Genomic DNA, 54,793 nt, shown 5'->3' with positions numbered 1-54,793 from the left:
CGCGGGCCGTGGCCAGCAGCACGGGGTGGCCGCGGCTGTCGTCGTTGGACAGGAAGCTGGCGCGATAGCTGGCGGAGACGATCTCCGCGCAGGCCTTCGAGGCGCTGTAGGGATCGTGTCCGCCCAGGGCGTCGTCCTCGGTGTAGCCCTGGGCCTGGTGCCGGTTGGCGTAGCACTTGTCGGTGGTGACGTTGACGACGGCGCGCACCGATGGCGTGGCGCGCACGGCCTCGAAAAGGTGCACCAACCCCATCACATTGGTCGCCAGCGTGCCGGCCGGCTCGGCGTAGCTGCGGCGCACGAGGGGCTGGGCCGCCAGATGGAAGACGATGTCGGGTGCCAAGGCTTGCACGGTACGGCGCACGCCGTCGGCGTCGCGCAGGTCGACGAAGGCTTCTTCGATGCCGAGATTCAGCAGGGCATGGTGACTGGGCTCGGTGGCGGGCGGCAGGGCCAGCCCGCACACCTGGGCATCGAGTTGCCGCAGCCACAGCGCCAACCACGAGCCCTTGAAGCCGGTATGTCCGGTCACCAGCACGCGGCGACCTTCGTAGACCCCGGCGAACAAAGGCTGGCTCATCAGCGCCATACCTTCCACGGGGCCTGGTGTGTCTGCCACAGCTCTTCGAGCCTGACCTTGTCGCGCAGCGTGTCCATGGGCTGCCAGAAGCCGGGGTGCTGGAAGGCCGACAGTTGACCTTCGGCGGCCAGGCGGTTCAGCGGATCGCCCTCCCAGGATGTGGCGTCACCGGCGATGTAGTCGATCACCTGCGGCTCCAGCACGAAGAAGCCACCGTTGACCCAGCCGCCGTCGCCCTGGGGCTTCTCGGTGAAATGGGTGATCTGGTGGTCGGTGATGCCGAGCGCGCCGAAGCGGCCCGGTGGCTGCACGGCCGTCACGGTGGCGAGCCGGCCCTGGGCCTTGTGGTGTGCAATCAGCGCCCGGACATCCACATCGGACAGCCCGTCGCCGTAGGTGAAGCAGAAGCTCTCGTCGTCAAGGTAGTGGCGCACGCGCTTGAGGCGCCCGCCCGTCATCGAGTCCTCGCCGGTGTCGACCAGCGTGACACGCCAGGGCTCGCAGTGGCGGTCGCGGATTTCCATGCGGTTCTCGGCCAGGTCGAACGTCACGTCCGACATGTGCAGAAAGTAGTTGGCGAAGTACTCCTTGATGACATAGCCCTTGTAGCCCAGGCAGATCACGAAATCATTGATGCCGTGATGCGAATAGGTCTTCAGGATGTGCCAGAGCACCGGGCGCCCGCCCACTTCGACCATCGGCTTGGGGCGCAGCGTGGTCTCTTCCGCCAGCCGCGTGCCCAGCCCGCCTGCGAGGATGACTGCCTTCATGTCCAAAAACTCCCGTCGTGGTGGACGCAGTGGTCACCGCCTTCTCCGTGCCAGACGAATGATCGCCCGCTGCGGCCGCCTGGCGAAGCGCTTGAGACATGGATTTCCCCTGCTTTTCCAGGCATGCCGGGCCTGGCTGCTGCGCCTGCACAGCAGTCCTGTAGGAATTTGCCTGACAAGCTGCGACGGCAACCCTGACGCCAGGCGTGGAATTGGGACGATGTTGCGCCGCATCTCGACTCTTCAGAATCCGTTCCACGCTGAAACAGCAAGGAGCCGACGATGAACACCGAGCAAATCCTCAACGAGATCCGCGAAGCCAACCTGTCCTACCTGATGCTGGCCCAGAGCCTGATCCGTGCGGACCGCGAGCAGGCGCTCTACCGCTTGGGCATCAGCGAGGACACGGCCACGTTGATCGGCACACTGAGCCCGGCGCAGATCATGAAGGTCGCTTCCGGCAACACGTTGCTGTGTGCCTTCCGCATGAGCGACGACCTGGTGTGGGGGCTGCTGACCAACCACAGCAAGCCCGGCGCGAACGAGAGCGTCAGCCGCCTGCACGCCTCCATCCTGATGGCCGGCCGCCACGAGCACGCCTGAGCCAGCGACCCCTTCGCCGCCATAAAGTTCATAGATTCCGGAGCCCACCATGCGCGTCAAGAGCATCCTCACCGAAGCCAAGCAGATCGAGCGTGCCGTTCAGCTGATCCACCTCGGTGCCCGCCTGCAGGTGCTGGAATCCGAAACCGACCTGTCCTACGAGCGCCTGTTGCGCCTGTACAAGGAAGTGAGCGGCAAGTCGCCGTCCAAGGGCCAGCTGCCGTTCTCGACTGACTGGTTCATGACATGGCAGCCCAACATCCACGCCAGCCTGTTCCTGAACATCCACGAATACCTGAACAAGGCCGCGGAGATGGACGAGATTGACACCGTCATCAAGGCCTACCAGCTCTACCAGGAGCAGACGACGGCCCAGGGCCTGGAGGCCATGCTGTCGGTCACGCGCGCCTGGCGCCTCGTGAAGTTCGTCGACAACGGCATGTTGACGTTGACCCGCTGCTCCAGGTGCAACGGCCAGTTCGTGACCCATCCACACGAGATCGCCCGCCATTTCGTCTGCGGCCTGTGCAACCCGCCGGCGCGCGCGGGCAAGGGCAAGGCGGCCGGCGGCATCCAGATGCACTGAGCGCGTGAGCACCGCCAGCCACCGCATCGCCCTCGTTGTCATCGCCCGCGACGAGGCGCCGCGCATCGCGCGGCTGCTGGACAGCGTGCGCCCCTGGGTTGACGAGATGCTGGTGCTGGACACCGGCTCGCGCGACGCCACGGCACAGGTCGCGCGCGCTCATGGCGCCCGCGTGGCGCATTTCGCCTGGTGTGACGATTTCGCTGCCGCCCGCAATCACGCGCTGGCGCTGGTCGACGCGGACTGGCGCCTGGTGCTGGACGCCGACGAATGGCTCATGGAAGGCGGCGAGGCCTTGCAGGCGCTGCGCGCCACGCCACCCGATTTCGTCGGCGTGCTGCAGCTGCGCGACCGCTTCGACCAGGCGCCGGGCCGGCAGGCCGAGGCCGTCGCCTGGCTGAGCCGCGTGCTGCCGGGCGCCGTGCGCTATGCGGGCCGCGTGCACGAGCAGCCGCTGCACGACCTGCCTGTGCGCCGGCTGCCGCTGGTGGTGGGGCATGACGGCTATGTCGCCGAGCGCCTGGCGGACAAGCGCGGGCGCAACCGCCGGCTGCTGGAGCAGGCGCTGGACGAGGCGCCCGAAGACGCCTACCTCTGCTACCAGCTCGGCAAGGACTGCGCCGTCTACGACGAGCATGAGGCCGCGGAGGATGCCTTCGCGCGCGCCTGCCAACTGCCGGGCGCGATCGCCGCGCCCTGGTGGCTGGACCTGGTGTCGCGCCGCCTGTTCGCCCTCAAATGCCTGGGCCGGCATGCCGACGCAGTGGATTTCGCGCAGACGCAGATGGAGGTCGGCGCCGAGTCGCCCGATTTCTTCTTTGCGCTGGGCGACCTGCTGCTGGACCTGGCCGCCACGCAGCCCGAACAGGCTGGAGAGCTGCTGCCCATGGTCGAGGCCGCCTGGCAGCGTTGCCTGGAGCTGGGTGAGCGCCCCGAGCAGGCGGGCGCCGTGGCCGGCCGGGGCAGCTTCCTCGCCGCGCACAACCTGGCCCTGGTGCTGGAGGGCACCGACCGCGCGGCCGGGGCCGCCGCGCTGCGCGCCGCCCATCCCTGGCCGTGAACCTCATCACCACCTGGCCGCTGTCTGCCCTGCTCATCTGGCTGGCGGCCTGGCTGGCGCATCTGCTGCTGAAGGACCTGGACCCGGACGTGGCGCTCGCCGCCGGAGCGGCGCTGGGCGTCGCGCTGGCCCTGTTGTACCGCCAGCCCTGGCGCCGGCTGATCTCGGCGTTGGGTTTCCCGGTGTCGGCGCTGCTGCTGGGCTGGCAGCCCGGCGGCGGATGGGTCTGGCTGCTGGCGCTGGCGCTGCTGTGGTGGCTTTATCCGCGCCGTGCGTGGAGCGACGCGCCCCTGTTTCCGACGCCGCGCGGCGCGCTGGCGCCGCTGCCCGGGCATGCGCCGCTGGCGCCGGGCGCCCGCGTGCTGGACGCCGGCTGCGGTGCGGGCGACGGCCTGCGCGAGCTGCTCGGCGCCTATCCGCAGGCCCGTGTCGAAGGCGTCGAATGGAGCCGCCCGCTGGCGTTGCTGGCACGCTGGCGCGCCGGCGGCGCCAGCGTGCGGCGTGGCGACCTGTGGGCCGACGACTGGGCGCCGTTTGCGCTGGTCTATGTGTTCCAGCGGCCAGAATCCATGCCCCGCGTCTGGGACAAGGCATGCGCGGAGCTGGCGCCCGACGCCTGGCTGGTCAGCCTGGACTTCGCGGTGCCTGAGCAGCCGCCTGTGACGAGCTGGCAACTGCCGGGCGGCCAGAGCGTGTGGCTTTACCGCCCCGGGCGGAATGCCGCGTCAAAGTCCGCCAATTGACACGTTCAAGGCGGCGCCGGCGGGGCATACTTTCTCAAGCCCCCCGGCATCGGGCCGATATGGCCTGAACACCTCCACAACTTCCGCGCATGTTCGTCATCATCGGCTGGGCCATTTCCATGGCCTGCATCTTCGGCGTGTTCATTGCCCACGGCGGGAACATCGGCGTCATCCTGCATGCCTTGCCCTTCGAGATGATCACCATCTTCGGCGCCGCCATGGGCGCCTTCCTGGCCAACAACCAGATGAAGGTCGTCAAGGCCACGGCCGCCGGCCTGGGCCGCTGCTTCAAGGGCGGCAAGTACAGCAAGGCGCGCTACATGGAGCTGCTGGCGCTGATGTACGACATCCTGCAGAAGGCACGCAAGGAAGGCCTGATGTCCATAGAGAAGGACGTCGAGGATCCGCATTCCAGCCCGCTGTTCCAGAAGTACCCGACGGTGGGCAACGACCACCATGTCACCGAGTTCATCACCGACTACCTGCGCATGATGGTGTCGGGCAACCTCAACGCCCACGAGATCGAGGCGCTGATGGACAGCGAGATCGAGACCCACCACCAGGAAGAGCATGCCGCCGTGGCAGCGCTGCAGCGCGTGGCCGGCGGCCTGCCGGCCTTCGGCATCGTGGCCGCCGTGCTCGGTGTCGTGAACACCATGGGCTCTGTGGGCCAACCGCCGGCGGTGCTGGGCGGCATGATCGGCTCGGCGCTGGTCGGCACCTTCCTGGGCATTCTGCTGGCCTACGGCTTCGCGGAGCCCCTGGCAGGCCTGCTGGAGCAGAAGGTCGAGGATGCCGGCAAGGAATTCCAGTGCATCAAGACGACGCTGCTGGCCAGCATGCAGGGCTATGCGCCCCAGGTGGCCATCGAGTTCGGACGCAAGGTGCTGTTCTCGGGCGACCGCCCCAGCTTCGTCGAGCTGGAAGGTCATGTGAAGAAGAAATGACCCCCCCCCGAAGCGCCTTTGGCGCTCCCCCCACGGGGCGCGCACCCAGTGGCCCGGCGAAGCCGGTTTCACGGCCGCTGCCTGAGGGTGGTGGCGCTTCGCGCGCCGGAAACGCCGGAAACGCCGGGAGCGTCTGATGGCGGGAGATGCAAAGAAACTGCAGCCCATCATCATCAAGAAGGTGAAGAAGGGCGGCCACGCGGCCCATGGCGGCGCATGGAAGATCGCCTACGCCGACTTCGTCACGGCCATGATGGCCTTCTTCCTGCTGATGTGGCTGCTCGGCTCGACGACCGAGGGCGACAAGAAGGGCATCGCCGAGTTCTTCCAGTCGCCGCTGCGCGTCGCCATGCTGGGCGGCTCGGGGTCGGGCGACTCGTCCAGCATCGTGCGCGGCGGCGGCAAGGACCTGACGCGCGAGACCGGGCAGGTCAAGGAAGGCGACAGCCTGGCCCGGCGCTCCACCTACACGCTGCGTGCGCTGAAGGAGGAGCAGCGCAAGGCCGAGCGCTCGCGGCTGGAGCAGCTCAAGGCCAAGGTCGAGCAGATGCTGGCCGAGAACCCCAAGCTGGCCGCACTGGGCGGCCAGATCCGCCTGGACATGACCAGGGAAGGCCTGCGCATCCAGATCGTCGACGAGGGCAACCGGCCCATGTTCGACAGCGGCAGTGCGGTCGTGAAGCCCTATATGCGCGAGCTGCTGCGGGAACTGGGCGGCGTGCTGACCGAGGTGCCCAACCGCCTGACGGTGGAGGGCCATACCGACGCCCAGCCCTTCCCGGGCGGCGACAAGGGTTACAGCAACTGGGAACTGTCGGCCGACCGCGCGAACGCGTCCCGCCGCGAGCTGGTGGCCGGCGGACTGTCAGAGGCCCGCATGCTGCGCGTGCAGGGCCTGGCGGCCAGCAAGCTGCTCGACGCCAAGGACCCCAACGGTGCGTTGAACCGGCGCATCAGCATCATTGTCATGAACCGTGATGCCGAGGACGCCGTGCTGAAGAACTTGACCGACGAGCCGGAGGCCGACGCGGGCCCTGCGGAGAGCGGCGGGGCACAGGCGCCGGGGACCGGCCTCACGGAAGTGCCGGGTAGCGGAAAAATGCCGCAAACTCGGACGCCGGCGCCGCCTCGCTAGAAACTAGACTGCGGGGTGACCCCTGAAATCCCCGCCTGCCCCGAGAGAGGATCGCCATGAGCGCAGACATGAAATTCCTGGTCGTTGACGATTTCTCCACCATGCGCCGCATCGTGCGCGGCCTGCTGAAGGAGATCGGCTACAACAACTGCGAAGAGGCCGAGGATGGCGTCGAGGCGCTGAGCATGCTCAAGGGTGCCAAGTTCGACTTCGTTGTCAGCGACATCAACATGCCCAACATGACGGGCTTCGAGCTGCTGAAGGCCATCAAGGAAGACCCCAGCCTGAAGCACCTGCCGGTGCTGATGGTCACCGCCGAGGCCCGCAAGGAGGACATCGTGCTGGCCGCCCAGTCGGGTGCCGCGGGCTACATCGTCAAGCCTTTCACCAAGGCCACGCTGGAGGAAAAGGTCCTCAAGATCATGCAGAAGCTGGCCGCGGCGGCCTGACAACGGGGGATCCATATGTCGATGGAACAGTTGGACCAACTGGCCAAGGCTTCCGAGCCGCTGCTGGTCTCTCCCGAAGTCTTCCAGCAGCTCGGGACCATCACCCGCACGCTGCATGACACCATGCAGCGGCTGGGCGTCATGCCCAAGCTGCAGGTGGCCACTGACGGCCTGCCCGATGCGCGCAGCCGCCTGAACTACATCGCGACGAAGACGGCCGCGGCCGCCGAGAAGGTCTTGAACTCGGTCGACCAGGCCAAGGTCGAGCACGCCGGCATCAGCAAGGCGGCCAACGACATGGCCGCCGCCATCGTGGCCGACCCGGTGCGCGCCGTCGCCAGCGGCGCGGTGATGAATTTCGTCAAGGACGTCGAGCACCGCACCGCGAGCATCGATGCCCACCTGACCGACATCATGCTGGCCCAGGACTTCCACGACCTGACCGGTCAGGTCGTCGCCAAGGTCGTCACGCTGGCCAACGACCTGGAAGACAGCCTCGTCAAGCTGCTGGTGCAGGTCGTGCCGCCGGAGCAGCGCGAAAAGGTTGACCCCAACATCCTGCAGGGCCCGGTCGTGAACCCGGAAGGCCGCACGGACGTGGTCTCCAGCCAGGGCGAGGTCGACGACCTGCTCGCCAGCCTCGGCTTCTGAGCCCGCAACCAGGACAGGCCCTGGGGCTTGTCCCGCGCCGGGCGAGGGCCGCATGCGGGCGGCCTGGCATGAGCCCTCTCACCTCCCGTCGACAAGGCCGGCCTCTGCGCCGGCCTTTGCCATTGGGGCGGGATTTGCTGTGCAGATGGCCCAAGTGATGTAGGCGGGCCTGGATAGGCGATATAGCTGCACCTGTTTCGGGCGCCGGTCGCCGCGCGGGTCGCTTCAAAGGCCTACTCCAACCTGCATGAGACCCCTGCGAGAACAGAACCCTCCCGGGGCTGCGGATTAACAGGCGAGGTCGTCGTGGCTGTATTCGGCTCTGAATAAGGAGCTGAAATGCAAGCCATCCTCGCTGACGTCGCCGTGAGCATGCCGGAGTTCAAGAAGAACCCGGCCGCCGTGCTGCGCGAGGCCAACAAGCGTCCCGTGGCCGTACTGAACCATAGCAAGGCCGCTTTCTACATGGTCGAGCCTGAACTTTTCGAAGTGTTGATGCAAGAGATGGCCGACCGGGAGCTGATGGCCAAGGTCCGTGCTCGACTTGCCGACAAGAGCAAGGCCATCGAGGTCGACCTTGACGGCCTCTAAACCAAAGCCGGTGACGAAGAAGGCTCCAAAGAAGAAGTACAAGTGCCGGCTCAAGTTCCTGCCTGAAGCTCTGGAGGAATGCCAGGCCTTGATCGCAGCATTCGAGCGACCCTCAGGAAGCTTCTGGCAAAGCGACTGGACTCGCCGCACGTGCCTGGTGGCGAGCTGCATGGCGACCTCGCCAACTGCTACAAAATCAATCGTCTCGAGCAAGGCGTTCGCTTGGTGTGCCAAGTCGAGGACGACGCCCTCGTCGTGTTGGTGCTCGTTGTCGACAAGCGCGAGGACAGCGCCGTCTGCAAGTCGGCCATGGCTCGCCTGGTTGATGCGGCCAATGTCATGGCCGCGGCTGTGAAGACCGCGTCGAGAACCGCGGACGACAAGCTGAAGAAGAAGTAGGACGCGCACGAGCATGGTGCTCGCCGGGAACCCGCGCCAGCGCCAGCTTTCCGCGGATTCTTGGGCCCTTTGCGTAGTAAAACCCGTTGGGTCGGGCTCTACTGCGCTGTTGACGAGGGTGACGGCGTCGGCCCGGGCGAGATAAGCCGGGCAAGCACCCCGCTTTTCCCGCTCAAGTTTGCGGGGCGGCCTCGAACAATTCGGTCCAGCGCTGTAGAACCGCCATGGCCGACCAAGACGCACAAGACCGCAACCTGCCAGCATCGGCCAAGAAGATCGAAAGATCCCGGGCCGAGGGCCAGATGCCGCGCTCGCGCGACCTGCCGCACTTCGTGATGATGGTGGCCGGCGGCGCCGTGCTGACCGTGGGCGGGCCCCGCATCGTCGAGAAGCTGCGCCAGACGCTGGCCGCCGGCCTGCACTTCGACGCCGACCTGCTTGCGCGGCCCGGCTTCATGGGCGAGCGCCTGGTCGACATGGCGCTGGCCTTCGCCTCCGTCATGGCCCCCATCGCCGCCGTGCTGATGCTGGCGGGCATCGCCAGCCATCTCGCCAGCGGCTGGAACTGGACGATGAAGCCGCTCGTGCCCAAGTTCTCGCACCTGAATCCGCTGGGCGGCCTGAAGCGTCTGTTCACCGGCCAGGGCTTGGGCACGGCGCTGAAGGCGGTGCTGCTGGCGCTGGTGTTGGGCATCGTCGGCGCGCTGGTGCTGAAGAACCGCCTGGCGGCCTATGTGGGCATCATGTCCGTGCCGCTGCCCTCGGCCCTGGCCTACGCGGGCCAGCAGCTGATGGCCGGTCTCGCGCTGCTGGCCATCGCGCTGGCGGTGTTCGCCGCCATCGACGTGCCGCTGCAGCGCCAGCTCTGGCTGCGCCGCCTGCGCATGACCCGCGAGGAGGTCAAGCAGGAACTGAAGGAGGTCGAGGGCAACCTGGAGATCAAGGCCAAGGTGCGCGCCAAGATGCGCGAGCTGGCCAAGCGCCGCATGCTGGCCGCCGTGCCGCAGGCCGACCTGGTCGTCATGAACCCGACCCACTATGCCGTCGCGCTGAAGTACGACGAGGGCAAGATGGCCGCGCCCAAGGTCGTGGCCAAGGGAGCCGACCTGCTGGCGATGAAGATCCGCGACCTCGCCAAGGAGAGCAAGGTGCCGGTGCTGCAGCAGCCGGTGCTGGCCCGCGCCCTCTACGCCCACGCCAAGCTGGACCACGAGATCCCCGCCGCGCTGTTCGGCGCCGTAGCCCAGGTGCTGGCCTACGTCTACCAGTTGCGCGCCGCGATGAGCTCGCGCAACGCCGCGCGTCCCGACGTGCCCAATCCGCACGTGCCGCCCGAACTCGATCCGCACAACAAGCCGGGCTGGGCACCCGAGCCCGACCAGGATTTCGCTGAATGAATCCCTTGATCCAGAAGCTGCAAGGCCTGCTGGGCCCGCGCGCCGGCATCATCGCCGCCCTGGGCGCGCCCGTCGCGGTGCTGATGGTGCTGTCCATGATGGTGCTGCCGTTGCCGCCCTTCGTGCTGGACCTGCTGTTCACCTTCAACATCGCGATGGCGGTGATGGTGATGATGGTTGCGGCGCACATGATCAGGCCGCTGGACTTCGCTGCCTTCCCGACTGTGCTGCTGCTGACGACGCTGATGCGGCTGTCGCTGAACGTCGCGTCCACCCGCGTGGTGCTGCTGGAGGGCCACACGGGCACCGGTGCGGCCGGCAAGGTCATCGAGGCCTTTGGCCATTTCCTGATCGGCGGCAACTTCGCGGTCGGCCTGATCGTGTTCGCCATCCTGGTGGTCATCAACTTCATCGTCGTCACCAAGGGCGCCGAGCGCATCGCCGAGGTCGGCGCGCGCTTCACGCTGGACGCGATGCCCGGCAAGCAGATGGCCGTGGACGCGGACCTGAACGCCGGCCTCATCAACGAGGCCGAGGCCAAGCGCCGCCGCGCGGAGCTGTCCGACGAGGCGGACTTCTTCGGCTCCATGGACGGTGCCAGCAAGTTCGTACGCGGCGACGCGATCGCCGGCATGCTCATCCTGGCCATCAACATCGTCGGCGGCTTCATCATTGGCGTTGCCCAGCATGGCCTGTCCGCCGGCCAGGCTGCCGACAGCTACATCCTGCTGGCGGTGGGCGATGCGCTGGTGGCGCAGATCCCGGCGCTGCTGATCTCGGTGGCGGCGGCGATGGTGGTGTCGCGCGTGGGCACGGACAAGGACATCGGCAGCCAGATCGGCAAGCAGGTGTTCGGCTCGGCCAAGAGCATCGCGATCACGGCCGCCGTCATCGGGGCGCTGGGCCTGATCCCCGGCATGCCCCATGTCGTGTTCCTGCTGATCGCCGGCGGCCTGGGCTACCTGGCCTACTGGCTGCGCGCCAGGGAGCAGGCCCAGGATGCGGCCAAGGCGGTCAAGCCCGTCATGCCCAGCAGCGAGGGTGCCGGCGAGGCCAGCTGGGAAGACCTGGTGCCGGTCGACACGCTGGGCCTGGAGGTGGGCTACCGCCTCATCACGCTGGTCGACAAGACCAAGGAGGGTGACCTGCTCTCGCGCATCAAGGGCGTGCGGCGCAAGTTCGCGCAGGAGGTCGGCTTCTTGCCGCCGCCGGTGCACATCCGCGACAACCTGGAGTTGCGCCCCAGCCAGTACCGCATCTCGCTGCGCGGCGCCGTCGTCGGCGAGGCCGAGGCCTTCCCCGGCATGTGGCTGGCCATCAACCCGGGCCACGCGACGCAGAAGCTCATCGGCACCGCGACCACCGACCCCGCCTTCGGCCTGCCGGCGGTGTGGATCGAGGAACGCCAGAAGGAGATGGCCCAAATGAGCGGGTTTACGGTGGTTGATTGCTCGACCGTCGTGGCCACCCACCTCTCACACTTGATGCAAGTGCACGCGGCCAAGTTGTTGGGCCGCGTGGAGACGCAGTCGCTGGTGGAACACCTCACCAAGCAGGCGCCGCAATTGATCGAAGACGTGATTCCCAAGATGGTCAGCATCGCCACCCTGCAACGCGTGCTCCAGCTGCTGCTGGAGGAGGGCGTGCATGTGCGCGACATGCGTTCCATCGTCGAATGCCTGGCCGAGAACGCCGCCACCGTCACAGACCCGCAGGAGCTGGCCCGCCGCATCCGCACCCACATCGCGCCGGCCATCGTGCAGCAGATCTATGGCTCCACCAAGGAGCTGGACGTCATCGCGTTGGAGCCGGAGCTGGAGCGCCTCGTCACCCAGGCCCTCAACTCGCCGCATGGCGCCGCGCTGGACCCGGGCGTCGCCGACACGCTGGCGCGCAGCGCCGCCGAGACGGCCCAGAAGCAGGAAGACCGTGGCGTGCCTGCCACGCTGCTGGTGCCCGACCTGATCCGCGCGCCCATGGCCCGCCTGCTCAAGCGTGCCGCGCCGCGCCTGAAGGTGCTGGGCCATAGCGAGATTCCAGAGACCCACACCATCCGCATCGGCTCCATCATCGGAGGCACAGCATGAACGTCCGCAAGTTCACCGCTCGCACATCGCGCGAGGCGCTCGCTCTCGTCAAGCAGGCTTTCGGCCCCGACGCCGTGGTGCTGTCCAACAAGAACGTGCCCGAAGGCGTGGAGGTGCTGGCCATGGCCCCCGAGGGCATGGGTCAGATCGAGCAGATGGCCGCCACGGCGCCGCGCATGGTGGCGCCGCAGCCGGCCCAGCCGTCCGCCCGCGCCAGCTTCAGCGAGCGCACGCTGCGCCAGGAGCCCAGCTTCGTCGCGCCCGAGGTGGCGGGCGACGTGCAGCAGCTGGCGATGAGCACGCTGAACTTCCAGGACTATGTCCGCGAGCGCGTGCTGCGCCGCCGCCAGGCCGAGATGAGTGGCCAGCCCGACCCCGTTCGCCAGGTCGCTCCGCCGCCCGTGCAGGCGCCTGCCGCCCCGTCGCTGGACGCCGTGCGCCTGCAGCGCGAGCGCCGCGCCGCCGAAGCCATGGCTGCCCTGGCGCCCCGGCGCGCTGCAGCCCAGCCCGAGCCGCGAGTGGCACGCCCGGTGCCGCCGGTGCTGCGTGACGAGATCCGCATCCCGCCCGCCGGCGCGTCGCGCGCCGTGCCGCGGCTCAGCGAGCTGTCTGCCGCCGAACCCCTGCCGCTGCCCGGCCAGCCAAGCGCCAGCCAGCGCAGCCAGATGGACATGGCCGACGAGTTGCGCCAGATGCGTGGCCTCATCGAGGAGCGCTTCTCCTCGCTGGCTTTCATGGAGAAGCTGCAGCGCCAGCCCGTGCAGGCGCGCCTGACGCAGAAGCTGCTGGAGCTGGGCTTCTCGCCCGCGCTAGTGCGCAAGCTGGCCGAGTGCTGCCCGTCCGACTTCCGCGGCGGCGAGGCTGCCGATGAGAACGCCTGGGCCGCCCATGTGCTGTCGCGCAACCTGCAGACCGACGAGGCCGCGCCCGCCATCGAGGACCGTGGCGGCGTCTACGCGTTGATCGGCTCCACCGGCGTCGGCAAGACCACGACGACGGCCAAGCTGGCCGCCCATTTCGCGACCAAGCATGGCGCAGGCCAGCTGGGCCTCATCACGCTGGACGCCTACCGCATCGGCGCCCACGAGCAACTGCGCGCCTACGGCCGCATCCTGGGCGTGCCCGTGCACACGGCGCACGACCGTGCCTCGCTGGATGACCTGCTGGACCTGCTGTCCAGCAAGAAGCTGGTCCTCATCGACACGGCCGGCATGGCCCAGCGCGACACGCGCACCCAGGAACTGCTGGAGATGCTGGCCCACCCCAGCATCAAGAAGCTGCTGGTCATCAACGCGGCCCAGCAGGGCGAGACGATCGAGGATGTCGTCAATGCCTGGAAGGGCGCCGCCTGCGAGGGCGTGGTGCTCAGCAAGATCGACGAAGCCGTGAAGCTGGCCCCGGCGCTGGACACGCTGATCCGCCACAAGCTCAAGGTACTGGGCGTGGCCAACGGCCAGCGCGTGCCGGAAGACTGGCACCGCCTGCCCAGCGTAGCCCTGGTGCAGCGCGCGCTCAAGGGCGCGGCCTCGGGGGCCTGGCGCATGGACAACACCGATGTCAACCTCATCTTCGCCGGTGCGCCGCTGACCGACGCCGGCCTGCGCGCCGTCCATTGACCGGAGGCGGGATGCTTCAAGACCAAGCCCACGGCCTGCGCCGCCTGTTCGCCGCCTCCAAGACGCGCTTCGTTCCCGTCGTCAGCAACCCGCGCGTGATGGGCGCGGGCGCACTGCTCGAAGGCCTGTGCGCCGCCTTTGCCGAGCTCGGCCTGCACACCCTGGTCGTCGACGCCGGCGTGCATTCGCCGCAGCCCTCGGAGCTGGCGCAGGTGGACCTGTCCAACTGCATCGAGCGCCTGTCGCCCAAGCTGTCCTACCTGGCCGCACGCGGCCTGCCGCTGCGCCATACCAATGCGCACGGTTCGGCGGCGTCATTCCTGGAGGTCGTGGCCGAGGCCGCGCCCGAGGCCGACGTCATCCTGCTGCACGCCAGCGCGGCCGAGCTGGCCCGTGTCGTCGCGCTGCGCGAGGTGCGCCCGCTGCTGTTGGCCGACACCGACCCGGCCAGCGTCACGGAGGCCTATGCCGGCATGAAATGGCTGTCGCAACGGGCGGGGTTGATGGTCTACAGTCTGCTGATGGCCTGCCACCCCCAGTTGCGCGTGGCCACCCGCATCGCGCAACAGCTCCATTCCTGCGCCGACGGCTTCCTCGGCGCGGTGCTGCGTGACTGGGCCTGCCTGGATCCACGCGGCTCGCAGCACGCGCCGATGGCGCCCGAGCTGCGCCACCTGGCCCGTGAGCTGCTGCTTGCGGCTCCTCCCGGAGCGGCGCTGGACGCCGCCTCCGATGCGATCCCGCTGCGCCCGGCGCGCGCGGTGTCCAATCCCTTTGTCGCAGCGCACTGATCCTCGCCGGAGCTACTCATGTATACGCCCAAAGGCCGCCTCGACAACAGCACGCTGATCAAGCAGTACAGCCCGCTGGTCCGACGCCTGGCGCACCAGATGATCGCCAAGCTGCCGGCCAACGTGGAGGTGGATGACCTGATCCAGGTCGGCCTGATCGGCCTGACCGACGCGCTGTCGCGCTTCGATGCCGGGCAGGGCGTGCAGTTCGAGACCTTCGCCACCCAGCGCATCCGCGGCGCCATGCTGGACGAGTTGCGCGGCGGCGACTGGATGAGCCGTGGCACGCGTCGCCAACAGCGCGAGATCGAGGTGGCGGTGCACAAGGTCGAGCAGCGCCTGGGGCGCGCACCCAGCGAAGCCGAGATCGCCGCCGAGATGGGCCTGCCGCTGGCCGAGTACCAGGAGCTGCTGGGCAAGGTGCGCGGCACCCAGCTGGTCTACCTCGAGGACATGTCGGGCGACGATGGCGACGACGACTATCTCGACCGCCACGTGGCCGACGAGGCAAGCAACCCGGTGGCCCAGTTGCAGGACCACCGCATGCGCCAGGCGCTGGTGGCAGCCATCAAGAACCTGCCCGAGCGTGAGCAGTTCGTGATGAGCATGTACTACGAGCACGACATGAACCTGAAGGAGATCGCGGCCGTGCTCAAGGTCACGGAGTCGCGCGTCTGCCAGCTGCATAGTCAGTCCATTGCAAGGTTGCGCGTTAAGCTGCGCGATTGGTAACACGGGGCCATTTCTTGCCGAGCCCCGGCTGACAAGCAGGGGACAACGCATGCTCAGGTGGCCAAGGAGCGGAGGAACAACCACCGCCGTCTCTCGCGAAGAGCCAGTGCGCCGTGAGGATGGTGGCGCGCTGAACGTCGTCAAGCGCCTCGCCCGTTCCATCGGCACGGTCGGCAAGGACGCCGCCGAGGTGCGCGGCGCGCTGGAGGACACCCAGCGCATCGTCCAGGCCCAGGGCCAGGCCATGCAGGCCCTGGCCCGGCAGCTCAACCAGATCGGCCAGGCCCAGGCGGCCATCGCCGCGGCCACGGCGCAGAGCGCCGCTGCCGTTCAGCGAGCGCGCGGCGCGCTTGGCGGCGTCGGCGACGAAGTCACCGGCATGGCGTCCACGCTGGCCCAGGTGTCCGACGCGGCCGCCGAGATCACGAAGATTTCGCTGCAGACCCGACTGGTGGCCTTCAACGCCGCCGTCGAGGCCAAGCATGCGGGCGACGCCGGCCGCGGTTTTGCCGTCGTGGCCGAGGCGGTCAAGGCCTTGGCCGGTCAGGTCGAGGCATCGTCCAAGGCCATCGTCGGCGCCATCGCCAGCCTGCAGCAGCGCATCGATCGCTTCAGTGCCGAGCTGACCCATGACGGCGAGAAGCCCAGCGCCATCCATGCCGCCTTCCACGAAGTCGAGGAGGACGTGCAGCGCATCGCCGCGTCGGCCGCCGAGAGCGGCCAGCAGATGGGCCTGCTCAACGAGCGCGCCCAGGAGCTGGAGCGCGAAGTGTCCGAGGCCTCGCACGGGCTCAAGGTCGCGTTCGACGGCAGCGACCGCTTCCTGCGCATGGCGGAGGACCTGGTCGAGCAGATCGCCGAGAGCGGCGTCGAGGTCGACGACATGCCCTTCATCCGCGCCGCCGAGCAGGCCGCGGCTGACATCGCCGGGCTGCTGGAGGCGGCCTTGCGCGAAGGCCGGATCTCGCAGGCCGACCTCTTCGACGAGGCTTACCGCCCCATCGAGGGCACCGCCCCGCAGCAGCACACGACGCGCTTCTGTTCGCTGACGGACAAGCTCTTCCCGGCCGTGCAGGAAAAGGCACTGGCCTTCAGCGACAAGGTGGTGTTCTGCATCGCGGCCGACCGCAACGGCTACATCGCGACGCACAACCGCAAGTACTGCCAGCCGCAGCGCCCCGGCGACCTGGTCTGGAACACGGCCAACAGCCGCTATCGCCGCATCTTCAATGACCGCACCGGCCTGGCGTCGGCGCGCAACCAGCGCCCCTTCCTGCTGCAGACCTACCGGCGCGACATGGGTGGCGGCCGCTTCGTCGTGCTGAAGGAGGCGACGGCGCCCATCATCGTGGCGGGGCGCCATTGGGGCGGGCTGCGCCTGGCGTTCAATTTCTGACCGATCGACGGATCTCGCTGTTCAGCAACGCCAACCAGGCCTCGGCGCTGGGATGACTGCGGCTGATGGCCATGAATGTGGTCTTGACCTCCAGCGGCGGCGGCTGCCAGCGGATGGTGTCGGCCGTCAGCGGCTGCTTCGAGAGCTGGTACTCGAAGGTGCCGCGCTCCGAGAACACTGCGTCGACGCGGCCGAGGTTGAGCATCTCCGCACCGGGGCGCGGGTCCACCAACTCGTGCAGCCTGTAGCGTCCGTCGAGCAGCAGGGGTGGCAGGTAGGAGCCGCGCTGGTAGGCCACCGTCGCGCCCGGCGGCAGCGGCGCCTTGCGGTCCGCGCGCACGAAGAAGCCCAGCTGCATGCGGGCCACCGGCAGCGAGTAGCGGAAGAGGGCGTCACGCTCGGCATTGCGCCACACCGTCATCAGCAGGCATTCGCCGTTCCTGGCCATGCTCAGCGCGCGCACCCAGGGCACCCGCAGCATCTGCACGTCCAGGCCGCCGGCCGCGAAGGCGCGGCGCGCCAACGCGGTCATGCTGCCGCCGTCGCCCAGCTCCGTGCTGACGTAGGGCGGGAAGTCGGTCACGCACAGCGGCACGGGCGCCTGCGCCTTCGCGGCGCCTGCCGCGGCGATGAGCCCGGCGAGCGCCGCGGTCGTCTTCACTCGGCGATGCAAGCCCGGTTCTTGCCCGTGTGCTTGGCCTCGTACAGCGCCACGTCGGCGCGATCCAGCGCGGCTTCCAGCGTCTCGCCGGGGCGGTACAGAGTCACACCGGCCGAGAAGGTCACGAAGACGTCCTTGCCCTCATGCTTGAAAAGCGCGCTGGACAGCGCGCGCTGCAGGCGAACCAGCACTGCCTGCGCCTCGTCCAGCGGCGTGTCCGGCAGCATCAGCACGAACTCCTCGCCCCCGTAGCGGGCCACCATGTCGCCGGGCCGCAGCGAGGCCTGGGTGCGTTCGGCCAGCGACTTCAGCGCGATGTCCCCCGCGTGATGGCCCAGGCCATCGTTGAGCTTCTTGAAGTTGTCGATGTCCAGCAGCGCCAGCGCGATGCGGGTTGTCTCGCGTTCGGCCCTGGCCTGCTCGATGCCGAAGGCCTGGATGAGGCCGCGGCGGTTGGCCACCTGAGTCAGCTGGTCGGTGTGGACCTCGCTGGACAGCCGGCGCAGCTCGCCCTCCAGCTCGTCCACGCGCTGGGTCAGTGCGGCGGCACGGTCGTGTTCCAGCGTCAGCCGCGCCTGCGTCTGTGCCACCAGCCCCTGCACGCTGCGGGTCTCCTCGACCATCTCGCGCACGGTGCCGGCCAGGCTTTCCAGCGAGTCGGCATGCTCTATGGCCTCGGCGTAGCGGCCGACGCTGCTCTGGAAGCGGTCGGTGTGCTGGCCCAGTTCGCCGAGCTCGGACAGCATGCGCTGGATCAGGCCCTTCAGCGCGTCGCGCGCCCTGGAGCGCTCCTCGCGCAGCGCGCGCTGGCGCTCACGGGTGCCGGCCAGCAGTTCGGCGACGGTGCGCACGCCACGGCCGGACAGGCCCTGGGCCAGCGTCTGGTTCATCGCCTCGGCCTGGCCGCGCGCCCAGGAGTCGTCCTCAGCCAGGTCGACGAGGCTGGCGCCCAGCTCGCGGCACAGGCCTCCGAGCTCGTCGAAGAGGTGGCGGCGGTGGTCCAGCAGGTGGCGGGCGCGCAGGCAGAGCGCGGCCATCTGCGCGGTGCGCTCGGGGCCGGCGTCGCCGGCCTGGAGCTCGTCCTGCGCGGCCTCCAGCTCGCGCATCAGGGCGTCGGCGGGCGTCGCCTCCGTCTGCGGCGAGCGCAGCGCGTGGCGTACCGTGCCGTTGAGCTCGCCGCTGATCGCCGTCCAATGCGTGCGGGTGTCGGCCGCGGGCGGCTTGTCGCGCGAATCGCCGTCGTACAGATCGCCGAAGCCGGTGTTCTCGTGAAAGCCGGTATCGGCGAAGGCGCTGTCGGCGAAGAGCTGACTGGGCGTGCCGCCCTCCTCGGTCTCTACGCTGCCGCCGTCGCCGTCCTTGTCCCAGCTCGCGACGAGGTGGGAGAGGCGCTTGATGAGCTTGCCGCTGTCGCTGCGGCCCAGGTCCAGCGTGCGGAAGACGCCGTCCTTCTTGCGCGCCAGCGTCCAGTGACGGCCGCCGCGCTCGAGGCCGCGCACAAGGCGTTCGACGGCCTCGGCCAGCGCTTCGGCCTGGGCCGCGGGACCGGCCACGTCGAGCAGCTTGTCGACCTGGCGCTGAAGTTCGTCCAGCCGCTGCTCGCGCAGGGCAGCCTGCAGCTCCTGTCGTGTGCCACCGCTGGGCAGGGCCAGGCTGATGAGCTTGGACATCAGCTGCTGTGCTCGCTCGGGCAGGGCACCGGGCGCCGCGGACTCTCCTCCGGCCTCGAAGGCGTAGGCGCGTGCGTAGTTTTCGGGCGTGGGCTCCAGCCGCGCCTGGGCCAGGCGTTGCAGCGCGGCCTTGGCCAGTTGGGCCGGCGGCAGTTGTGGAGGCATGTCAGTGCAGTCCGGGCGTCCGAGGGGGCTGCTGCCCCCTCGTGGGGGGCAGTGAGCGCAGCGAGCGTGGGCGCTGCGTCATATCAGGCCTGCCCGCGCGAAGCCAGGTCGGCGGGGCTGTCGGCCTGGGTGATCCAGGGCGCCTTGCGCGGCAGCACGGTCTGGGCGATCCAGCGCTCCAGCTCGTCCGCCGGAAGCGGCTTGCTGAACAGGAAGCCCTGCATCAGCGAGCAGCCCAGGCGGTGCAGCACCTCCATCTGGCGCAGCGTCTCCACGCCCTCGGCGATGACGCGAAGGCCCAGCGCCCGCGCCAGCGCGATGATGGCCGTGACGACGGCCGAGCTCTGCGGCGTGATGCCGAGGTCGCGCACGAAGGTGCGGTCGATCTTGACCTCGGAGATGGGCAGCGTGGTCAAGTAGGCGAGGGACGAGTAGCCGGTGCCGAAGTCGTCGATGGAGATCTCCACGCCGACCTCGTTCAGGCGGTGCAGCGACGGGATGACGTTCTGCAGGTCCTTCATCAGGTTGTTTTCGGTGATCTCGAGCTGGATGGAGCGGTGCGGCACGCCGTAGGCGCTGACGCACTGGTGGATGTGCTCGACGAGATCGGTGCGCTCGAACAGCCGGCTGGGCAGGTTCACGGCGATGGAGTCCGAGAAGCCGAACTGCAGCGACCACAGCTTGGCCTGGCGGGCGGCCTCCTTCAGCGCCCATTCGGACAAGGGCACGATGAGGCCTGTCTCCTCGGCCAGCGGGATGAAGTCGGCCGGCGGCACCAGCACGTTGCCGCGCTGCCAGCGCATCAGCGCCTCGGCGCCCACCATGCGGGCGGCACGCACGTCGATCTTGGGCTGGTAGTGCAGCACGATCTCGTTGCGCTCCAGTGCCTTGTGCAGCGCGCTTTCAAGTTCCAGCTTCTGCTTGCCATGGCCGGCCAGCTGCGGCGAGTAGACGGCCGAGGCGTTGCGGCCCTGGCTCTTGACGGCGTACATGGCGACGTCGGAGTTGCGCAGCAGGTCGGCCATGGTCTGGCCGTCGCGCGGGTAGAGCGCGATGCCCACGCTGGCCGTGACGAAGCATTCCTGGCCGCCGACGAAGATGGGCTCGCGCAGCGCATCCAGCACGCGCTGGGCGACGCGCTCGGCGTCGCGCTCGTCGGCCACCTCGGGCAGCAGGGCCACGAACTCGTCGCCGCCCAGGCGCCCCACAGCCTCCAGGCCGCGATGGCCACGGTTGCCCAGGCCGTCGAGCACGCCTTCGAGGATCTGGTCGGAGTGGCGCACGCAGGCGCGCAGGCGCCGGCCGACCTCGACGAGCAGCTCGTCGCCGGCCGTGTGGCCCAGCGTGTCGTTGATGACCTTGAAGCGGTCCAGGTCGATGAGCAGCAGGCCCACCTCGTGGCCGCCGCGGCGGGCGCTCTCGATGGCACGCTCGACGCGGTAGATCAGCTGGCGCCGATTCGGCAGGCCGGTCAGCGCGTCGAAATGGGCCAGTTGGCGGATGCGGTCCTCGGCCTGGCGGCGGTCGGTCACGTCCTGCAGGATGCCGGTGTAGCCGCTGACGCCGCCCTGCTCGTTGAACTCGGGCTCGGCCTCGATGTGCACGACGCGCTGGCGGCCGTCTGGCAAGGTCAGTGGCAGGTCGGTGACCAGCACCGAGGTGTGGGCGATGACGTCGCGCAGCAGGCGCAGGAAGACGTGGCGGTCATCGGCCGGCACCATGCGCATGACGCCGATGAAGTCCAGCCGGTCCTGCGGGCCGCGGCCGAACACGCGCAGGCCTTCGGCGGAGATGGCGAAGCTGGCGGACGCTTCGCGCCACCATTCGAAGCTGCCCATGCGCGCCAGGTCCTGGGCGCGGGCCAGCTTGGCCTTGCTGCGCTCCAGCTCCAGCCGCGTGCGCGAGCTGCGCAGCAGATAGCGCAGCCGGCCGTCCAGCAGGCTCCACTGCGAAGACTTGACAAAGAAGTCCGTTGCGCCGGCCTGGTAGGCCCGGTTGATGGAGGCCTCGTCGTCCAGGCCGGTCAGCATCAGCACGGGCAGGGATTCGAAGCCGGGCGTGGCGCGCAGCAGCGAGCAGGTCTCGAAGCCGTCGAGCTCGGGCATCAGCGCGTCCAGCACGACGACGTCGGGCGCGCGGCCGGACAGCTGGCCCAGGGCCTCGCTGCCGCTGGCGGCCTCGGTGACCTCGAAGCCACGCTCGCGCAGCGCCGCTGCGGTCAGCAGCAGGTTGACCTCGTCGTCGTCCACCAGCAGCACGCGGGGGCGCGGAGGCAGGTCGTCGAGGGCTTGACCGGTAGGCAGCATGAAGGGTCAGAGCAGCGCGGCGAGGGCCGCGCGTACCTGTTGGATGTCTTGGAGCATAGCGTCCAACTGCTCATGCAAGCCCTGGGCATGGCCGTCGCGGGCCATGGTTTCGATGTCGGCGCAACGCGCCGACAGCGCCGCCGCGCCGAGGCTGGCGGACGAGGACTTCAGCGTGTGGCTGACATGCCGCACGATGGCGAGGTCCAGCGTGCCGCCTTCGCGGGCGCGGGCAAGGTCGGGGAGCAAACGGTCCAATGAATTGGAGAAGGCATTCACGACGCGCTCCAGCAGCTTGTTGCCGCCACTCGGGTCGAGCTCCCGCAAGCGACGGATCGCCTCGGGATCGAGCAGCAGGGCGGGATTTGGGGCGGTCATGGACGGGGCTGCGGGTCTAGGGACTCGGCATGCCTAAATGTATCTCGGGTGTGAGGGGGGGCAGACGCGAAGGAATGCACAGATTCGATGGTGCTTTCGGTGCTTATTGACATCGGGCTGCGCCGGTCCTGCCGTCATCTGGAGCGCGCGGATGCGCTGCCTACAATGTCCCGCATGAACAGCCTCAGCGACGACAGCGCGATCACGTCGCGCCGCCAGGAGCGACGACTGCCGATGCGACTGCTGGTGCTGGGTCTGGCTGCGGCCGCGCTGCTGATGCTCCTGCTGGGCTGCCTGGTGGTGCTGGCTCTGGTGCGCGTGTGGGGCGGCGAGGTCGGCCTCGTGCATGCCGCCCTCGTGCTGACAGCCTTCTTCACTGGCGTCATGCTGCTGGTCGCGGCGGCCCTGGGCTGGCATGCCGGGGTGCGGCTGACCCGTCAACGCCTGGCCGAGCCGCTGCGCGAGGCGCGCCAGCAACTGCTGATGCAGGCCCAGCTGCAGCGCGACTGGCAATGGGCGACAGACGCCAACCACCGCCTGGTGCGCTGGCAGGCACCGCAGGGCGCGCCATCGTCGAGCTGGGTGGGTGCGGGCGCAAGCACCCAGCGGCTGTGGGAGCGCTTCGAGGCTGCAGCGCCTGCCGCCCAGCTGCGTGAGCGGCTCGATGCCCACCAACCCTTCGCCGAGCTTCAGCTCGGCGCGGCGGAGGGCGGCGCGTCATGGCAGCTGCGCGGGCTGCCTTGCATCGATTCGCAGGGTCATTTCGCCGGCTATCTCGGCACGGCGCGGCCGCAGGAGGATGCCGTGGCCGCGCCGGCCCCGCAGACCGCGCCCGACATCGCCGCCGAGCATGAGTCCTTCAGCTACACGGTCTCGCACGACCTGCGCGCCCCCTTGCGCGTCGTCGAAGGCTTTGCGCGCATCCTGAAGGAGGATTACGGCACGCGGCTGGACCGCGTCGGCAACGACCACCTGGACCGCGTCATGAGCGCCGCGGCGCGCATGAACAGCATGATCGACGCGCTGCTGTCGCTGAGCCAGCTGTCCACGCGGCCGCTGATCAGCCAGCCCGTCAACCTGTCGCAGCAGGCCGGCTATGTGGTCGAGGAACTCCAGCGCGCGGCGCCGCAGCGCGAGCTGGCCCTGGACATCGAGCCCGGCCTGATGGTGCAGGGCGACCCGACGCTGCTGCGCATGGTGCTGGAGAACCTGCTCGGCAACGCCTGGAAGTACAGCGCCAAGACCGAGCGCACCGAGATCGGGTTCGGCACCGTGCAGCAGGACGGGCGGCGCGTCTTCGTCGTGTCGGACAACGGCGCGGGCTTCGACATGCGCTTTGCGGAACGCCTGTTCGGCGTCTTCCAGCGCCTGCACAGCGCCAGCGACTTCCAGGGCACGGGCGTCGGGCTGGCGCTGGTGCGCCGCATCATCCGGCGGCATGGCGGCGACATCTGGGCCGAATCCGCGGTGGGCGAGGGCGCCCGCTTCTACTTCACGTTGGGCTGAGGCCCTTCGCCCGGTCCCGCTTTGGCCGGATGCCGGCAAGCGCATCGCCAGGGCGTTCCGGTGCCCGGTCCGCTGGCAGGCGCTACCGCCGCATGGATTGCGTGAATCAGTGCTGCCCGGGCCGGGCCAGCAGTTCCACGGCATCGACGATGCGCCGAGCCTGCTCCGGCAGGCTGTGGCCGTCGGCCGCGGCCAGGCTCATCAGGCGGGCCAGGGCTTCGTCGCGCGGCAGCGAGTAGCGGTGCATCAGCACGCCGACGGCCAACGCCGTCGTGTCGAGAAGCGGCAGCTCGGAAGGACTCTCGAAGGCCGCGGCCGCCGGGGGCGGAGCGGCCAGACGTGCAAAGGCAGCCTCGACGGCCGGCACGATCTGCGAGATGTCCAGCGGCTTGACGAGGTAGGCCACGGCGCCCAGCTCCTTGACCTTGGCCACCGTTGCTTCGTCCGTGAAGGCGGACAGGAACATGAACGGCGTCTGCAGGAACTCGCGCAGGTAGGCTGCCACGTCGAAGCCGGTCAGGCCTTCCATGCGGATGTCGAGCAGGGCCAGCTCGGGCCGGTGCTCGCGGGCGAGCAGGATGGCGTCGTCGCCGTTGTCGGCATCGATGACCTCGAAACCGGCCTGCGTGAGCCCGTAGCTCAGCGTTGCCAGCACCAGTCGGTCGTCGTCGACGACCAGGATCTTGCCCTTGCTCACCGCGCCCCTCAGGAACTTGCTCTTGTGCCCGGATTGTGAACCACGCTGGGCGGAATCAGTTCCAACCGGCAGACGACGTCGCCGTCCTGCTGTTCCAGGCTGAGGATGGCGCTGCGCCGTGGCAGCAGCGCGCGCACCAGGCCAAGGCCCGAGACGCCACTTTTCACGTTCTGCAGTGCGAAGCCCTCGGGCAGGCGCCCGGGGTTGACGATCTCGACGGTCACGCCGGCCGCGTCGCAGATGAGCTGGCAGCGCACCGGGGCCTCGCCGCCGTGGCGCAGCGCGTTGCCGAGCAGCTCGTTGAGGCTGAGTGCGATGGGGATGGCCTCGGCTTCGGGCAGGCACCAGTCGTCCATCAGCACGCCGCCTTCGGCGGCGGTGGTGATGACGCGGCCCTGCATGCGCTGCACGGAGCCGACGATGGCGTCGAACACGCGCTTGAGCAGCAGCGGCCCGGTGGCGCCAACCTGCAGGCCGTAGACCTGGGCGATGGCCTGCACCTGGCCCACCGCCTCCTTCAGCACCGGCGCGACCTCGGGCCGGCGCGCGGCGATCTGCTGCAGCAGGCCGGCCACGCCCTGCAGATTGTTCTTGATGCGGTGGTGCACCTCGCGCACGAGCAGCTCGCGCTGTGCGATGGCGGCCTGCAGGCGGGCCTGCTCGGCGGCGCGTTGCTCGGTCACGTCGCTGGCGACGAGCAGCAGCAGCTCGGGCGTGTCGCCGCCGACGCCGGCCAGGTGCAGCAGCCGCGTGTCCCAGATGCGCGTGGCGGGGCCGGCCGGCACGCGGTACTCGCGCTGCACGACGGCCTGCGCGGCCAGCGCCTCGCGCATGTCGGCCACGACTTGGGCGCCCTGCTCGGCGCCGAACAGCTCGGCCGGCGTGCCGCCCAGCAGCGCGGCCTCGGGCCGCCCGGCCAGCGCCGCGGCGGCCTGGTTGAGCTTGACGATGCGCAGGCTCTGGGCCTCGTGCAGCGTGATGGCCAGCGGCGCGCCCTCGATGATGCGGGCCAGCGAGGCCTGGGCCAGGCGGCTCTCGGCCTCGGCCTGGCGGCGGCGGTCGATGTCCAGCAGCGCATAGGTCAGCTGGGTGCCGCCGTCCTCGCGCGGCGTCTGCACTGCGTTGCCTATGACCCAGAACGCGCGCCCGTCGCGGCCACGCAGCCGGCACTCGAACACGTCGGTGCCGGGCTCGGCGTGGAAGGCGTGCGCGTCGTCCTCGGGCGCCAGCACGCCCATGGGCTGGCCCCGCACGTCCTCCAGCTCGCAGCCGAACATGCGGCGCGCCGAGCGGTTCATCCACTCGATGCCGTCCGGGCCGACCGTGACGATGCCCACCAGCACGGAGTCCAGCACGGCGCGCTCGCTCTCGGCGCGCAGCAGCAGCGCGTTCTCGGCCTGGGCCTGGGCGGTCACGTCCAGCGTGACGACCGAGGTGGAGCGCCGCCCGCCGGCCAGCAGCCCCGGCGCGACGCGCGTCAGCAGCCAGCGCCGGCCCAGCTCGGGGTGGCGCACGGCGTAGCGCACCTCGATGGCGTCACCTTTCTTGAGCGCGCGCTGCAGGCGCTCGAACTCGGGCAGCGAGGCGGGCTCGACGATGTCGCGATGTATGCCCTGCAACGAGCCCTGGAGCGGGCTCTGCTGCCTGGCGCCGGTCTTGAAGGGCGAGCCCTTGCGGTGGGCCTTGAGCCAGCCGGCCTCGGGCTGGAAGGTGGCCAGGCCGACGGCGGCGGCGTCCATCAGCGCATCCAGTTGCTGGTGCGCGAGGTCGCGCTCGTGCAGCGGGCTCTGGTCTTCAAGCACCGCCAGCAGCAGCGTGCGGCCGTTGTGTCGCCACAGGCGCAGCCGCGCCTGCAGCCAGCGCTGCAGGCCCTGTGGGTCGATGAACTCGGCCTCGGTGACGAGGGAGGCGTCCAGCGCGCGCTGGGCCGCGAGCGCCGGCAGCGGTGCGCCTCGATGCCAGCCGAGCAGCGCCTGCAGCAGGTCGGGCAGGTCGTTCAGGTGGCGCGGCGAGCCGCTGTATAGGGCGGCGAAGGCGGCGTTGTGACGCAGCATGCTGCCGCTGGCCGTATCGGCCAGCAGGGCCGGCAGCGGCGACAACGCCAGCCACTCGGCCAGCGGCGGCTCGCCGGGCTCGGCGGCGCTGAGGCGGGCATGCAGCAGCCAGTGGGGGCGCTCGCGCAGCAGGTGCAGCGTGGCGCGCTGGCCATCGGCGAGCTTGAGCGGCGGCGCGGCCGGCGGCGCGCGGCCGGCGTCTATGGCCTGGGTGGCCTCGCGCAGCCAGGCCTCCAGCCGGGCGCCGGCCGCGTTGCGCAACATCCGCCAGCCGTCGGCGGCGTCGCCGCCCAGCCATTCGCGCGCGGCCGGGTTGGCGCGCAGCACGGACAGGTCGGCCCGCAGCGTCAGCACCGGGTCGCCGACGAGTTCGAGCAGCGCAGCGGAGGCGGGCGCGCCGAGCATGGTTCAGCCGTGCGGCAGGGGCGGGCTCATGCGAGCGGGCCGGCCGGCATCACGCGAAGGCGGTCCCGCTCATTCGAGCTGGGTGGCCTTGTGCAGGGCCCGCAGCACGCAGGCATTGATCTCGCCGGCGCCCAGCATCAGCGCCTCGGCGCGTTCGCGGTAGTCGAACACGCTCTCGGACTCGATCGCGCGCACCAGCTCCAGATAGGGCAGGAAGGGGCCGCTGCCGTCGACGAGGGCCTGGCGCACGCGTTCCGGCACGGGGATGCTTTGCAGTAGCCGCTCGAAGGGCTGCTTGAGCATGTGGTCCAGCAGCGAGAACAGCCCGCAGATGAACATCTCGTCGCGCATCTCGCGCTCTTCCATGCCGGCGGCGAGCTCCTCCATCAGCAGGCCGCGGCGCAGGGCGCCGTACATGATGGGGCGCATGCTGTGGTCCTTGCTGGCGGTCGTCAGCAGCAGGGCCAGCCAGCGCCGCAGGCGCGCATAGCCCAGCAGCATGATGGCGTGGCGGAAGCTGGACACCTCGACCGGCAGGCCGAAGGCGGCGGAGTTCATGTAGCGCAGCAGCTTGAAGGCCAGGCTGGGGTCGCGCTTGAGCGTCTGCTCCAGGCGCTCGACGTCCTCGCCCTCGTCGACGCGGGCCATCAGCTCGACGATGACCTGCAGGTCGGCGGCGATCTCGGTCTTGCCGGTGCCGGGCGTGGCGGCATAGACGCCGTCCATGGGCCAGCCGATGACGTTCTGGGCGCCCGCCTGGAAGCTGGCCTCGACGGCGTCGGCGCCGCGCACGCCGGCATGGATGAGGGCGACGCCGGCCGGCGCGGCCTGGCCGGGCTCGAGCACGACCTGCTTGAATACCGCAGCGACGGCGGTCGGCAGCGGCGTGTTGGGCAGGCCCTTGAGCAGGCCGCTGTGGCCCGCGGCCTTGAGCGCGGCGATGGCGTCGGCGTGCGCCGGGTCGGCGGCGATGAAAGCGGGCACCTCGATCTGCGAGGGCTCGGCGGGCGACTGGGCCAGCAGGGCGGTCAGCAGGGCCTCGCCCTGCGGGCTGATGACGGCACCGCCCTGGGGCCAGGTGGCGGCCAGCGCGGCGAGCAGCTCGGCCTGGTCGATGCGGGCGTCCGCACGCAGTGGCACCAGGGTCAGCCGCGTTCCGGCGATGGCGCGCTGGCGGTCGATGACCGGGGCAAAGCCGAGGGCGATGCCGGGCAGGATGGCGTGATCGAGGGCGGCGGGGATGTGGTCGGGCATGGGCGGCGCGGCGGCGGTGAATGCGGCAGTCTGCCACGACCATCCGGCGCGAACGCGGGCAAATCGTGACAGCTTCACGCAGACGCGCGCCGGCTGCGCGCCCCGCCGGGAGCGCCGGCTCAGCCGTTGATGTACTGGAACAGCGACATGCGCTGGACCATGGCGTAGGTCTTGAGCGCCGCGTCGTAGCCGGTCTGCTGGTTGCTGAAGTCGGAGATGGCCTGGGTCATGTCCAGGTCGGTGGCGGCGCTCTGCTCCTGCTGGGAGTAGAGCTTGAGGCCGGACATGCGGGTTTCGCTGCCGTCGAGCTTGTTCAGCGCCTCGCCGGCCTGGCTGCGCGCGCTCTGCAGCCTGGTCATGACGGCGTCGAGGTCGCGCACGGCGTTGTTGTTGGACTGCGTGATCTGGGCAGCGCCTCGGTTGGGCGTCAGCAGGTCGCTGATGGCGCGGTCCAGCACGTCGAAGACCTTCAGCGAATCGGTCGACGGGGAGACGGAGAAGTTGTCGCCGTTCACGGGCGCGCCGGAGATGGTCATGCTCATGCCGTCGAACTCCAGCGCCTTGCCGGGCGTGAAGGTGCCGGTGCCGGGCGTGCCGTCGGCGGGCGCGGGCGTGATGGTGTAGGTCTGCGATGGTGCGGTGCCGCCGATGGCGATGCTGTAGGCGTGGCCCGTCAGCTTGGACGGGTCGGAGACGGAGCCGCTGTCTATCCAGCCCTTGGCGGCCTGGCCGGGAACGAGACTGTTGGTGCCGGCGTCGGTGACGAAGAAGCCGTTGCCGCTGCGCGCGCTTTCCCAGGCGCCGCGGCCGTCCATGGTCAGCGGGAAGTCCTCCAGGTTGCCGCTCTGGATCTGGCCGGGCACGCCGATGAAGGTGACGCCGCCGTTGCGGTCGAGGAAGGGGGGCTGGGCCGAGCCCTGGCCACCGAAGACGTAGCCGCCCGCGCCGTCGGTGCGGTTGGCGATGGCGAGCAACTGGTCGCGCAGGCCCTTGAGCTTTTGCGCAAGGGATGCGCGCTCGGTGTCGGGATAGCTGGCGTTGCCGGCGTTGAGCATGGTCTCGCGGGCCTGCTGCAGCAGCTCGCCGGCGTCGCCCAGCGCCGACTCGGCCAGCGTCATGCTGTTGCGGCTGGCCTCCAGCGAGCGCTGGTTGGCATCCACGCGGCCTATGGCGGCGAGCGCGCGTTCGGCACGCGCCGCGCCGGTGGGGTCGTCGCTGGCACTGAGCACCCGCTTGCCGGACGTGAGCTGCTGCTGTTGCTGCTGCAGCGCGGTCTGGCGGCGCTGCAGGTTGCTGATGGAGGCCTCGTAGACGTTGGCGGTGGAGATTCTCATGGCGGGTCTTCCGATCAGTGCTGGGCCAGGCGCAGCAGTTCGTCGAACAGCGACTGCGCGGTCTGCAGCACGCGGGCGGCGGCCTGGTAGCCCTGCTGGAACTGCATGAGCCGGGCGGCCTCCTCGTCCAGGTTGACGCCGGCCACGCTGGAGCGGGCCTGCTCGGCGCTGCTGGCCACGCCGGCCGAGACGCCGCTGAGGTAGGTGGCGCTCTGGCTGCGCGCGCCGAGGTCGCTGAGGTCGGCGGCGTAGGCGTCGGTGACGGTGGCGCCGGGCTTCATCACCGGGTTGCCGTTGGCGTCCAGCAACAACACGCCGTTGGCGTCGCGCTGCTGCTGGCGACCGACGAAGGCCTCGGTCTGCAGGCCCAGGAAGGCCTTGGCGTTGCCGTTATTGGCGCCGGTGTACTTGGTGGGGTCGATGGTGAGGCTGTCGCCGCTGCGCGGCACGCCGCTGGTGTTGAGCTGGAAGCCGAGGTCGATGCCAGGAGGTGCGTCGTTGCCTATGGGCTGACCGGCACGCCAGACACCGGTCTGGCCGTTGGAGAGGCTGTAGTTGACGCTGCCGTCCGGGTTGGCGGTGCCGAAGGTGAGGGTCAGCGGCAGCTGGGCTGCCGTCGTCGCGCTGAAGTTGCCGTTGACGGCGTAGATGCTCTGGATGCTGAGCGTGCCCGTGTTGGCGACGTTGCTGGTGGCCGTCAGCGGCGACGCCGCGGCGATGCCGTTGGGCGAGTCGAGCACCACGTTCATGCCGGAGGCGGCCATGCCGACGGGCTCGATGATGAAGCTGTCGCCAACCTGCGGCGCCGGGCTGGCGGGGAAGCTGATCTTGACGCCGTCCACCGTGTCGCCGTTGACGAAGGGGATGGGCTTGCCGTCGGGCAGCTGGGTGATCTCGTAGCCGCCGGCCGTGACCTTGAGCAGGTAGTTGCTGGCCTGCAACTGGGTCGCGTCGGTGATGCTCACCTGCGGCAGGGCGGCGCTGGGGTTGTTCGTGGACGGCAGCACGCGCGGCGCCGCAACGCTGAAGATGTTGCCGCCCGTGCGGGCCGGCGTGGAGAGGTCCAGCCCCAGCGCGTTCTGGTCGTTGACCCGCGTGCCGATGGCGGCGGCGAGCTGGCCCAGCATGTTGCGTGCATCCACCAGGTCGCGGTTCTGCACGCGCAGCATCGCCGCCAGCGTGCCGCCGGTCAGGACGGACTCGTCCAGCGAGCGCTGCAGGTGGCCGTCGCTCATGGTCAGCACGGCGCGGTTGGGGTCGTAGGCGTCGGGCGTGACCTGCAGTGCTGACGCGGAGTTGCCCAGCACCAGGCGCTGGCCCCCGCCGATGAACACGCCCAGGGTGCCGTCGTCGGCCGGCACGGTGGTGACGGAGATGAATTCGCTGAGCTTGGAGACCAGTTGCTCGCGCTGGTCCAGCAGGTCATTGGGTTCGTGGCCGCTGCCGCGGTTGGAGGCGATCTGGTCGTTGATGCGTGCGATCTGCTGGGCCAGGTCGTTGACGCGCTGCACGCCGTTGCGCAGGTCGCCGACGATGCCGGCCTGCATGGCCTCGATCTGGCCGCCGGCGTCGCGAAAGCGCGCGGCCAGGTCACTGGCGCGGCCCAGCACGACCTGACGGGCCGAGGGGTCGCTGGGGCGGCTGGCCACGTCCTGCATGGCGTTGAGGAACTGGCTGGCGGCATAGCCCAGGCCGTCGGCACCCAGCGGCAGCACCTTGCCCAGCCGCGTCAGCAGGTCGGAGCGGGTGGCGTCGCCCGCCGCGGCGGACTTGGTGGCGGCGGCCTGGCGCGTAAGGAACTGGTCGTGCGCGCGCTCGATGGTCTGCACGTCCACGCCGCGGCCGAAGAATCCCGCACCGGTGTACTGCCCCGGAGCCGTCGTGAGCACCACCGATTGGCGCGAATAGCCCGGGGTGTTCGCGTTGGCGATATTGTTGCCCACGGTCTGCAGCGCCGCCTGGTTGGCGAACATGGCGCGCGCGCCGAGGGAGAGCAGGCTGGGCATGGCTCAATCCTTCCTCATGCCAGGCTGCGCTGGACGCGCTGCGTGGTGTCGATGACCTTGGCGAGCTTGCTGGCATAGGCCGGGTCGGTGGCGTAGCCGGCCTGCTGCAGGCCCTGGGCGAATCCGGCGGCGTTGCCGTTCTGGGCCTGGGCCACGACCTTGGCGTAGCGATCGTTGCTGCTGATCAGCTTGGCATAGTCCTTGAAAGCCTCGTCATAGCTGGCGTAAGCGCGGAACTTGGCCGTCACCTTGACGGCCTGGCCGTTGATGACTTCGGTGGTCTTCACATCGACGGTCTTGCCCGTCCAGCCCGGCGAGGCCTTGATGCCGAAGACGTTGTAGCTCTTCGTGCCGTCGGCGCCGGTGATCTCGCGCTTGCCCCAGCCGCTCTCGTGGGCCGCCTGGGCCACCATGAAGCTGGCCGGGATGCCGCTGGCGGCCGAGGCCGAGCGGGCGGCGGCGTCATGCTGCTGGATGAAGCTCTGCACGTGGCTGGGGATGCCCTTGGTCGCCAGCGCCGGCAGCGCCTGGGCCAGCGTCGTCTGGCTGGCCTTCTTGACGTTCTCGGGTGACAGGTCCTGCACGCCCATCTGGCGCTGCAGCTGCCGCTGGATGGCGTCGGACAGGCCGCCCGGCAGGCCGCTCATCTTGCCGGCGAACTGGGTGTCCAGCATTTCCGTGCCCAGCTGGGTGGCGCTGTTGTCCAGCATGCCGCTGGACAGCGTGGACGCGCGCATGCTCTTCATGACCTCCTGCATGAAGAGCGCCTCGAACTGCTTGGCCGTCTCGCGGATGCTGGCCTTGGGGTCGCGCGAGGCCTGGGCCTTGAGCGCATCCAGGCTGCCCAGGCTCTGGCCGGAGACGGACTCGAAGGACGCAGCCATCAAATCACCTCGAGCTCGGCGTTCAGGGCGCCCGCGCTCTTCATGGCCTGCAAGATGGCGAGCAGGTCCTGGGGCGTGGCGCCGAGCGAGTTCAGCGCCTTGACGACGTCGGACAGCCGCGCGCCGGCAGGCAGCTGGATGAGGCTGCCGGGCTCCTGGCGGATGGCGATGTCGGCCTTCTCGGCCACCGTCGTCTGGCCGCCGGACAGCGCATTGGGCTGGCTGATGACGGGGGTGGAGCTGATGGTCACCGACAGGCTGCCATGGGCCACGGCGCAGGAGGTCAGCGTGACGGCCTGGTTCATGACGATGGAGCCGGTGCGGGCGTTGATGACGACGCGGGCGGCCGGCGTGGCCATGTCGACTGCGAGGTTCTCGACGTCGGCCAGGAAGGCGACGCGCTCGTCCGGCGTGGCGGGGGCGCGCACGCGAACGACGCGGCCGTCCAGCGCCTGGGCGACGCCGGCGCCTTTGGCCTGGTTGATGGCCCGGGCCACGGCGCGGGCGGTGGCGAAGTCGCTGCTGTTGAGGTCCAGCTGGATGCTGTCGCCCTGGGCGATGGGCGTCGGCACCGAGCGCTCGACGAGGGCACCCGCCGGGATGCGGCCGGCGCTCAGGTGGTTGATCTGCACCTTGGAGCCGCCCGCCGACGCGCCGGCGCCGCCGACGACCAGGTTGCCCTGGGCGATGGCGTAGACCTGCCCGTCCGCGCCGCGCAGCGGCGTCGCGATCAGCGTGCCGCCGCGCAGGCTCTTGGCGTTGCCGATGGATGAGACATTGATGTCCAGCTGCTGGCCGGGCTGGGCGAAGGGCGGCAGCGAGGCCGTCACCATGACGGCGGCGATGTTGCGAGGCTGCATCGTCACGCCCTGGGGCAGCAGCACGCCGAACTGCTGCAGCATGGCCGTGAGGCTCTGGCCGGTGAAGGGGGCCTGCGTGGTCTGGTCGCCCGTGCCGTCCAGGCCGACGACCAGGCCGTAGCCCGTCAGTGGGTTGGAGCGCACGCCGGCGACCGAGGCGACTTCCTTGATGCGGGCCGCCTGTGCCGGCGGCGCCAGGGGCGCCAGCACGAGGCTCAGGGCGAGGAGGAGGACTTGCAGGGACTTCACTCGGCGGATTCTGCGGATGCTTGAGCCCGCGAAGCCGGGGAAAAGGACGCGGACTGCCCCGCTTTTCCAAACCCGTGGCGTCTTGCCGGGGCTGGCTTGCCCCCCCCGGTCGGGTGTCGGCGACGGCGGAGCGCAAGCTTGTACTCAGCTTCCGCCGCCCGGCCATGCGATTCTGTCAATCCTGATCGCCGGCCTTCAGCCGGCCGCCGGCCCGCGACGCGTGAGCGTCGAATGCAGCGGAATAACTTCATGTTATGTGTGAGTTTGCTGCGGTTTGGGTGTCTTTGGCTAAATTCGGCCCCGATGGCGATGCGGAAGGAAACTTGGTGACAGGTTTCTGACTGTGTAGTTCGGTAAAGTTTTACTGACCCGTCCGAGCTGCCATCGTCCCTAGGACCTGCCATGTCTTTGCCTTTCGAGCCGTTGACCCTGGTTCATGTCGTGTTTTCCTCCCGCATCGCGGGAGGAGAGCGGCATTGCATCGACCTCGCCAACGCCCAGGCGGCCCTGGGTCACCGTGTCCACGTCATCGGCGTCGCCGACTCGGCCGTCGCCACCGCGCTGGCGCCGGGCGTGCGCTTCCATGGCTTGGCCCTGCCGCTGATGCGCGGCTGGCGCGTCGCCGCGCTGGCGCGCCGCCTGCGGGCGGACGTCTGCCACGGCCACCTGGGCCCGGCCTGCAAGGCGGTCGCCCATGTCCGCCGGTCCGCGCGCATCGGCACGTTGCATGTCGGCTACAAGGCCCACCATCATGGGCGGCTGGACGGCCTCGTCTGCGTGAACCGCGCCCAGCACGACAACCTGCCCGACGGCCCGGCGCTCGCCAGCGTCATCTACAACTGGGCGCCGGAGCGCGACGCCGCGGCGGCCGCGCGCCAGACCGACCTGCGCGCCGAACTGGGCCTGGCGCCCGAGCAGCTGCTGGTCGGCAGCGTTGGCCGCCTGCATGTCAGCAAGGGCATGGACCTGCTGATCGCCGCCTTCAAGGCCCACGCGCCGGCGGACGCCGTGCTGGCGATCCTCGGCGAGGGCCCGGACGAGGCCCTGCTCAAGGACATGGCCGGCGCGGACCCGCGCATCCGCCTGCTGGGCTTCCGCAGCGACGTCGACCAGGCCCTGAAGGCCTTCGACCTCTTCATCTCGCCGTCCCGCGAGGAGGCCTTCCCGCTGGCCATCCTGGAGGCGATGCGCGCCGGGCGCCCGGTGCTGTCCACGGCCACGCAGGGGCCGCTGGAGATGCTGGCCGGCCAGCCGGCCCGCCTCGTGAAGGTCGGTGATGCCGACCTGCTTGGCCAGGCCATGGCCGAGGAGCTGGCGCGGCTGCGCCCGCTGGCGCCGCAGCAGCGCGCCGTGTCCTATGCCACCGCGGCCTACGACCGCGCCAACGCCGTGGCCCGCACGCTGGGCTTTTACCGTGACGTGATGCTGCATCAGGCCACCCGGGCCAAGCCCTTCATGGACGAGGAAGAGGCCTACGCCGCCTGGCGCGCCTGATGCTCAAGGCGCCGCGCACCGACTTCTGGCAGGTCGGTATCGTTCCCGTCGCGCTGCAAGACGTGGACGCCGACGGCCTGCGCGCAGCCCGCGGGCGCATCACCTGGCTGCCCGACGCGGGGCGCTGGCGCTACCTCGCCGACCCTTTCGGCCTCGTGCGCGGCGACGCGCTGCATGTCTTCGTCGAGGCCTTCGACTACCGCGTCAAGCGCGCCCACATCGAGCGCCACGAGTTCGGCCTGGCCGACCTGCGCTGGCGCGGCCAGGCGACGGTGCTTGAGCAGCCCTTTCACCTGTCCTACCCCCAGGTCTTCGAGCACCGGGGCGAGACCTGGATGGTGCCGGAGAGCCACCAGGCCGGCGAGATCGCGCTCTACCGCGCCGCCGACGGCACGCTGGACCGCTGGGAGCGCGAGTGCGCGCTGATCGCGGGCGTGCCCGGCGCGGATGCGTCGCTGATCGAGCACCAGGGCCGCTGGTGGATGTTCTACACACTGGTGGGCCCCGGGGCGCGCGACCAGCGCGAGCTGCATGTCGCCCATGCGCCGGCGCTGACGGGGCCGTGGACACCGCTGGCCGGCAACCCGGTGCGCGTCAGCCGCGACGGCGCGCGCCCGGCGGGCCGTCCCTTCGTCGGCCGCGACGGCATGCTGACGCTGCCGGTGCAGGACAGCAGCCGCGGCTACGGCAGCGCGACGCGGCTGCTGCGCTTCCCGGTGCTGACGACCGAGCGTGTGGTCATCGAGGCGGGCGCCGAGCGCCTGACCGGCGACCTGGCCAGCGACAGCCACACCGCCGGCCTGCACACGCTGACCGGCTGCGGCGGCTTCACGCTGATCGACGTGAAGCGCATCGACCGGTCGCGCGGCAAGCAGTGGCTGGACTTGAAACGTCGGTTACGACGGCTGTTGGGTCGCTGAGACGCCGTGCCCACGGGGGCGCCGCCTCGGCCTACCATGGCCGCATGAGCCCGCAGCCCCCCTTGAGCGAACGCATCGCCGCGCTGGCGGCGGCGCTGGAGCCCCAGGTCATCGCCTGGCGGCGCGACCTGCACCAGCACCCCGAGCTGGGCAACCGCGAGTTCCGCACCGCCGCCGTCGTCACCGAGCATCTGCATGGCCTGGGCCTGGACGAGGTCAGGACGGGCGTGGCACACACCGGCGTCGTCGGCCTGTTGAAAGGCGGCAGGCCCGGTGGCGTGGTGGCGCTGCGCGCCGACATGGACGGCCTGCCCGTCACCGAGGAGGTCGAACTGCCCTTCGCGTCCAGGGCCCGCGCTGTCTGGAACGGCGAGGAGGTGGGCGTCATGCACGCCTGCGGGCATGACTGCCATGTCGCCATCCTGATGGGCGTGGCCAGCATCCTGGCCAGCCTGCGCGCCGACATCCCCGGCACGGTGAAGTTCATCTTCCAGCCCGCCGAGGAGATGCCGCCCGAGGGCGAGGAGGGCGGCGCGGCGCTGATGATCAAGGAGGGCGTGCTGGAGCACCCCACGCCCGGCGCCATCTTCGGCCTGCACGTCACGTCGCGCCAGTCGGCTGGCGTCATCGGCTACCGGCCGGGGCCGACGATGGCAAGTTCGGACAAGCTGCGCATCACCGTGCAGGGCAGGCAGACCCATGGCGCGGCGCCATGGCTGGGCATCGACCCCATCGTCACCTCGGCTCAAATCGTGCTGGGCCTGCAGACCGTCGTCAGCCGCACGCTGGACCTGAACCGCGAGCCGGCCGTCGTGACCATAGGCGCCATCAAGGGGGGCGTGCGCGAGAACATCATCCCGGATGCGGTGGAGATGCGCGGCACGATACGCAGTTTCGACGAGGGCATGCGCGACGCCATCCACGCGCGCGTGACGCAGCTGGCCGAGGGCATCGCCGCGGCCTCACGCGCGACCTGCAAGGTCTGCATCACGAAAAACTACCCGGTCACGCGCAACGACCCCGTGCTGACCGAGCGGATGCTGCCCACGCTGACGCGCGTCGCCAGCAGCGGCCCGCGCCCCATGGGCATAGAGGTGGTACCCAAGGCGACCGGCGCGGAGGACTTCTCCTTCTTCCAGCGCCTGATCCCGGGGCTGTTCTTCTTCGTCGGCGTGACGCCGCCGGAGATCGAGCCCAGCCAGGCCTATTCCAACCATTCGCCGCGCTTCATCGTCGACGAACGCGGGCTGGAGGTGGGCGTGAGGGCGCTGGCCAACCTGGCCGTCGACTACCTGGCCGGCGAGGCGGGCTGATCAGCTCGGCGCGATGTTGAGGAAGAAGCGCGACAGCCAGCCCACCGCGTGAGCGTCGGCGGTCGCGCCGCGGCCGCGCTGCTCGATGCGCACGTTGGCCACTGCGGTCGACGCCACGGCATTGCCCTGGCCGATGGCGCGTGGGTCCACCTGGCCGGAGAAGCGCAGCACGTCGACGTTGCGGTTCACGCCGATCTGCTTCTCGCCGCTGATCATCAAGTGGCCGTTGGGCAGCACCGCCGTCACGACGGCAGTGATGGCGCCCGTGAACTCGTTGGTGTTCTGGTTGCTGCCCTTGCCCTTGTTGTCGTTGGCCGAGGTGGCGCCGGCGCTGGCGCGGCCGAAGGAGTTGGGCGCGATGCCGGGCAGGGCGCTCACGCCGGCCGACAGGCTGCCCGTCTTGCTCAGCTCGCTGGTGCTGGTCTGCGTGGCCGAGACCTTCTCGATGATGTTGACCGTCAGCGTGTCGCCGACCAGGCGGGCGCGCTGGTCCTCGAACAGCGGGCGGTAGCTGGCGCCCTGGTAGATGGCGCCGTTGGTCGACGCCATGGCCTGCACCGGCGGCAGGTTGACGACGGGCGTGTGGGTCAGCTCGACCTGGGGCTCGGGGTAGGGCGTCGCGCAGCCTGCGAGCAGGGCTGCGAGGACGAGAGCAGCGAGGAATTTCATGACGACATCTCCATGGATCGGGCCGCGAGGCCGGCCGCTCCTCCGGCGCCAGCCGTGGAGCCGGCCCGGCCGGGCTGCCGGCTGCGCCCCCTGGGAGGAGCGCGCGAGCGCTACGGGGGAACCTAAATCTGGGCCAGCTTCTGCAGCATCTGGTCGGAGGTCTGCACCGCCTTGGAGTTCAGCTCGTAGGCGCGCTGGGTCTGGATCATCTGCACCAGCTCCTCGACGACGTTGACGTTGGACGTCTCGACGAAGCCCTGCTGCACCGCACCGATGCCGTTGTTGCTGGGCGCGCCGGTGTTTGGTGTGCCGCTGGCCGCCGTCTCCGTGAAGAGGTTCTGGCCCTTGGGGTCCAGGCCGGCCGGGTTCACGAAGGTGGCGAGCTGCAGCTGGCCCACGCTCTGCGGCGTGGGCTGGCCCGGCAGCGTGACGCTGACGGTGCCGTCGTTGCCTATGGTCAGACTCTGCGCGTTCGGCGGGATCGTGATGCCGGGCAGCAGCGTGTAGCCGTTGCTCGTGACCATCTGGCCGTTGGCGTTCAGCTGGAAGCTGCCGTCGCGCGTGTAGGCCGTCGTGCCGTCGGGCATCTGGATCTGGAAGAAGCCGTCGCCCTTGATGGCGAGGTCCAGGTTGTTGCTGGTCTGCTGCAGGTTGCCCTGCGTGTAGATGCGCGCCGTGGCGACGGGCCGCACACCCAGGCCGACCTGCAGGCCGGTGGGCAGCGTGGTCTGCTCCGTGCTGTTTGCGCCGCTCTGGCGCATGTTCTGGTAGATCAGGTCCTCGAATACAGCGTGCGAGCGCTTGTAGCCATTGGTCGCGACGTTGGCGAGGTTGTTCGAGATGTTGTCCAGCTGGGTCTGCTGGGCTTCCATGCCGGTCTTGGCAATCCAGAGCGAGCGCATCATGGCGGGGATTCCTTAAGTGCTGCCGAGCAGCTTGGCGGACTGCTGGCCCTGGGTCTGGGCGATCTGCAGCAGCTTCATCTGCTGCTCGAACTGGCGGCCGGCGGCGATCATGGCGACCATGGTCGCGACCGGGCTGACGTTGGAGCCTTCCAGCGCGCCGTCCTGCAGCCGCGCGGCCGGGTCGGCCGGCAGGTCGCCGGCGGCGGCGCGGAACAGGCCGTCGTCGCCGCGCGCGAGCTGCGTCGGCGCCTCGGGCGTGACGAGCTTCAGGCGACCCATCGTCGTCGGCTTCTGGTTGGGCGACTTGACGCTGACGGTGCCATCGCTGCCGATGGACACCTCGCTGTTGGGCGGGATGCTGATCGGGCCGCCGTCGCCCAGCACCGGCATGCCGTTGCGCATGACCAGCAGGCCTTCGGCGCTCACGTCCAGCGAGCCCGCACGGGTGTAGGCCTCGGTGCCGTCGTTGGCCTGCACGGCCAGCCAGGCGTTGCCCTGCATGGCCACGTCGAGGTTGCGGCCGGTGGCGGTCAGCGGGCCCTGGGCGTCGTTGTAGCCGATGGTGGTTTCCAGCGCATAGGCGCGCGTGGACGCGCCGTCGCCGCGCACCGGCACGGCGCGGAAGGCCTGCAGCTCGGCGCGAAAGCCGTTGGTCGTCACGTTGGCGAGGTTGTGCGAGAGCACGTCCTGCCGCTGCATGGCCGCCTTGGCGCCGGCCATCGAGAGGTAGATCATGCGGTCCATCGCGCGTCCTCGGCCGTGGTTGCGATCAGCGCAGGTTGACGATGGTCTGCAGGACCTGGTCCTGCGTCTTGATCGTCTGCGCGTTGGCCTGGTAGGCGCGCTGGGCCGTCACCATGTTGACCAGCTCGGCCGTGATGTCGACGTTGCTTTCCTCCAGCGCGCCGGACTGCAGCGCCCCCATGTTGCCGTCGCCCGGCACGCCGACGACGGCGTCGCCGGACGCGACGGTGCGTATCCACATGTTGCCGCCCAGCGCTTGCAGGCCCTGCGGGTTGCGGAAGTTGGCCAGCTCGACCTGGCCGGCAGGCTTGCTCTGGCCGTTGGAGTAGCGTGCCAGCACGGTGCCGTCGTTGCCAACCTGGATGCCGGTCAGCTGGCCCGGCGCGTAGCCGTCCTGGGTCAGCGCGGTCACGGCGAAGCTGCTGCCGTTCTCGCTCACCTTGCTCAGGTCGAGCTGGATGCCGGGGACGGCCAGCGTCGTGTTCCCGCGCGTGCTGGTGCCGGACGGGATGCTCATCGTGATCGGGCCCGTCGGGATGGTCGGCGCGCCGCCGCTGGGCGGGAAGGTGAGCGTCGTGTACGGGGTGGTCGGGTTGCCGTTGGCGTCCAGCGTGATGGGATTGCCGCTCGAGTCGGTGTTGAAGGGCGTGCCGTTGGCCGTCGCGTAGATGTGCCAGGTGTCGCTGCCGTTGGCGGCTGTCGGGCCCTTCTGGAAGTAGAAGGTGACGGCAACGTCCTGGCCCTTGGCGTCGTAGACGGTCATGGACGTGGCGTTGTTGTAGGTCGCCGAATCCTTCAGGTCGATGCCGGTGCCGGCGGCAGGGGCCGTCGACTTCTGACGCGAGTCCAGGTTGAACTCCATCTTCAGGCTGGTCGTCACGGCCGGCGGGATGCCGCTCGTGGGCAGTTGCAGCGGCTGGGCCGTGCCGGGCTGGATGACGCCGGCGCCGTTTGCCGGGTAGCCCATCAGCTTGAGGCCGTCGTTGTTGACGATGAAGCCGTCCTTGCTGACCTTGAACTGGCCGTTGCGGCTGTAGCGCGTCGGGTTCACGCCGTCGCCGACCTGGAAGAAGCCGCCGCCGTTGATGGCGAGGTCCATCGGGTTCTCGGTCGTCGTGATGTTGCCCTGGCTGAACTGCTGGGCCACGGTCTGCAGGCTGGTGCCGATGCCGAGCTGGTTCGTGCCGGCGCCGTTCAGCGAGGCGGCGTAGACGTCGGCAAACTCGGCCCGCGAGCTCTTGGCGCCGTAGGTGCCCGAGTTGGCGATGTTGTTGCCGATGACATCGAGGTTCTTGGACGCGGAGTTGAGTCCGGAGAGGCCTTGCTGGAAGCTCATGGGGAGTCCTTGCTGTCGTGCGGAAGGGTGATCAGTTGACCGAGGAGACGGCCGAGTAGTCCACGGGGCCGAGGCGTTCGAGGTTCAGCTTCAGGCTGCCGTTCTCGCTGTAGACGGCGTTCACCTTGTCGTGGGCGTAGAGCGTCGCGTCGACGGCCTTGGTGCCGTTGGCGGCCGTGATGCGGTACTTGACCTCCGTGCCCTCGGGGACGAGGTTGTTGGCGGTCCAAGTGAAGGTCTGGCGGCCCGAGCCCTGCGCGCCGAGCTGCTGGGTGTCGATGACGTTGCCCGCCGGGCCGAGGATCTCCAGCTTGACCGTCTGGGCGGCGCCGTCGAGCTCGTAGCTGGCGCCGGCAACGCCGTTGACGACCTGCAGCGAGTTGCCCGGCACGCTGACCTCGCGACCCACCAGCGAGATGGACTGCATGGCCTGCATCTGGCCGAGCTGCAGGCCCAGGTTCTTGATGCTGGTGTCCAGCGTGGACAGCGACGTGACCTGCTGGATCTGCGCCATCTGGCTGGTCACCTGGGCGTTGTCCATGGGGTTGAGCGGGTCCTGGTTGTTCATCTGCGCGACGAGCAGCTTCAGGAAGCGGTCCTGCGTGTCGGCCGCGTTCTTGCTCGCGGTCGTGTTCGAGGATGCGGTGCCGTTGATGGCGGAGACGTCCATGGCTTGCCTCGCGGTCAGGACTGACCCAGTTGCAGGGTCTTGAGCAGCAGGCTCTTGGCTGTGCTCATCACTTCGATGTTGTTCTGGTAGGAGCGCGACGCCGAGATCATGTTGACCATTTCTTCCACCGGGTTCACGTTGGAATAGGTCACATAGCCGTCGGCGTCGGCCTGCGGATGCCTGGGGTCCAGCACGCGGCGGCCGGGCGTCTGGTCCTCGGTCACGTTGGTCACGCGCACGCCGGCGTTGCCGCCGTCGTTGCCTGCGCCCATCAGCTGGGTCTGGAAGACGACCTGGCGCGCCTTGTAGGCCTGGCCGTCCGGGCCGGCCACCGTGTCGGCGTTGGCCAGGTTGCTGGCGACGACGTTGAGGCGCTGGCTCTGCGCACTGACCGCGCTGCCCGAGACGTTGAAGATCTGGAACATGGACATGGCCGCCTACTCCTTCGTCAGCTCTGGTTGTGCGACTTCATCGCGTCCAGCGCGGTGCGCACCGAGCCGTTGATGAAGCGCAGCGTGGCCTCGTACTTCACCGAGTTGTCGGCGAAGCTGGCGCGCTCGCGGTCCATGTCGACGCCGTTGCTGTCCAGGTTGGTCTGGGACTGCAGCGCATAGTCCTTGCCGCTTTCGCCACGCGCGCCGGCCAGCGGGGCCAGGTGACCGCGCTGCGTCGTCTGCAGCGCGCCAGGCGTACCGATCTCGCCGGTGGCCTCGCGCAAGGCCTTGGCGAAATTGATGTCGCGGGCCTGGTAGCCCGGCGTGTCCGCATTCGCGATGTTGCTGGCGAGCAGGCGCTGGCGCTCCGCCCGCAGCGTCAGGGCCTGGGTCTGGAAGTTCAGCGTGTCGGTGATTCGGTTCAACATCGGCGTGCCTCTTGCGAGGGGTGAAGCCGGGATGGCTCCTTGCACAAATTGTCTGAACCGACGCCGAAAACATGAGCGGGATTAGCGGGGGCAAAGCGGCTCAATTCAGGCCTAGGGCGGGCGGGCCGCGTCCCTAGAGTGCTGGCCATGCTCCGTGCTGTCCTGCTCCTCGTCTGCCTGCTCGCCACCGGTGCGTGCCGGGCGCAGACCACGCTCGACCCGGCGCTGCTGGAGCGCGTGCGCGTCCTGGCCGAGACGGCCGCGCGCGCCGCCGCGCCGCCGGATACCCGCGTGGCCGTCGAGATCGGCGCCCTGGATGCCCGCCTGCGCCTGGCGCCCTGCGGGCAGGTGCAGCCCTATCTGCCGCCCGGCATGGCCGTCTGGGGGCGCAGCCGCATCGGCCTGCGCTGCATCGACGGCACGGCGCGCTGGAACGTGACCCTGCCGGTGCGCGTGGCCGTCTTCGGCCGGGCCGTCGTCGCCAGCGGCCCGCTGCCTGCCGGCGTGAGCCTGTCTCAAGACCAACTGGCAATGGCCGATATCGACATTGCCGCGGATCCCGGCGCCGTCTTCACCGACCCGGCCCAGCTGATCGGCCGCACCCTGGCGCGTCCGCTGGCTGCCGCCGAGGCGGTGCGCGCGCCGGCGTTGAAGTCGCGCCAGTGGTTTGCTGCCGGCGAGACGGTGCAGGTGCTGGCAGCAGGCCCCGGGTTTGCCGTGGCCTCGGAGGCCCAGGCGCTGGGCGCCGGCATCGAGGGCCAGGAGGTGCGCGTGCGCTTCGAGAACGGGCGCGTGGCCAGCGGCCGGGCGGTTGCCGAGCGCCGCGTGGAGCTGGCGCTGTGAGCAAAGCGCCACGAATCGCAGGAACTGGCCGGAGAAAACCGCCAATTCCCGCTCAAGTTCTCGGGCCAGGGGTCGATACAGGAGGAAACTCCCTCGCAATACCCCCAGCGGGGCCCGTCCCCGCACCCTGGAGAAGCTCATGAAGATCGGCAACAGCCCTGATGGAAGCGCCGGCCCGGCCAAGGTCGAGCAGCGCCCCGCTGCGCGCAAACCCGAGGCCTCCGCCGCCCAGGACGTCGTCCGCCAGGCGTCCACCCCCGCGGCCAGCACCCAGGTCGCCATTTCCAGCGCCGCCAAGCTGGCCGCCAGCGTGACGGGCGACGACGGCAGCTTCGACGCAGCCAAGGTCGAGCGCATCTCCAAGGCCATCAGTGAGGGCAAGTTCACGGTCAACGCGAACGCCATCGCTGACAAACTGGTCGCGAATGCGCAAGAATTGCTGAGCGCGCGCGCCAACAAGCACTGAACTCATGACTGCCACCGCCTCGTCCACCCCGCTCGGCCCGGAACTCGAACAGCCCCTGCTGGCCGTCGAGTCGGCGTTGAACCAGCTGGGCGACGCCCTTGCCCGCCGCGACGCGGCTGCCATCGAGCAGCATGCCGCCGAGCTGCACCAGCACCTGGCCCGCGCCGTGCAGAGCTTCAGCGAAGCCGCCCGTACCGGCAGCGTGCCCCCGGCGTTGCGCAACCGCCTGGTGCGTGCCGGCGGCCTGCTGGCCGCCCAGCGCGAAGCCCTGGCGCGCGGCAATGCCTCGCTGGACCGTGCGCTGGATGTGCTGATCCCCAGCGAGCCTACCGGTCTCTACGGCGCCGGCGGCAAGGCCGAGCGCCGCAGCCTGGGTGGCAGCTTCCAGGCCTGAGGGCGCTCCAACCCACGAAGAAGCCACCCGCGGGTGGCTTTTTTGCGGCTGTCGCGGCCGTTCAGCGGGTGGCGGCCTGGCGCACCTTGTCCAGGTAGGCATGGCCATCCGGCGGCAGCCCGCTGCGCTGCGATGCCCAGATCATCTCGCCCAGTGCCTCCATGGCCACATGGTGAGCCTCGTGGCGCGAGTTGCGCCGGGCGGACAGCAGGTCGATGGCCTGGCGTATGCCTGAGGGCTGGTCGATGGCATGCTGCTCGGTGATCGTCAGGTGCATGGAGAGGTGCAGGAAGGGGTTGGTGCGCCCCTCCTCCACTGTGTAGACCTTCTCCAGTGCGGCGGCCTCGTCGGCGAGGTCGGCGTGGTATTCGGGATGCTCGGCGATCCAGTCCGCGGCGATGGCCTCCATCGGTATCAGCGGCGCGCCGTCGCGCCATTTGCGGTAGGTGGCGCAGAAGAAGCGCCGGACTTCGAGCTGGGACGGGGCGAACATGCTTCCATTGTCGCCGCCCGGGCCCTGTCGTTCAGGGGCGGGGCTCCGAGTCGTGCCTGCCGTCCCAGCCGCTGCGCTGGGCGCGGTAGGCCGCCTCGGCCGCGCGCTCGGCGGCGATGAGCTGCTCGAACTGCCGCAGGCCGCGCTTGGCGGCGGCGATCAGTGCGTTCTCGTCACGCTGCAGCGGCACCATGCTCTCCACCAGCTCGATGTTGTGGCGCCTGTAGCGCATGGCGTGGCGGCGGGCCGCGGCGGGCTCCATGCCGGTCAGCTCCAGCACGGTACGGGCGCTCAGCAGCGCCGACTCGAAGGTCTCGCGCTCGACATGCGTGACACCCAGCTCGCGCAGCTGGTAGTAGTGCTGCACGTTGCGGGCGCGGGCGACGATGGTGAGCTGCGGGAAATGCTCGCGCGCCAGCCGGACCAGCTCCAGGCTCTGGCCGATGTCGTCGATGGCGACGATGAGGATGCGCGCGGTCCCGGCGCCGGCGCTGCGCAGCAGGTCCAGCCGGGTGGCGTCGCCGTAGTAGACCGTCCAGCCGAAGCGGCGCAGGCTCTCTATGGCCTCGGCGTCGTGGTCCAGCGCGGTGGCCTGCAGGCCGTTGGCGCGCAGCAGCCGGCCTATGACCTGGCCGTAGCGGCCGCAGCCCGCCAGGATGATGGGCGAGGGCGTGGGCGGCGCCTCGGCGCGCTTCCTGTGCTGGCCCAGCCGGTCCAGCTTGCGCGACATCAGCCGGTCGCCCAGCGTCAGCAGCAGCGGCGTCAGCGCGAGCGACAGCGCGATGGCGGCGACCAGCGCCGAGTTCTGCGCGGCACCCAGCATGCCCTCGCCCTGTGCGAGCTGGAACACGACGAAGCCGAACTCGCCGCCCGGCGCCAGCAGGATGACGAAGGCCGGCCGCTCGGCGAGCGGGATCTGCATCAGCCTGGACATCGCGACCAGCACCACCGTCTTGCAGGCCAGCAGCGCCAGCAGCGTGGCCAGCACCAGCAGCGGCTGCGCGGCGACGGCCTTCAGGTCCAGTCCCATGCCCACGGCGATGAAGAACAGGCCCATCAGCAGGCCCTTGAACGGCTCCAGGTCGGTCTCCAGCTCGCGGCGGTATTCGCTCTCGGCCAGCAGCACGCCGGCCAGGAAGGCGCCCAGCGCCATCGACAGGCCCACCAGTTGCATCAGCGCCGCCGTGCCCAGCACGAGCAGCAGGGCCGCGGCCGTGAAGATCTCGGGCGTCCTGCTGCGCGCGATCCAGCGCAGCGCCGGGCGCAGCAGCAGCCGGCCGCCGAAGATGATGGTGATGATGGCGCCCACCGCCTTGGCCGCGGCCAGCCAGGTGCGGCCGCCATCGTCGTCATGGGCGCCGCTGAGCGCCAGCACCGGCACCAGCGCCAGCACGGGGATGGCGGCGATGTCCTGCAGCAGCGCGACGGACAGGATGCTCTCGCCGGCCGTCGTGCGCGCCAGGTTGCGCTCGGCCATCACGGCCAGCGCGACGGCCGTGGACGACATCGCCAGCCCCAGGCCGACGACGACTGACAGCCGCCATGGATGGCCGGTCGCGATGCCCACGGCCGTCAGCGCCGCCGCGCAGCCCAGCAACTGCACGCTGCCCCAGCCGAAGATGGGCCGGCGCATGGCCCACAGCCGCTTGGGCTCCAGTTCCAGGCCGACGAGGAAGAGCATCAGCACGACGCCCAGCTCCGCCACCTCGGGGATGGCGTTGGACTCGGGGATCAGCCCCAGCACGGCGGGCCCGACCAGCAGGCCGGCGACGAGGTAGCCCAGGATGGCGCCCAGCCGCAGGTAGCGCGCCAGCGGCACGGCCAGCACGGCGGCGGCCAGCAGGGTCAGGGGCAACAGCAGCCATTGGCCGTGACTCATTCGGCGTCTCCCGCGTCCAGCGACGAGAACAGCGGCGGCCGCTCGTCCAGTGCCACCTCCTGCTCGTCCCCCGCCACCGGCGCGTCGAGCGAGGCGCTCCAGGCGGGGTAGCTTGCCAGTCGCTCGCCGAACAGGCGGGCATGGGCGTGGATCTCGGCGTCGCTTGCGCGGTGCGCGGCGTGCAGGACCTGCGGCGGCAGGTAGCGCATGCCGCAGGTCTTGACTGACTGTTCGTAGGGCAGCAGGAACTCGTCCATTCGGTGGTGGTTGTGGCCGCCTGGCGCGTAGCTCTCCATGCCGCCGCCGGTGGACGTGACGAGCCAGAAGTCCTTGCCGCGCAGCGCCGTGCCGCCGGGGCCGTAGGCCCAGCCCAGGCGCAGCACGTCGTCCAGCCAGAGCTTCTGCAGCGCCGGCATGCTGTACCAGTAGATCGGGTGCAGCATGACGACCAGCCGCGCCGCCGCGAGCGCGCGCTGCTCGGCTTCGACGTGGATGTGGAAGTCCGGATAGAGGCGGTAGAGGTCCCGCAGCTCGACACGGTCGGCCGCCGGCGAGGCGCGCAGGACGCCGAGCATGGCACGGGTGGCGTTGGAGCGGGCCAGGTCCGGGTGGGCGGCGAGGACGAGGATGTCGCGGGGGCTACTGTCTGGCATGGCCGGCTAGATTAACGTGCGCGCACGACAGCTCCCATCTGGGCCACCCGCAATGCGCATCTTCGAGACCCTTGCCGACCTCCAGGCCCTGACCGGCCAGCTCCTGGGCCACAGCGACTGGATCTCGGTCGACCAAGCACGCGTCAACGCCTTCGCCGAGGCCACCGAGGACCGGCAGTGGATCCATGTCGACCCCGAGCGCGCCAAGGCCGGCCCCTTCGGCGAGGCGATCGCGCATGGCTTCCTGACGCTGTCGCTGATCCCCTATTTCTTCGAGACCGGCTTCGCGGTGCGCGAGACGCGCATGGTCGTCAACTATGGCCTCAACAAAGTGCGCTTCACGGCGCCGGTGCCGGTGGGCAGCCGGCTGCGCGCCGGCTTCAAGCTGCTGGCCATGGACGCGGTGGCCGGCGGTGCGATGCAGCTGACGGTGGAGGTGGCCATCGAGGCCGAGGGCGCGCGCAGGCCGGTCTGCGTGGCGGAGAGCCTGGCGCGGCACTACCGCTGATCAGGCCGGTGTGTAGGCCAGGCGCACGTAGATGGGCGCGAAGGCCTCGGCCTGCGTGATCTCCAGCAGGCGCTCCTTGGCCAGCTCCAGCATCGCGATGAAGGTGACGACGAGCACAGCCTGGCCCTTCTCGACGTTGAAGAGCTTCTCGAACTCGACGAAGCGCTGGCCCTGCAGCCGGCGCAGCACGATGCTCATGTGCTCGCGCACCGACAGCTGCTCGCGGCTGATCTTGTGGTGCTGGTTGAGCTTGGCGCGCCTGAGGATGTCCAGCCAGGCCTCGCGCAGGTCGGCGGTGTCGACGTCGGGGAAGCGCGGCGTCAGCGATTGCTCGATGTGCACCTGGGCGCGCAGAAAGTCGCGGCCCAGCAGTGGCAGTCGGTCCAGGCGCGCGGCGGCCAGCTTCATCTGCTCGTACTCCAGCAGGCGCCGCACCAGCTCGGCGCGCGGGTCCTCCGCCTCCTTGCCGTCCTCGCTCTTCTTGGGCGGCAGCAGCATGCGCGACTTGATCTCGATCAGCATCGCCGCCATCAGCAGGTACTCGCTGGCCAGCTCCAGGTTGTGCTTGCGGATCTGCTCGACATAGCTGAGGTACTGGCGCGTCACGTCGGCCAGCGGGATGTCGAGGATGTTGAAGTTCTGCTTGCGGATCAGGTACAGCAGCAGGTCCAGCGGGCCCTGGAAGGCCTCGAGGAAGACCTCCAGCGCGTCCGGCGGGATGTAGAGGTCCAGCGGCAGCTGGAACAGCGGCTCGCCGTACAGGCGAGCGACGGCGACGGTATCGACCGCTTCCGGAAGATCCGACGAAATCCGGGAGGTCTCGTCGGCGGTGACCGTGGTCATTGGCGTGGGTGTCTGCGATCTAGCGACTGCCGCGGAACTGGCGCTGCAAGGCCGGCGAAGCCGCCAGGGGCGGGCCGTCTACTTGTCGTCGGTCTGGTAGACATAGGGCTTCTGGGCCACGCGGGCGGCGTCGAAGCCGGCCTGGGCGACGCGGTCCTGCTCGCGGTCCCACAGCAGTGCGCGGCCGGCACGCTGCTCGGCCTCCAGCGTCGGGCGCTGGGCCTTGAGCTGGTCGATGAATTGGGTGACGTCGGACTTGTAGGGCTTCCAGAACAGCGGCATGGCAGGGTCTCGCAATCGAATCGGTTGATTTTATCGGGCGCGCAGCCGGCCGAGGTCGTCCAGCGCCGGCACGCCGCCGAGAAGGGCGAGCAGCGCAGCCAGCGGCAGCGTGGCGGCATAGCCCATGACCTTGAAGGCCCATGCGCCAGCGAGGCCACCGACGGCGAAGGCCAGCAGCAGGCCGCCCAGCAGCCGCAGTCGGGCCGCATCGGCGCCGGCGCCGCAGAGCCTGCGCCCCAGCTCAATGCCCAGGTCAGTGACGATGCCGGTGACGTGGGTGGTGCGGATCTCCGCGCGCGAGACCTTGGTGATCAGTGCGTTCTGCAGCCCCATGGTGAAGCACAGCACGGCGACGGCTGCGGGGATGAAGAGGGCGCGCAGGCCGGCCAGCCAGGCGCCCAGCAGGCCGAAGAGCAGCAGGCAGGCCGCCTCCAGCAGCAGCGGTAGCGCGAAGACGCTGTGTGCCCGGCGACGGCGGCCGAAGTGCACGAGCAGGGCGGTGCAGGCCGCGCCGGCGCCGAAGGACAGCAGCGCGCCCAGGGCCGTGGCCAGGGCCTGGGCCCGGCCCAGCACGAGCCCGTCGGCCGCGGCCGAGACCATGCCGGTCATGTGCGAGGTGTACTGCTGCACGGCCAGGAAGCCGCCGGCATTGGTGGCGCCGGCCACGAAGGCCAGCATCCAGCCGAGGTGGGCGTTGCCCTCGGCGGTGCGTTCGCTCGCCAGCAGCCGGCGTGCGTAGTGTTGGGGCATGGCGGCTCCGGGGATTGGGCTGCGATGCGCCCGATTCTCGAGGCTGGCGGCGGCGTCAGCGCACCCGCATGCCGGGCTGGGCACCGGGCTGGGGCTCCAGCACGAAGATGCCGGGCTGCGCCTTCTCGTCGGCGTGGCTGGCGGCCAGCACCATGCCCTCGCTGATGCCGAACTTCATCTTGCGCGGCGCGAGGTTGGCGACCAGCACGGTCAGCTTGCCTTCCAGGTCCTCGGGCCTGTAGGCGCTCTTGATGCCGCTGAAGACGTTGCGCATGCGGCCTTCGCCGGCGTCCAGCGTCAGTCGCAGCAGCTTGTCGGAGCCCTCGACGGCCTCGGCCTTTACGATCTTCGCGATGCGCAGGTCGACCTTGGCGAAGTCGTCGATCTTGATCTCGGCGGCGATGTCTTCGCCGCCGGGCTGGACCTTGGGGGCCGGCGGGGCCTCGAACAACTGCTCCACCTTGGCGAGCTCCACGCGCTGCATCAGGTGCTGGTAGGCGCCGATTGGGTGGGCGCCCAGCGCCTTCGCGCTGTCGCTCCACTGCAGCGGCTCGATCTTCAGGAAGGCCTCGACCTGTGCGCTGAGGGCCGGAAGCACCGGCTTGAGGTAGATGGTCAGCAGGCGGAAGGCCTCGATGCAGACGCTGCAGACGTCGTGCAGCGCGGCGTCCATGCCCTGCTGCTTGGCCAGCTCCCAGGGCTTGTGCTGGTCGACGTACTCGTTGACCTTGTCCGCCAGCGCCATGATCTCGCGCAAGGCCTTGCCGAACTCGCGGGTCTCGTAGAGCTCGGCGATGGCGCCACTGTGGGCGCGCAGCGTCTCAAGCAGCGCCGAACCCTCGACGCCCAGGTCGCCGCTCAGCGTGCCATCGAAGCGCTTGGCCAGGAAGCCCGCCGCGCGCGACGCGATGTTGATGTACTTGCCGACCAGGTCGCTGTTGACGCGGGCGACGAAGTCCTCGGGATTGAAGTCGATGTCCTCGACCTTGGCGTTGAGCTTGGCGGCGATGTAGTAGCGCAGCCATTCGGCGTTCAGGCCCAGGCCGAGGTACTTGAGGGGATCGAGCCCGGTGCCGCGGCTCTTGCTCATCTTCTCGCCGCCGTTGACGGTCATGAAGCCGTGGACGAAGACGTGGTTGGGCGTCTTGCGGCCGCTGAAGTGCAGCATCGCGGGCCAGAACAGCGTGTGGAAGTAGACGATGTCCTTGCCGATGAAGTGGATCTGCTCCACGGCCGGATCGGCGACGAAGGCGTCGAAGTCCTTGCCGATCTTGCCGAAGTAGTTCTTCAGCGAGGCGAGGTAGCCCACCGGTGCGTCCAGCCAGACGTAGAAGTACTTGCCCGGCGCGTCGGGGATCTCGATGCCGAAATAGGGCGCGTCGCGGCTGATGTCCCAGTCGCTGAGCTTGTTGCTGCCGTCCTCGTCGGTCGCGAACCACTCGCGGATCTTGTTGAGCACCTCGGGCTGCAGGCGCCCGGCCTCCTGCGTCCACTGGGTCAGGAACTCCACGCAGCGCGGGTCGCTGAGCTTGAAGAAGTAGTGCTCGCTGGTGCGCAGCACCGGCGTCGCGCCCGACAGCACCGAGTACGGGTTCTTCAGCTCGGTGGGCGCGTAGACGGCGCCGCAGACCTCGCAGGAGTCGCCGTACTGGTCCTTCGCGCCGCACTTGGGGCATTCGCCCTTGATGAAGCGGTCCGGCAGGAACATGGCCTTGTCCGGGTCGAAGAACTGCTCGATGGTCTTGGTCGTGATCAGCTCGTTATGGCGCAGCGCCAGGTACACGGCCTTGGACAGCTCGTGGTTCTCCTCCCCGTCGGTGGAGTGCCAGTTGTCGAAGCTGATGTGAAAGCCGTCCAGGTACTGGCGGCGGCCGGCGGCGATGCCGGCGACGAAGTCCTGCGGCGTCTTCCCGGCTTTCTGGGCCGCGATCATGATGGGCGCGCCATGGGCGTCGTCCGCGCAGACGAAGTGCACCTGCGAGCCCACCATGCGCTGGTAGCGAACCCAGATGTCGGCCTGGGTGTACTCCATGATGTGGCCGATGTGGAAACCGGCGTTCGCATAGGGCAGGGCGGTGGTGACGAAGAGCTGGCGGGTCATGGAGACGGAGGCGGCGGAGCGGGAAAACGGCGGATTTTAGGTTTGCGGCTCGGTCGGGCCGGTGTCGCCAGCCTCGGGCTGGGCCTCGGCCTCGGCGGGGGTCTGGTCGTCGGCCGGCTTGCCGCTTTGCTTGCGCTGGCGCTTCTCCTCGGCCTTGCGTTTCTTGGCCAGCTCTCGCTGGCGCTTCTCGTAGCTGTAGTTCGGTGTGGCCAACTGTGATCTCCTGCGGCGCCCGCACGCGCGGGCATCGTCCAATGTAACCCGCGGACTCGCAACGCACGCGCTCCCACTTGGCAGCGAAAGCTACAGAGCGCCTCAAGGACCGCCTCTAAGTCACTGATCCGTAACACTTCCGCAAGCTATCCACCGAGTCTGTGGAAAACTTTGTGGAGAACCCGCCTCGATCGCGGCCAAGCCCTTGTGCAATGCGGTTTCGCTTAGGTTGCTGAATTTTTAAGCAGCGGCAATGAGTCTATATGAATCAACCACTTAGCGAAGTTGCCCTGAGGGTGGCCGCGGTTGGCAAGCTCAGGGTCCAAAACGCTTGACGCCTGCCAGATTTGGGGATAAGTCAAGCCGCGATGGGCGGATGTCACGGGTCTGGATGACATCGCTGTGGCGTTTGTCCACGCCCGCTGTGGACAAGTCTGTGGGCCGGCTGACGACAGCGGCGCTAAGTGCTTGATCGGCTTGCCGCCAGCCTGGACTGCCCGTTTTTGAGGCGCTGAATTTGGGGGCAGCCCCAACAGGCCCGCCCGAGGCCGCCGGCTAAACTCCCGGCCTTTTGAAGAGGCGGCAGCGGGGCACATGGGGGAATCGAAGGCGGAACTCACACGGGAGAGCGGCGGGCGCAAGAGTGCCTCGCGCACCGGCACTTTCGAGTTGAAGTCACGCCGCTTCAGCCTGCTGGGCCTGGTGCTGCACAGCGCCGACATGGCCGAGCTCGCCGCCGACTGGGCCGAGCGCGCCGGTGCAGGGGGCTTCGAGCATGAGCCCGTCGTCATCGACCTGAGCGCGGTGCCGCGCGCGCCGGCCACGTCCGCCGCCGAAGGCCAGGCGCCGCTGGCGCTGGACGGCCCGGCGCCCGTGGACCTGCGCGCCATCGTCGCCATGCTGCGCGCCAGCCAGCTGCAGCCCGTGGCCGTGGCCGGCGCGACGGCCGAGGAGCTGGCGCTGGCGCATGAGCTGGGCCTGGCCGACGCGGCCGACGAGCCCGCCGCCGAACGCGTGGCGCCCGCCATGCCCGCGGAGGTGGTGCGCGAGATCGTCGTCGAGAAGATCGTCGAGAAACCTGCCGCGCCGGCGCCGACGCTGGTCGTCGACAAGCCGCTGCGCTCGGGCCAGCGCATCTACGCCAAGGGCGGCGACCTCGTCGTGCTGGCCCTCGTGAGCCATGGCGCCGAGGTCATCGCCGACGGCAGCGTGCATGTCTACGCGCCGCTGCGCGGCAAGGCCATCGCGGGTGCGCGCGGCGACACGTCGGCGCGCATCTACACCTACAGCCTGGAAGCGGAGCTGCTGGCCATCGCCGGCATCTACCGCACGACCGAGAACCCGCTGCCGGCCGACGTGGCGGGCAAGCCGGCCCAGGTACTGCTCGACGGCGAGAAGCTGCTGATGCAGCCCCTCGCCTTCTGACCCACCCGATTGAACTGAACGAACAGGAAAGCCCCAGATGACCACCAAGATCGTCGTCGTCACCTCCGGCAAGGGCGGGGTTGGCAAGACCACCACCAGCGCGAGCTTCGCCACCGGCCTCGCGATGCGCGGCTTCAAGACCTGCGTCATCGACTTCGACGTGGGCCTTCGCAACCTCGACCTCATCATGGGCGTGGAGCGCCGCGTCGTCTACGACCTCATCAACGTCGTCAACGACGAGATCAAGCTCACGCAGGCCCTCATCAAGGACAAGCAGCTCGACAAGCTCTACATCCTGGCCGCCTCTCAGACGCGCGACAAGGACGCGCTGAAGCAGGAGGGCGTGGAGCGCGTGCTGGCCGAGCTCGAGGAGATGGAGTTCGACTACATCATCTGCGACTCGCCGGCCGGCATCGAGACAGGCGCGCTGATGGCCATGCACTACGCCGACGAGGCGCTGGTGGTGACCAACCCCGAGGTGTCCTCGGTGCGTGACAGCGACCGCATCCTGGGCATGCTGAGCAGCAAGACCAGGCGCGCCATCCAGGGCGGCGAGCCCGTGAAGGAGCACCTGCTCATCACGCGCTACAACCCGAATCGCGTCGAGGGCGGCCAGATGCTGAGCCTGGACGACATCCACGAGATCCTGCGCACGCCGCTGATCGGTGTCATCCCGGAGAGCGAGAGCGTGCTGCAGGCCTCCAACCAGGGTCTGCCGGCCATCCACATGCAGGGCAGCGACGTGGCCGAGGCCTACAAGGACGTCGTCGCGCGCTTCCTCGGCGAGGACAAGCCCATGCGCTTCACCGAGGCTGTCAAGCCCGGCTGGTTCAAGCGCGTCTTCGGCGCCAAGTGAAGGGAGCCTCGCTATGGGATTCCTGAACTTCTTCCTTGGCGAAAAGAAGAGCTCCGCCAGCGTCGCCAAGGAGCGGCTGCAGCTCATCCTCGCGCATGAGCGCAACGGGCGCAGCAGCAGCCCCGACTACCTGCCCCAGCTGCAGCGGGAACTGGTGGCCGTCATCAGCAAGTACGTGTCCATCAACGCCGACGACATCAAGGTCCACATGGAGCGCCAGGGCGACCTGGAGGTGCTCGAGGTGAAGATCGAGCTGCCGGAGCCCAAGTAGCCCCCCCCCCGCTGGGCCTCGCGCCGCTGGATGCGGGCGAGCCTGGTCGCTCCCCAGGGGACGGCGATGCCAGCGGCATCTAGCCGCATGCACATCGCCCCGATGGGCCGGCTCCGGAGTGGCCCGGAATGCAGGCCGCTAGTTTCGTTAGTTAGAAGTTTGCAAACAAAACCGCCCGATGCTGGCGAGGATGTCGTCGGCGGATTTGGTCCAGGAGAACGGTTTGGGGTTGGCGTTGTTGAGCTCGAGGTGGCGGTGAATCGCCTGCTCGGTGAGCGTCCAGTCCGCCCATCTTGAATCGCCGGTTGGCGCGTAGGAGTCTCGTGTCCATCAGTTGTCGTGGACACAAGCATCCAAGCCCGGCTATCGAACTTCAAGGTGACTTGGGCGGACGCATACATTACGGGCACCTGTTCAACGTGCCGTTGCCCATGCTCTGCGCTGGACGCTTCGCCGCCATCCAGGGTGGCCTCCTGCGCTTCGCTTCGTCAGCGGCGGACCTCACGCCTGACGGCTGTGCTCCCGTCAACATCGCCCGCCTGGGGGCGGGCCGGCGCTTGGACCGCGCCTCGATGCTGCCGGCTCCCCCGAGCACTGCGGCAACCCGTCTGGGGACGGATGCGCCTTCGCGTCAGGCCCGGCGCCGGCCGGACCTGCCCGCTGTCCTGCGGCAGCGGCTCCGAACAGCCAGGCGCCTCAGCGATACTGCTCGGCGTCAATGAGCCGAGTCGTGTTGCTCCGTGCGCACAACCTTGCCTGACTCATCCAACCAGCGCCACTCTCCCACTTGCTTGTCGCCTAGTCGGCCCTGCAATTTCGCTGCAACCCGCATGAATGCTGGCGTTCGAGGGTAAGTCCGGTCCTCTGAATCCCGCAGGAAGCGTTGTTAGCGGAGTTGATTCCTGGGGGATTTGCACCTTGAGCACGCCCGACTTCTTCCGCGC

At 69.4% G+C, this 54,793-nt stretch carries 55 protein-coding genes and 1 pseudogene (1 of these 56 cut by a window edge); 27 read left to right on the top strand and 29 right to left on the bottom strand.

Features of this window, described 5'->3' with window-relative positions; translation table 11 throughout:
* Both rfbG and rfbF read right to left on the bottom strand, forming a co-directional pair.
* Positions 1–580 carry the 5' portion of a CDP-glucose 4,6-dehydratase gene (gene rfbG, locus JOY88_RS08090; protein ID WP_293501750.1) on the bottom strand. 542 nt of this gene lie to the left of the window's left edge, so 580 of the gene's 1,122 nt are visible here — the first part of the coding sequence; its start codon is at positions 578–580; its stop codon lies beyond the left edge, outside the window.
* A complete protein-coding gene (gene rfbF, locus JOY88_RS08085; RefSeq protein ID WP_293501749.1) occupies positions 580–1,350 on the bottom strand; it encodes a glucose-1-phosphate cytidylyltransferase in 771 nt (256 codons plus the stop codon). The genes rfbG and rfbF overlap by 1 nt, the downstream gene beginning before the upstream one ends.
* 282 nt (positions 1,351–1,632) lie before the next feature.
* Here rfbF and flhD point away from each other — a divergent pair, with 282 nt between their 5' ends.
* From flhD to JOY88_RS08005, 16 genes are all read left to right on the top strand, one after another.
* Positions 1,633–1,953, top strand: coding sequence for a flagellar transcriptional regulator FlhD (flhD, locus tag JOY88_RS08080; protein ID WP_293501748.1), 321 nt, complete (start codon positions 1,633–1,635; stop codon positions 1,951–1,953).
* Between the two features lie 49 nt (positions 1,954–2,002).
* Positions 2,003–2,539, top strand: a complete 537-nt coding sequence (flhC, locus tag JOY88_RS08075) for a flagellar transcriptional regulator FlhC (RefSeq protein WP_293501747.1) — start codon at positions 2,003–2,005, stop codon at positions 2,537–2,539.
* 4 nt (positions 2,540–2,543) lie between these two features.
* A complete protein-coding gene (locus JOY88_RS08070) occupies positions 2,544–3,599 on the top strand; it encodes a glycosyltransferase family 2 protein (RefSeq protein WP_293501746.1) in 1,056 nt (351 codons plus the stop codon).
* Positions 3,596–4,342 carry a class I SAM-dependent methyltransferase gene (locus JOY88_RS08065; protein ID WP_293501745.1) on the top strand — a complete coding sequence of 249 codons (747 nt, stop codon included), beginning with the start codon at positions 3,596–3,598 and terminating at the stop codon, positions 4,340–4,342. The genes JOY88_RS08070 and JOY88_RS08065 overlap by 4 nt, the downstream gene beginning before the upstream one ends.
* Before the next feature lie 89 nt (positions 4,343–4,431).
* Positions 4,432–5,289, top strand: coding sequence for a flagellar motor stator protein MotA (gene motA, locus JOY88_RS08060; RefSeq protein WP_293501744.1), 858 nt, complete (start codon positions 4,432–4,434; stop codon positions 5,287–5,289).
* 136 nt (positions 5,290–5,425) lie between these two features.
* On the top strand, positions 5,426–6,424 hold the full coding sequence (gene motB / locus JOY88_RS08055) for a flagellar motor protein MotB (RefSeq protein WP_293501743.1): 999 nt from the start codon (positions 5,426–5,428) through the stop codon (positions 6,422–6,424).
* Between the two features lie 56 nt (positions 6,425–6,480).
* Positions 6,481–6,873: a chemotaxis response regulator CheY gene (gene cheY / locus JOY88_RS08050; RefSeq protein WP_293501742.1), complete on the top strand. Its 393-nt coding sequence runs from the start codon at positions 6,481–6,483 to the stop codon at positions 6,871–6,873.
* A 15-nt stretch (positions 6,874–6,888) separates the two neighbouring features.
* Positions 6,889–7,524 (top strand): protein phosphatase CheZ, encoded by a 636-nt coding sequence (locus JOY88_RS08045; RefSeq protein ID WP_524539197.1) that lies wholly within the window; start codon positions 6,889–6,891, stop codon positions 7,522–7,524.
* Positions 7,525–7,863: 339 nt separating this feature from the next.
* A complete protein-coding gene (locus tag JOY88_RS08040; RefSeq protein WP_293501740.1) occupies positions 7,864–8,115 on the top strand; it encodes a type II toxin-antitoxin system Phd/YefM family antitoxin in 252 nt (83 codons plus the stop codon).
* Between the two features lie 78 nt (positions 8,116–8,193).
* Positions 8,194–8,514 carry a type II toxin-antitoxin system RelE family toxin gene (locus JOY88_RS08035; protein WP_293501739.1) on the top strand — a complete coding sequence of 107 codons (321 nt, stop codon included), beginning with the start codon at positions 8,194–8,196 and terminating at the stop codon, positions 8,512–8,514.
* 224 nt (positions 8,515–8,738) lie between these two features.
* Positions 8,739–9,911: an EscU/YscU/HrcU family type III secretion system export apparatus switch protein gene (locus JOY88_RS08030; protein ID WP_293501738.1), complete on the top strand. Its 1,173-nt coding sequence runs from the start codon at positions 8,739–8,741 to the stop codon at positions 9,909–9,911.
* Positions 9,908–11,998: a flagellar biosynthesis protein FlhA gene (flhA, locus tag JOY88_RS08025; RefSeq protein WP_293501737.1), complete on the top strand. Its 2,091-nt coding sequence runs from the start codon at positions 9,908–9,910 to the stop codon at positions 11,996–11,998. The genes JOY88_RS08030 and flhA overlap by 4 nt, the downstream gene beginning before the upstream one ends.
* Complete coding sequence (gene flhF, locus JOY88_RS08020; protein WP_293501736.1) at positions 11,995–13,614, top strand: flagellar biosynthesis GTPase FlhF; 1,620 nt, start codon at positions 11,995–11,997, stop codon at positions 13,612–13,614. Before flhA ends, flhF begins: the two co-directional genes overlap by 4 nt.
* 11 nt (positions 13,615–13,625) lie before the next feature.
* On the top strand, positions 13,626–14,405 hold the full coding sequence (locus JOY88_RS08015; RefSeq protein WP_293501735.1) for a MinD/ParA family ATP-binding protein: 780 nt from the start codon (positions 13,626–13,628) through the stop codon (positions 14,403–14,405).
* An 18-nt stretch (positions 14,406–14,423) separates the two neighbouring features.
* Positions 14,424–15,137, top strand: a complete 714-nt coding sequence (locus JOY88_RS08010; RefSeq protein WP_293501734.1) for an RNA polymerase sigma factor FliA — start codon at positions 14,424–14,426, stop codon at positions 15,135–15,137.
* A 106-nt stretch (positions 15,138–15,243) separates the two neighbouring features.
* On the top strand, positions 15,244–16,533 hold the full coding sequence (locus tag JOY88_RS08005; protein ID WP_293501733.1) for a methyl-accepting chemotaxis protein: 1,290 nt from the start codon (positions 15,244–15,246) through the stop codon (positions 16,531–16,533).
* On the opposite strand, the gene JOY88_RS08000 is transcribed toward JOY88_RS08005, so the two are convergent.
* From JOY88_RS08000 to JOY88_RS07985, 4 genes are all read right to left on the bottom strand, one after another.
* Positions 16,523–17,194, bottom strand: a complete 672-nt coding sequence (locus JOY88_RS08000) for a substrate-binding periplasmic protein (protein WP_293501732.1) — start codon at positions 17,192–17,194, stop codon at positions 16,523–16,525. The genes JOY88_RS08005 and JOY88_RS08000 overlap by 11 nt on opposite strands.
* Positions 17,191–19,029 (bottom strand): diguanylate cyclase domain-containing protein, encoded by a 1,839-nt coding sequence (locus JOY88_RS07995; RefSeq protein ID WP_293501731.1) that lies wholly within the window; start codon positions 19,027–19,029, stop codon positions 17,191–17,193. Before JOY88_RS07995 ends, JOY88_RS08000 begins: the two co-directional genes overlap by 4 nt.
* Positions 19,030–19,112: 83 nt before the next feature.
* Positions 19,113–21,335: a putative bifunctional diguanylate cyclase/phosphodiesterase gene (locus tag JOY88_RS07990; protein ID WP_293501730.1), complete on the bottom strand. Its 2,223-nt coding sequence runs from the start codon at positions 21,333–21,335 to the stop codon at positions 19,113–19,115.
* Positions 21,336–21,341: 6 nt separating this feature from the next.
* Positions 21,342–21,710, bottom strand: a complete 369-nt coding sequence (locus tag JOY88_RS07985; RefSeq protein ID WP_293501729.1) for an Hpt domain-containing protein — start codon at positions 21,708–21,710, stop codon at positions 21,342–21,344.
* 174 nt (positions 21,711–21,884) lie between these two features.
* Between JOY88_RS07985 and JOY88_RS07980 the strand changes: the two genes are divergently transcribed.
* On the top strand, positions 21,885–23,216 hold the full coding sequence (locus JOY88_RS07980) for a sensor histidine kinase (protein ID WP_293501728.1): 1,332 nt from the start codon (positions 21,885–21,887) through the stop codon (positions 23,214–23,216).
* Positions 23,217–23,322: 106 nt separating this feature from the next.
* Here the strand turns inward: JOY88_RS07980 and JOY88_RS07975 are convergent, their stop codons facing one another.
* The 7 genes from JOY88_RS07975 to JOY88_RS07945 form a co-directional block, all read right to left on the bottom strand.
* A complete protein-coding gene (locus JOY88_RS07975) occupies positions 23,323–23,913 on the bottom strand; it encodes a response regulator (RefSeq protein ID WP_293501727.1) in 591 nt (196 codons plus the stop codon).
* Between the two features lie 8 nt (positions 23,914–23,921).
* Complete coding sequence (locus JOY88_RS07970; RefSeq protein ID WP_293501726.1) at positions 23,922–26,372, bottom strand: PAS domain-containing sensor histidine kinase; 2,451 nt, start codon at positions 26,370–26,372, stop codon at positions 23,922–23,924.
* A 69-nt stretch (positions 26,373–26,441) separates the two neighbouring features.
* A complete protein-coding gene (locus tag JOY88_RS07965; RefSeq protein WP_293501725.1) occupies positions 26,442–27,626 on the bottom strand; it encodes an EAL and HDOD domain-containing protein in 1,185 nt (394 codons plus the stop codon).
* Between the two features lie 119 nt (positions 27,627–27,745).
* Entirely contained in the window at positions 27,746–28,960 is a 1,215-nt protein-coding gene (flgL, locus tag JOY88_RS07960) for a flagellar hook-associated protein FlgL (protein ID WP_293501724.1), read from the bottom strand.
* Positions 28,961–28,974: 14 nt separating this feature from the next.
* Positions 28,975–30,966, bottom strand: coding sequence for a flagellar hook-associated protein FlgK (flgK, locus tag JOY88_RS07955; protein ID WP_293501723.1), 1,992 nt, complete (start codon positions 30,964–30,966; stop codon positions 28,975–28,977).
* Positions 30,967–30,980: 14 nt separating this feature from the next.
* Entirely contained in the window at positions 30,981–31,850 is an 870-nt protein-coding gene (gene flgJ, locus JOY88_RS07950) for a flagellar assembly peptidoglycan hydrolase FlgJ (protein ID WP_293501722.1), read from the bottom strand.
* Positions 31,850–32,959, bottom strand: a complete 1,110-nt coding sequence (locus tag JOY88_RS07945) for a flagellar basal body P-ring protein FlgI (protein WP_293501721.1) — start codon at positions 32,957–32,959, stop codon at positions 31,850–31,852. The genes flgJ and JOY88_RS07945 overlap by 1 nt, the downstream gene beginning before the upstream one ends.
* A 402-nt stretch (positions 32,960–33,361) precedes the next feature.
* On the opposite strand from JOY88_RS07945, the gene JOY88_RS07940 reads away from it, so the two are divergent.
* From JOY88_RS07940 to JOY88_RS07930, 3 genes are read left to right on the top strand one after another with little or no spacing between them, the layout of a single operon-like run.
* Complete coding sequence (locus JOY88_RS07940) at positions 33,362–34,453, top strand: glycosyltransferase (RefSeq protein ID WP_293501720.1); 1,092 nt, start codon at positions 33,362–33,364, stop codon at positions 34,451–34,453.
* A complete protein-coding gene (locus JOY88_RS07935) occupies positions 34,453–35,373 on the top strand; it encodes a glucosamine inositolphosphorylceramide transferase family protein (protein ID WP_293501719.1) in 921 nt (306 codons plus the stop codon). The genes JOY88_RS07940 and JOY88_RS07935 overlap by 1 nt, the downstream gene beginning before the upstream one ends.
* 44 nt (positions 35,374–35,417) lie before the next feature.
* Positions 35,418–36,686, top strand: a complete 1,269-nt coding sequence (locus JOY88_RS07930; RefSeq protein WP_293501718.1) for an amidohydrolase — start codon at positions 35,418–35,420, stop codon at positions 36,684–36,686.
* Here JOY88_RS07930 and JOY88_RS07925 read toward each other — a convergent pair whose 3' ends face one another.
* The 7 genes from JOY88_RS07925 to flgB all read right to left on the bottom strand — a co-directional run bounded on the left by JOY88_RS07925 (position 36,687) and on the right by flgB (position 41,872).
* A complete protein-coding gene (locus JOY88_RS07925) occupies positions 36,687–37,355 on the bottom strand; it encodes a flagellar basal body L-ring protein FlgH (protein ID WP_293501717.1) in 669 nt (222 codons plus the stop codon).
* 122 nt (positions 37,356–37,477) lie between these two features.
* Complete coding sequence (gene flgG, locus JOY88_RS07920) at positions 37,478–38,260, bottom strand: flagellar basal-body rod protein FlgG (RefSeq protein ID WP_293501716.1); 783 nt, start codon at positions 38,258–38,260, stop codon at positions 37,478–37,480.
* A gap of 12 nt (positions 38,261–38,272) precedes the next feature.
* Positions 38,273–39,004 carry a flagellar basal-body rod protein FlgF gene (flgF, locus tag JOY88_RS07915; RefSeq protein ID WP_293501715.1) on the bottom strand — a complete coding sequence of 244 codons (732 nt, stop codon included), beginning with the start codon at positions 39,002–39,004 and terminating at the stop codon, positions 38,273–38,275.
* A gap of 25 nt (positions 39,005–39,029) precedes the next feature.
* Positions 39,030–40,340, bottom strand: a complete 1,311-nt coding sequence (flgE, locus tag JOY88_RS07910; protein WP_293501714.1) for a flagellar hook protein FlgE — start codon at positions 40,338–40,340, stop codon at positions 39,030–39,032.
* 31 nt (positions 40,341–40,371) lie between these two features.
* Positions 40,372–41,010 carry a flagellar hook assembly protein FlgD gene (locus JOY88_RS07905; RefSeq protein WP_293501713.1) on the bottom strand — a complete coding sequence of 213 codons (639 nt, stop codon included), beginning with the start codon at positions 41,008–41,010 and terminating at the stop codon, positions 40,372–40,374.
* A 14-nt stretch (positions 41,011–41,024) separates the two neighbouring features.
* The gene (gene flgC / locus JOY88_RS07900) at positions 41,025–41,441 is read right to left on the bottom strand and encodes a flagellar basal body rod protein FlgC (protein ID WP_293501712.1); all 417 of its coding nucleotides are present in this window, start codon (positions 41,439–41,441) and stop codon (positions 41,025–41,027) included.
* 17 nt (positions 41,442–41,458) lie between these two features.
* A complete protein-coding gene (flgB, locus tag JOY88_RS07895; RefSeq protein ID WP_293501711.1) occupies positions 41,459–41,872 on the bottom strand; it encodes a flagellar basal body rod protein FlgB in 414 nt (137 codons plus the stop codon).
* A 147-nt stretch (positions 41,873–42,019) separates the two neighbouring features.
* On the opposite strand from flgB, the gene flgA reads away from it, so the two are divergent.
* The 3 genes from flgA (at position 42,020) to JOY88_RS07880 (ending at position 43,575) form a co-directional block, all read left to right on the top strand.
* Positions 42,020–42,715, top strand: a complete 696-nt coding sequence (gene flgA / locus JOY88_RS07890; protein WP_293501710.1) for a flagellar basal body P-ring formation chaperone FlgA — start codon at positions 42,020–42,022, stop codon at positions 42,713–42,715.
* A gap of 139 nt (positions 42,716–42,854) precedes the next feature.
* Complete coding sequence (gene flgM, locus JOY88_RS07885; protein ID WP_293501709.1) at positions 42,855–43,181, top strand: flagellar biosynthesis anti-sigma factor FlgM; 327 nt, start codon at positions 42,855–42,857, stop codon at positions 43,179–43,181.
* A gap of 4 nt (positions 43,182–43,185) precedes the next feature.
* Complete coding sequence (locus tag JOY88_RS07880; protein ID WP_293501708.1) at positions 43,186–43,575, top strand: hypothetical protein; 390 nt, start codon at positions 43,186–43,188, stop codon at positions 43,573–43,575.
* 61 nt (positions 43,576–43,636) lie between these two features.
* Here JOY88_RS07880 and JOY88_RS07875 read toward each other — a convergent pair whose 3' ends face one another.
* From JOY88_RS07875 to kefF, 3 genes are read right to left on the bottom strand one after another with little or no spacing between them, the layout of a single operon-like run.
* Positions 43,637–44,068: a DUF1841 family protein gene (locus tag JOY88_RS07875; protein WP_293501707.1), complete on the bottom strand. Its 432-nt coding sequence runs from the start codon at positions 44,066–44,068 to the stop codon at positions 43,637–43,639.
* Between the two features lie 31 nt (positions 44,069–44,099).
* Complete coding sequence (gene kefC / locus JOY88_RS07870) at positions 44,100–45,947, bottom strand: glutathione-regulated potassium-efflux system protein KefC (RefSeq protein WP_293501706.1); 1,848 nt, start codon at positions 45,945–45,947, stop codon at positions 44,100–44,102.
* On the bottom strand, positions 45,944–46,600 hold the full coding sequence (gene kefF / locus JOY88_RS07865) for a glutathione-regulated potassium-efflux system oxidoreductase KefF (protein WP_293501705.1): 657 nt from the start codon (positions 46,598–46,600) through the stop codon (positions 45,944–45,946). The genes kefC and kefF overlap by 4 nt, the downstream gene beginning before the upstream one ends.
* A 52-nt stretch (positions 46,601–46,652) precedes the next feature.
* Between kefF and JOY88_RS07860 the strand changes: the two genes are divergently transcribed.
* Positions 46,653–47,108, top strand: coding sequence for a MaoC family dehydratase (locus JOY88_RS07860; protein ID WP_293501704.1), 456 nt, complete (start codon positions 46,653–46,655; stop codon positions 47,106–47,108).
* On the opposite strand, the gene JOY88_RS07855 is transcribed toward JOY88_RS07860, so the two are convergent.
* From JOY88_RS07855 to JOY88_RS07835, 5 genes are all read right to left on the bottom strand, one after another.
* Positions 47,109–47,951 (bottom strand): segregation and condensation protein A, encoded by an 843-nt coding sequence (locus tag JOY88_RS07855; RefSeq protein ID WP_293501703.1) that lies wholly within the window; start codon positions 47,949–47,951, stop codon positions 47,109–47,111.
* A gap of 78 nt (positions 47,952–48,029) precedes the next feature.
* The gene (locus tag JOY88_RS07850; RefSeq protein ID WP_293501761.1) at positions 48,030–48,233 is read right to left on the bottom strand and encodes a DUF3460 family protein; all 204 of its coding nucleotides are present in this window, start codon (positions 48,231–48,233) and stop codon (positions 48,030–48,032) included.
* Between the two features lie 30 nt (positions 48,234–48,263).
* A complete protein-coding gene (locus JOY88_RS07845; RefSeq protein ID WP_293501702.1) occupies positions 48,264–48,983 on the bottom strand; it encodes a YoaK family protein in 720 nt (239 codons plus the stop codon).
* 55 nt (positions 48,984–49,038) lie between these two features.
* Positions 49,039–51,084: a methionine--tRNA ligase gene (gene metG, locus JOY88_RS07840; protein WP_293501701.1), complete on the bottom strand. Its 2,046-nt coding sequence runs from the start codon at positions 51,082–51,084 to the stop codon at positions 49,039–49,041.
* A 36-nt stretch (positions 51,085–51,120) separates the two neighbouring features.
* On the bottom strand, positions 51,121–51,297 hold the full coding sequence (locus JOY88_RS07835) for a hypothetical protein (protein ID WP_293501700.1): 177 nt from the start codon (positions 51,295–51,297) through the stop codon (positions 51,121–51,123).
* A gap of 669 nt (positions 51,298–51,966) precedes the next feature.
* On the opposite strand from JOY88_RS07835, the gene minC reads away from it, so the two are divergent.
* Genes minC through minE form a run of 3 tightly spaced genes read left to right on the top strand, consistent with a single transcriptional unit; the run spans position 51,967 to position 53,849 of the window.
* Complete coding sequence (gene minC, locus JOY88_RS07830) at positions 51,967–52,722, top strand: septum site-determining protein MinC (protein WP_524539196.1); 756 nt, start codon at positions 51,967–51,969, stop codon at positions 52,720–52,722.
* A 37-nt stretch (positions 52,723–52,759) separates the two neighbouring features.
* Positions 52,760–53,578, top strand: coding sequence for a septum site-determining protein MinD (gene minD, locus JOY88_RS07825; protein WP_293501698.1), 819 nt, complete (start codon positions 52,760–52,762; stop codon positions 53,576–53,578).
* A 13-nt stretch (positions 53,579–53,591) separates the two neighbouring features.
* Complete coding sequence (minE, locus tag JOY88_RS07820) at positions 53,592–53,849, top strand: cell division topological specificity factor MinE (protein ID WP_293501697.1); 258 nt, start codon at positions 53,592–53,594, stop codon at positions 53,847–53,849.
* Between the two features lie 147 nt (positions 53,850–53,996).
* On the opposite strand, the pseudogene JOY88_RS23180 reads toward minE, so the two are convergent.
* Positions 53,997–54,119: pseudogene (locus JOY88_RS23180) on the bottom strand (IS630 family transposase); the annotation flags it as partial.
* Between the last annotated feature and the right edge of the window lie 674 nt (positions 54,120–54,793).

Origin of the sequence: Roseateles sp., from assembly GCF_019237615.1 — a bacterium.
GTDB lineage: Bacteria > Pseudomonadota > Gammaproteobacteria > Burkholderiales > Burkholderiaceae_C > Pelomonas.
This window is presented reverse-complemented; position numbering and strand designations above follow the sequence as displayed.

Coding starts and splice junctions, on each gene's coding strand:
- JOY88_RS07980 (WP_293501728.1), top strand. CDS start 21,885: ATGAACAGCCTCAGCGACGACAGCGCGATCACGTCGCGCCGCCAGGAG.
- JOY88_RS08030 (WP_293501738.1), top strand. CDS start 8,739: ATGGCCGACCAAGACGCACAAGACCGCAACCTGCCAGCATCGGCCAAG.
- minD (WP_293501698.1), top strand. CDS start 52,760: ATGACCACCAAGATCGTCGTCGTCACCTCCGGCAAGGGCGGGGTTGGC.
- rfbF (WP_293501749.1), bottom strand. CDS start 1,350: ATGAAGGCAGTCATCCTCGCAGGCGGGCTGGGCACGCGGCTGGCGGAA.
- JOY88_RS07995 (WP_293501731.1), bottom strand. CDS start 19,029: ATGCCTCCACAACTGCCGCCGGCCCAACTGGCCAAGGCCGCGCTGCAA.
- JOY88_RS07860 (WP_293501704.1), top strand. CDS start 46,653: ATGCGCATCTTCGAGACCCTTGCCGACCTCCAGGCCCTGACCGGCCAG.
- motB (WP_293501743.1), top strand. CDS start 5,426: ATGGCGGGAGATGCAAAGAAACTGCAGCCCATCATCATCAAGAAGGTG.
- JOY88_RS07905 (WP_293501713.1), bottom strand. CDS start 41,010: ATGGACGTCTCCGCCATCAACGGCACCGCATCCTCGAACACGACCGCG.
- JOY88_RS08045 (WP_524539197.1), top strand. CDS start 6,889: ATGTCGATGGAACAGTTGGACCAACTGGCCAAGGCTTCCGAGCCGCTG.
- JOY88_RS07935 (WP_293501719.1), top strand. CDS start 34,453: ATGCTCAAGGCGCCGCGCACCGACTTCTGGCAGGTCGGTATCGTTCCC.
- flgA (WP_293501710.1), top strand. CDS start 42,020: ATGCTCCGTGCTGTCCTGCTCCTCGTCTGCCTGCTCGCCACCGGTGCG.
- JOY88_RS07925 (WP_293501717.1), bottom strand. CDS start 37,355: ATGAAATTCCTCGCTGCTCTCGTCCTCGCAGCCCTGCTCGCAGGCTGC.
- JOY88_RS08015 (WP_293501735.1), top strand. CDS start 13,626: ATGCTTCAAGACCAAGCCCACGGCCTGCGCCGCCTGTTCGCCGCCTCC.
- JOY88_RS07985 (WP_293501729.1), bottom strand. CDS start 21,710: ATGACCGCCCCAAATCCCGCCCTGCTGCTCGATCCCGAGGCGATCCGT.
- minE (WP_293501697.1), top strand. CDS start 53,592: ATGGGATTCCTGAACTTCTTCCTTGGCGAAAAGAAGAGCTCCGCCAGC.
- flgK (WP_293501723.1), bottom strand. CDS start 30,966: ATGCCCAGCCTGCTCTCCCTCGGCGCGCGCGCCATGTTCGCCAACCAG.
- JOY88_RS07965 (WP_293501725.1), bottom strand. CDS start 27,626: ATGCCCGACCACATCCCCGCCGCCCTCGATCACGCCATCCTGCCCGGC.
- kefF (WP_293501705.1), bottom strand. CDS start 46,600: ATGCCAGACAGTAGCCCCCGCGACATCCTCGTCCTCGCCGCCCACCCG.
- flgE (WP_293501714.1), bottom strand. CDS start 40,340: ATGAGCTTCCAGCAAGGCCTCTCCGGACTCAACTCCGCGTCCAAGAAC.
- JOY88_RS07930 (WP_293501718.1), top strand. CDS start 35,418: ATGAGCCCGCAGCCCCCCTTGAGCGAACGCATCGCCGCGCTGGCGGCG.
- flgM (WP_293501709.1), top strand. CDS start 42,855: ATGAAGATCGGCAACAGCCCTGATGGAAGCGCCGGCCCGGCCAAGGTC.
- JOY88_RS08010 (WP_293501734.1), top strand. CDS start 14,424: ATGTATACGCCCAAAGGCCGCCTCGACAACAGCACGCTGATCAAGCAG.
- metG (WP_293501701.1), bottom strand. CDS start 51,084: ATGACCCGCCAGCTCTTCGTCACCACCGCCCTGCCCTATGCGAACGCC.
- flgC (WP_293501712.1), bottom strand. CDS start 41,441: ATGTCCATGTTCCAGATCTTCAACGTCTCGGGCAGCGCGGTCAGTGCG.
- JOY88_RS07875 (WP_293501707.1), bottom strand. CDS start 44,068: ATGTTCGCCCCGTCCCAGCTCGAAGTCCGGCGCTTCTTCTGCGCCACC.
- flhA (WP_293501737.1), top strand. CDS start 9,908: ATGAATCCCTTGATCCAGAAGCTGCAAGGCCTGCTGGGCCCGCGCGCC.
- JOY88_RS07845 (WP_293501702.1), bottom strand. CDS start 48,983: ATGCCCCAACACTACGCACGCCGGCTGCTGGCGAGCGAACGCACCGCC.
- JOY88_RS07880 (WP_293501708.1), top strand. CDS start 43,186: ATGACTGCCACCGCCTCGTCCACCCCGCTCGGCCCGGAACTCGAACAG.
- flgF (WP_293501715.1), bottom strand. CDS start 39,004: ATGGACCGCATGATCTACCTCTCGATGGCCGGCGCCAAGGCGGCCATG.
- flgG (WP_293501716.1), bottom strand. CDS start 38,260: ATGATGCGCTCGCTCTGGATTGCCAAGACCGGCATGGAAGCCCAGCAG.
- JOY88_RS08035 (WP_293501739.1), top strand. CDS start 8,194: ATGCCAGGCCTTGATCGCAGCATTCGAGCGACCCTCAGGAAGCTTCTG.
- motA (WP_293501744.1), top strand. CDS start 4,432: ATGTTCGTCATCATCGGCTGGGCCATTTCCATGGCCTGCATCTTCGGC.
- kefC (WP_293501706.1), bottom strand. CDS start 45,947: ATGAGTCACGGCCAATGGCTGCTGTTGCCCCTGACCCTGCTGGCCGCC.
- JOY88_RS07940 (WP_293501720.1), top strand. CDS start 33,362: ATGTCTTTGCCTTTCGAGCCGTTGACCCTGGTTCATGTCGTGTTTTCC.
- flhF (WP_293501736.1), top strand. CDS start 11,995: ATGAACGTCCGCAAGTTCACCGCTCGCACATCGCGCGAGGCGCTCGCT.
- JOY88_RS07970 (WP_293501726.1), bottom strand. CDS start 26,372: ATGCTCGGCGCGCCCGCCTCCGCTGCGCTGCTCGAACTCGTCGGCGAC.
- JOY88_RS08040 (WP_293501740.1), top strand. CDS start 7,864: ATGCAAGCCATCCTCGCTGACGTCGCCGTGAGCATGCCGGAGTTCAAG.
- flhC (WP_293501747.1), top strand. CDS start 2,003: ATGCGCGTCAAGAGCATCCTCACCGAAGCCAAGCAGATCGAGCGTGCC.
- flgB (WP_293501711.1), bottom strand. CDS start 41,872: ATGTTGAACCGAATCACCGACACGCTGAACTTCCAGACCCAGGCCCTG.
- flgJ (WP_293501722.1), bottom strand. CDS start 31,850: ATGGCTGCGTCCTTCGAGTCCGTCTCCGGCCAGAGCCTGGGCAGCCTG.
- cheY (WP_293501742.1), top strand. CDS start 6,481: ATGAGCGCAGACATGAAATTCCTGGTCGTTGACGATTTCTCCACCATG.
- JOY88_RS07850 (WP_293501761.1), bottom strand. CDS start 48,233: ATGCCGCTGTTCTGGAAGCCCTACAAGTCCGACGTCACCCAATTCATC.
- flgL (WP_293501724.1), bottom strand. CDS start 28,960: ATGAGAATCTCCACCGCCAACGTCTACGAGGCCTCCATCAGCAACCTG.
- JOY88_RS07990 (WP_293501730.1), bottom strand. CDS start 21,335: ATGCTGCCTACCGGTCAAGCCCTCGACGACCTGCCTCCGCGCCCCCGC.
- JOY88_RS07855 (WP_293501703.1), bottom strand. CDS start 47,951: ATGACCACGGTCACCGCCGACGAGACCTCCCGGATTTCGTCGGATCTT.
- flhD (WP_293501748.1), top strand. CDS start 1,633: ATGAACACCGAGCAAATCCTCAACGAGATCCGCGAAGCCAACCTGTCC.